Source organism: Sporosarcina limicola (assembly GCF_014873855.1).
Classification (GTDB): domain Bacteria; phylum Bacillota; class Bacilli; order Bacillales_A; family Planococcaceae; genus Sporosarcina; species Sporosarcina limicola.
Genome location: NZ_JADBEL010000011.1, coordinates 56,206 through 113,876 on the forward strand (window position 1 = coordinate 56,206; position 57,671 = coordinate 113,876).

Genomic DNA, 57,671 nt, shown 5'->3' on the forward strand with positions numbered 1-57,671 from the left:
CGCGCGAGCCATGACAGTTTAGCGGATTGCCCTTAGAGTTTCGGGAATTGCCATGACAGTTCGCGCGAGCCATGACAGTTTAGCGGATTGCCCTTACAGTTTCCCGAATTGCCATGACAGTTCCGCAGATTGCCCTCACAGTTCCACCCTTCCACCTCAAACACCACTACAAATCAAGTGGTTTCGTCGCAGGACCTTCGAGGACGGAGCCGTCTTTTCTGAACCTGGAGCCGTGACATGGGCAATCCCAGGTTTCATCACCATCATTCCATCTTGTTCGGCAACCCATATGTGTACAAATGGGCGCATCCATGCGCGTCAGATGGCCGGCTGTGAATTCTTTGACAACAAGCCCAGTATTTTTCAGTGCTTGCAATACAAATGAACCGAATCCTGTCCGATCTGGTGAATAAAGTGCAGAAGCTTTGTTCGTCCGACCAACGATGAGATCGCTGATGATTCGAGCGCTCACCATTGAATTCGACAATCCCCATTTCCGATAGCCCGTACTTAAGTAGACATGGGACATACTGGATGAAATAGTTCCCGCGTATGGAATTAAGTCCGGCGTCTGGGGATCTTGTGCTGACCAGCCGTACACAGACTTGGAAAGATTAAACGTTTCTTTCACTTCCGTATAAAGTCGGTCATAGTGGATTTGTGTAGCACTTTCAAGCCCTGCCTGATGACTTTCACCAGAGAGTAGGAAATACGTTTTACCATCTATCTGAGCTGTTCGAATTGACCGTTTTGGTGAATCTACAGCAATGTATTGCCCACGGAGTGCCATATCGGCTTCCGCAGCAACGATGTAAGAGCGGTCGACTGATAATTTCATGATTTGCAACCCGCGCAATGCTTCGATTGGATAATGAGTACAGAGAACGAGTTCGTTGAATTGGACTTCATGATCGGACTTAAGCTTAAGAAGTCGTTTATTAAGATCCATTAGTTGAACGTCTGATTGTTCGTAAATACGGGCGCCAGCCTCAATCGCGAGACGAGCAAGATGCTGGCCAAAGCGTATAGGATGAATCTGGCTCTCGTTTTTCAGTGTAAGTGTTGCGTCAATTTGAATCGGCAATTCGGAATTGTGTCCAAATTCACCTGGTATGCCAAGTTCCTTATAAGCACGCATTTCATGGTGGAGTAGCTCCGTTCCGTTTTTTGATTGGGAATAAAGGATTGAATCTGCCATTCTTAGTTCATCATCTTTTGCAATGGACTTTCCGAATTGGATCGCTTCTTCATTCACATCATAATATATTTTTGAATTGTCCTTTCCGAATTGTTTCAGTAATTTTGCATAGACAAAGTCATGCTGAGCGGTTAACTTCCCTGTTGAATTTCCTGTCGCGCCATTGAGAATCATATCCTTCTCAAGTAGCACAACATCTTTGCCTTCTTTCGCAAGAAAATAGGCGTTTGCGAGTCCGCTTAGTCCGCCCCCGACAATGCAAACATCACAGCGAATGTCGTCGTCTAGCGTTGGAAATCGGTCGCGCGGATAGGCAGTATGGATCCATAATGAATTTGACATTGAATAACCTCCGTCTGATCTTGTTCAAAATAGTTTGAGTAGGCATATACATTGTTCCCCTATTCAATTGAATTTAAAATGGATTTAGGGAAGGTGGGAAAATAAATGAAAATTGAAGTTTGGTCTGATTATGTCTGCCCATTTTGTTATATAGGTAAACGAAGACTAGAAGAAGCATTGGAAGAAACAGGTCTAGGAGATAAAGCGGAGATTGTATTCAAAGCGTTTCAAATCGACCCGAATACGCCAACGACATCCGATGAATCAATTCAAGAGGGTTTGGCAAAAAAATATGGTATGAGTGTGGATGAAACGAAAAAGATGACGGAGAATGTTGCGGCCCAAGCGAAAACGGTTGGTCTTGACTATGATTTCGACAATATGAAACCAGCGAACACATTCAATGCTCACAGGCTGGCAAAGCTTGCTGAAGAACAGGGGATTTCTGGAGAAATGTCTGAACGATTGCTGCGTGCTTATTTCATAGACGCGGAAGCAATTGGAGAGAATGACGTATTGCTTCGTATTGCGGAAGAGATGGGACTTGACCAAAACCGTACAAAGGCAATGTTGGAGTCGGATGAATTTACGACGGATGTAAAGAACGACATTACTGAGGCGGGTAAAATCGGCGTGCAGGGCGTTCCGTTTTTCGTCATTAATCGTAAATACGGAATTTCAGGAGCACAATCCGCCGAAGAATTTGCTAGTGCACTTCGAAAAGTGGCAGCAGAAGAAGGTGTTGAACCTGCTCTTAAAGTTCTAGGCGAGGATGCAAAAGGGCTATGTACAGATGGTAGCTGCGAAATATAAATGAAGAAAACTGGACATCCAATTTTATGATTGGATGTCCAGTTTTCTTATTAACTTCATTCAGCAGAAGCCTCCGGCGTATTTGCTATTGTGCAATAAAAAATGAATTTAGAAATATAACCTTGTCAAAAGAGCAGATTCCAAGCATACTTATAGAGAGAAAGATTTTTTCCTGCATTAGGGTAGGCTTACTAAATACGCTACAAGGTCCTACGTTGCGTAGTCCCGTTCTTACTGTAGACTGCAACTAATAAATACAGAAAGAAATACGGCTCAACACCATAGTCTGTACTTGACATAAAAAATATACAAAAAACATCGGTACCCCGTATCCTCCACGGTTGAAAGTACTACAGGACTCGGGACAAAGCGAATTTGGATGGTAACCAGGAAACCAAAAGTCAATATTTTAAAGGGTTTGAGTCTCACTATAACTAAAATAGTTTATTGTAGCTTTTTTGCTGAAATTCTATGCTATTTCCCCCGGAAACACTTTGATACCAACAAAGGTGATTACTGATTGATGATTCCAGACTACAAAAAACTATTTACAATGTCCCGAGTCCTGTACTAGCAAACAATCGATTTTACTAGAAGGTAGCTAGGAACTTCTATGTTATTGTAAAAGTCAAATATATTCGTTGGTGTTGAGCCAGAAATACAATTAATTAAAGTTTTGTTTTATTGAAAGGACTGTTTGTTAATGTTAAATCGTCGTTGGTTTGATGAACTTAAAAATGAAATTACACAAGGAACCCTTCTAATAGATGAACCATTATGTAAATATACGATGACAAGGCTGGGCGGTTCAGCGGATTTACTAGTCATCCCAGGTACAATGGATGAAATGGAAATTACAGTACGGTATGCCTATCACAATAATATTCCCCTCTTGTTGCTTGGGAATGGATCGAACATGATTGTCAGGGATGGTGGCGTGAGAGGTATCGTTCTTCATCTATCGAAACTCAATGGCATTCGAATGGACGGAACTCTGATCCATGCAGAAGCCGGTGCACTTATCATTGATGTCTCAAAGCATGCTGCCAGGGAATCGCTTACGGGTATCGAGTTTGCTTGTGGGATTCCGGGGTCCATCGGAGGTGCGATGGCGATGAATGCGGGTGCTTACGGTGGGGAAGTTAAAGACATTATTATGCAGGCGACAGTATTAACGAAAGCTGGAGAGCGGGTTGTTCTTACGAAGGAGGAACTGGAACTCGGATATAGGCAAAGTATCATTTCGAATGAAGGCTACTATGTCTTATCGGCTGTTTTTCAACTTGTAGATGGAGACCAAGAGACAATTAATTCGAAAGTGGCAGATTTAACATTCCAACGGGAGTCGAAACAACCGCTTGAATATCCATCCGCTGGAAGTGTATTCAAACGTCCACCGGGTTATTTTGCAGGAAAACTTATTCAAGATAGCGGCTTGCAAGGGAAAGGTCACGGTGGTGCCGAGGTATCATTAAAGCATGCAGGTTTTATTATTAATAAAAATAATGCGACTGCCTCTGATTACATTCGTACTATTAATATGGTGAAAGTAGAAGTGAAGAAAAAATTTGACGTGGATCTCGAACTTGAAGTGAAGATTGTTGGTGAGGAAAATTAACTTCATTCAGCAGAAGTCTCCGACTCCAATAAGTGGCGAGATGAATGTAAAGTAGGCATCCAATTTAGTAAAGGTTCAAACCGCTGCTGAATAAAGTTAATGCCTCCGTCGGATGTCACAGATTTTGAAAGGAGTGAATTGAGCAGGCTTAATTCAAAATCTGGATGCAAATACGCCGAGGCGTATTTGATTACTTCAAGTAAAAGAGAGGGAACTCTCTCTTTTACTGTCCATGCGTGTCAAAAAAATCAGAAAAATGGGAGATAAGCTATGAACCAATTTTCTATAGATGCAATTATTTTACTCATCGGTTTTTTCCTACTAAGTGGCGTACTTATGACAAAGCTTACTTCACGTGCAGGAGTTCCAGCACTCGTCCTATTTATGGTTCTCGGAATGGTTCTTGGAAGTGATATATCGGGCCTTATTTATTTTTCTGATGCACAGCTTGCCCAGACAATCGGTATCGTTGCGCTAATCATCATCCTTTTTGAAGGTGGTTTGCAGACGGAATGGAAAAGTGTTCGACCAGTATTGGGTGGGGCAAGTGTTCTTGCGACAGGGGGCGTTATTTTTACGACAGCTATTCTTGCTGTCGCATCACATTATGTTCTGGGTCTTGGATGGCTTGAGTCATTTCTACTAGGCTCTATTGTTGGATCGACAGACGCTGCCGCCGTATTTTCGGTTATGTCGGGACAAAATATTAAATCAAAAATGTCGTCCACACTCGAACTGGAGTCAGGTTCGAATGATCCGATGGCGATGTTCCTGACAATCGCATTCATTGAATGGCTTACACTCCCTGAATTTTCGCTAGGTCATCTCGTTCTGAATTTCTTCATCCAGATGGGGCTCGGTCTTGCGCTTGGACTAGGACTAGGTTATTTATCTTCAAAATGGATGAATAAGATTAAACTAGATGCTAGTGGTTTATATGCTGTTCTATCAATGGGATACGCGATTGCAATCTATGCGACGACCTCCGTTCTTGGTGGAAGTGGCTTGCTTGCAGTATACATAGCCGGTATTTTAATTGGCAATAGAGAATTAAATCACAGTCATTCGATTCTCAGATTCCATGAAGGATTTGCATGGCTTATGCAATTGACGATGTTCGTTATCCTTGGGTTGCTGGTATTCCCAAGCGAACTTGCGAATTGGGATCTCATTTGGAAGGGACTCGTTCTTTCATTCATTCTAATGTTCGTTGCACGTCCGATTGCAGTATTTATTTGTACGATTTTTTTCGATTATACATTCAAGGAGAAACTGTTCCTGTCTTGGGCTGGACTTCGCGGAGCTGTTCCAATCGTATTGGCAACGTTTCCACTCCTTGCAGGTGTACCGGATCCATTCCTCTATTTCAATATGATTTTCTTTATTGTGCTGACATCGGCACTTCTTCAAGGATCGACCATTTCGAATGTTGCGAAATGGTTAGGACTTGAGGCACCGGCATCGCCGAGGCGTATCCATCAGCTAGAACTTATTTCGATGGATAAAGCGAATGCGGAAATGCTTGAAGTGGAGATTTCAGCACATTCACCATTTTTAAATCAAAAAGTGCAAACACTCGGATTACCGAAAGAAACGGTTATTTCAGCGATTATCCGAGAAGGCAAGTTAGTTATGCCGACGGGGAAAACAAAACTTCAAGTAGCAGATGTCTTGTACATATTAACCGCCAAAGAGCAGGTGTCGAAAGTGAAACTTGTTATGGCTGAGGAAAATGGAATAGATTGATGAAACGGCTCCTTGAAGGGGCCTTTTGTTTGTCTTCAAATCTGTGAAAATGGTCACTTCGGCCATTTTTTCACAACACGCCCATGTCTTCCTGTTGTCGTCTCCGCGTGAATCAACGATTGATAGACAGCTTCCTCCGTCGCTTCGATGACGGCTTGGAATAGCTTGTTCATGATTGGATGATCATCACGCAGCAATTCGTATGCAACGGTCATTTTTTTACATGTATGTGGAATAGTGAATCCGTTCGAAAATGCAATAATGATGTCGCCACTCCCGTTATGGATATGTGTGCCTGTTCGACCAAGCCCAATAGCTGCCCGTTTTGCGAACCGTTTCAATTGTCTTTCGTTGACGGGAGCATCTGTTGCAACGACGATGATGACTGATCCGTCAGGCTTTATGTCATCTGCATAAGATTGTGGTGTCGTGTCGCTTGTCTCGTTGCCTACACTTTTTAACCACTCCCTAATTTTGCACTCTTCGACTTTTCCGAAATTTGTAAGTGTCAATACTCCGACTGTATAGGTAATGCCATCCTTCTGTATAACCCGCGAAGATGAACCAATCCCACCTTTCATCCCGAAACAAATCATCCCTTTGCCAGCCCCAACCGCCCCTTGCTCGATTGGCCCGCCATTCGCGTTTTTAATGGCTTCGATTGCATGAGTAGGTCGTACTTTCATCAACCGCATTGAATTTAAATAACTATCATTGCATTCACCAACAACGACATTTAACGAACTTGACGAGTCGCCGATGGAACGGTTTTCATCTAGCATATAAGAAAGAGTTCCTTCGAGAACAGCACCTACGCTAAATGTATTTGTCAGCATAATTGGGGATTCGATAACGCCTAGCTCCTCCACTTGAATCAGGCCCGCCGTCTTGCCGAAACCATTTAATACAAAACTCGCTGCAGGTACTTTTTGTTCGAATAGGTTGCCACTATGCGGTAAAATCGAGGTTACTCCAGTACAAATGGCTTCACCATCCTGCAGTTGTTCATCCATTGTCACATGACCGATTTTGACGCCAGGTACATCCGTGATTGAATTCCATTTTCCACGTAACATCTAGTATCACTCCTATATGAATCTCCAGTTTACCAGAATGAGCTGGAGTTTCATTCATTTGACAATCAAAACTGGTGCTGTTACCCGCTTAGCCACTTTGTGGCTGACGCTGCCGAGCACCATTTCCTGAAACGTATTCAAGCCACGACTCCCGATGACGACGAGATTGAAATCACCTTGATTGGCATGACTGACAATCGTTGGTCCAGGCTCTCCGTGTTTAATAATGAGTTCGTATGCGATCGTATGCTCTTCGAATAACGCTTCAATCGGGGCAATCCGATTCTTTCGATCAATATGAAGATCCTCTCTGCCAGCATTCTGAATGACATCTGAACATGTTCGGTCGTAGTCGAGGATATACAAGACTTCAACAAATACTTCAGTGGTCAAAGATGCCAAGTAGGCGGCATGTTGGGCTGCACGTTTTGAGTTGTCAGAACCATCGACTGCGACTAAAATTTTCTTGTACATCAGATCGCACTCCTTCTGCTTATCTATTTAAAAATGTTCTACACCAAGTCCTCTAAAACCTTCTTTTGTTGGTGATTACTAAAATTTTAACTTTATTCAAATGGATGTTTGATTGTCCTTGCGCTTTCTTGAAAGATTGCATATACTAATTTATAATCAAACAATTATTTGAATGAGGTGCAAATATGATGATAAAAGAAGTTTGTGAAGTAACAATAGTTCACGATGACGTAGTTAGCGGCGTACAGAAAATGCTCCCCGACCTTGGAGGAATGGTACAAATTTTCAAAGCGCTTGCCGATGAGACAAGATTAAAAATAGCTTATTCTCTGACGTTGGAAGAGGAAATGTGCGTTTGTGACGTTGCAGCGGTTATCGGCTCTTCTGTCGCAACAGCTTCACACCATTTACGTTACTTGCGTGATCAGTCACTTGCAAAATCACGAAAAAAAGGAAAAATGGTTTACTATTCGCTTACTGACAATCATGTCCATCAACTTGTTAGGATTGCCTTTGAGCATACAACAGAGGGGGATAAACATGGCGATTGCTGAAAAGACAGAATATCGATTAGAGAATTTAACATGTGCTAGTTGCGCTATGAAGTTCGAGAATAACGTTAAAAGTTTATCATCCATAAAGGATGCACAAGTGAACTTCGGTGCATCGAAGTTATCATTTCAGGGTAGTGCGACTGTGGAGGACCTTGAAGCGGCGGGTGCTTTTGACGGTATTAAAGTAATCCCACTTCAAAATAAAAGAATCGAGCCACAAATACCTTTCTTTAAACGTAAAGAAAATAGCATTACACTTTTTTCACTTTTATTCTTAATTATCGGATCAATTGTATCGTTCCGTTATGCAGAAACACATCCAGCAGCGATAGTCCTTTTTGCTGTATCAATTGTAATTGGAGGAGCCGGTATATTCAAAACGGGCATAAAAAATCTTGTCCGGTTTGAATTTGATATGAAAACGCTTATGACGATTGCAATCATCGGTGCGGCGATTATCGGGGAATGGCGTGAAGGTGCAGTCGTTGTCTTTCTCTTCGCAGTCAGCGAAGCGCTTGAAGCCTATTCGATGAATAAAGCGCGCCAATCGATTCGACAACTAATGGATATTGCACCACCAACAGCATTTGTTAAACGTGGTGAGGAGTTGGTAGAACTTCCTACTGAAGATCTTGTTATTGGCGATGTATTAATTGTGAAGCCGGGGCAGAAAATCGCGATGGATGGGGCTGTTCTTACTGGATACTCAACAGTCAATCAAGCAGCGATTACTGGGGAATCTGTGCCAGTGATAAAACAATCAGGCGACGAAGTGTTCGCGGGTACGCTTAATGAGGAAGGCGTGTTGGAAGTAACTGTCACGAAACTAATTGGCGATACAACAATTGCAAAAATCATTCATCTCGTCGAAGATGCCCAGGCAGAAAAAGCACCATCACAGAAGTTTGTCGATAAATTCGCCAAGTATTACACACCTGTCATCATCGGAATTGCAATGCTTGTCGCTATCGTACCGCCACTGCTCGGCGGTGACTGGAGCACGTGGATCTATCAAGGTTTAGCGGTGCTTGTCGTCGGCTGTCCATGTGCACTCGTCATATCGACACCGATTGCGATTGTCACGGCGATAGGAAATGGAGCACGTCAAGGTGTGCTCATTAAAGGTGGCATCTACTTAGAGGAAGCTGGACGTCTAAATGCAATCGCTTTTGATAAAACGGGAACATTAACGAAAGGATATCCGGAAGTAACGGATTTCATTGTGTATGGGGAAGTTGAAAAAGAGCAATTGCTTAGTGCGATTGCTGCAGTAGAATCAATGTCACAGCATCCTCTTGCGAAAGCGGTCACGACGTATGCACACCAAAATGGAGCGGAAAAACGTTCGGTGTCAAACTTTCAATCGGTGACTGGAAAAGGTGCTTATGCAGAAGTAGACGGGATAACATTGTCTATTGGTAGCTTGGACTGGGCGCATGAACTTTCTTCATTGCCGAAAGAGGCTTCGCAACAAGGGGCGGCTCTTCAGCACGAGGGGAAAACAGTCATGGCGATTGTCACTGGCACGGAATTTAAAGCATTACTTGCCGTAGCGGATCCTATTCGTGAAGAAAGCCGAAGTGTTCTTAGAGAGTTGAATGAAATTGGCATTCGCCATACGGTCATGTTAACAGGCGATCACCAGGCAACTGCAGAAGCGATTGCGAAAGATTTAAATGTTACGGATGTCCGTGCAGGGCTCATGCCCGAAGACAAATTGATAGCTATTAAAGAGTTAAGTGACAAGTTCGGACGCGTCGCAATGGTTGGCGATGGCATCAATGACGCGCCTGCCCTAGCAGCAGCGTCGGTTGGAATCGCGATGGGTGGAGCGGGTACGGACGCAGCCTTGGAAACAGCTGATATTGCACTTATGGCGGATGATCTTCAAAAATTACCTTATACAATAAGATTAAGTCGAAAAACATTGCGAATCATCAAAGAAAACATTATGTTTGCATTAGGATTAAAAATTGTGGCGCTACTTCTCATCATTCCAGGCTGGCTGACATTATGGATTGCCATCTTCGCGGATATGGGTGCGACGCTTCTCGTCGTGTTGAACTCGTTGCGGTTATTGCGTGTTCATAAATAAGTGGCCTTAAAATGGAGGCAGATCTTAATGCATTTACAAGAATGGACGATGGAGGAGCAAGAACAACTCATCCATTTTATGACGAAAAATACATGGCCTTATCATGGTAATTCACATCCCGGGCGTGAGCTGATTGAAAAAGCAATTGAAGAGGGCGGCTACGAATCGGATGAGGTAAAGACATTCTGGGTGGAAAATGAAAATGGAGATAAAGTAGGCATCGTGAAAATCTATGATTTACAAGATCAAATCCCGTTGTTCGATCTCCGAATTGCGGATGTGTCAAGGGGTCATGGGTATGGTCCGAAAGCGCTCCGTCTCGTAGCGGAATATGTATTTGGTTTGTCAGGCAAGAAAATTCGTCTTGAAGGTCATACGAGGCAAGATAATCTCGCAATGCGAAAAACGTTTGAACGAGCGGGCTTTGTCAAAGAGGCTCATATGCGAAAGGCATGGTTTTCGCCAAAAGAGAATTCCTATTATGACGCGGTGACGTACGGTATCACGCGGGAAGATTTTATAGGGGGCACGACGACACCTGTCATTTGGGAAGATGGAGAAAAGGGGCGTAGCACATTTAGCTCACCTCAAATTCCAAATTTCCCAGATTCATTCGAGTCAGAGCGGCTTGTCATTCGGGCTCCACAACTTGGTGATGCACAGGAGGCATGGAATGCGATTCGTAAATCGTTGCCAGCACTCCGTAAGTGGATGCCATGGGCGCAACCCGAACCTGAATTGCATATGACAGAAGAGAGTTTAAGGAAGGCGGTCGCGAACTTCATCACGCGTGAAGATTTGCGCTTTCATCTGTATACTAAAGAGACTGGGGAGTTCGTCGGTTCATCAGGACTGCATCGGATTGACTGGGCGATTCCAAAATTCGAGATTGGTTACTGGCTCGCTACGGAATTCGAAGGTCAAGGTTATATGACAGAAGCAGTCCAACGTATTGAACAATTTGCTTTTGAGCAACTCGGAGCTCGTAGGGTAGAAATTCGTTGTGAAGAAGGAAATACGAAAAGTCGAAGCGTCGCTGAAAGAGCCGGCTTCATTCTTGAAGGAACTTTGAAACAAGATTCCCTATCACCAGATGGTAACGTTTTACGAAATACATGCATCTATGCGAAAATAGACTAATAAAGAAAAGCGTAAGGCGCCGCTCAGATACTAGAAACAAAAAGGGATGCCGACTTACGTCGACATCCCTTTCATCAAAGTGAACGTTTTCCTGAAATAAGTTGGATTACAAAGATGATACCTGCAATAATGAGTAGGATATGAATTAATCCACCAGCAATTTTGAAAAAGAGACCTAACAGCCAAAGCCCGATTAATGCTACAATAATAAACCAAAGAAATCGTCCCATTTAAATCACCCCTTTGTTCGTATACTTCTTTTTACCCTGCCAAAAGAAAGATTAAACATAGTGCATTAGTAAAAGGAGTAATCGGGTCGGGACTACATACTGGAGGCGGTAAAATTGGCAACACCGGGTATGGAAGACTATATTGAGCAAATCTATTTGCACTTCGAGGCAAAAGGAGAAGCGCGTGTATCAGACGTTGCAGAATCACTTTCGGTTCTCCCTTCATCTGTAACGAAAATGGCACAACGACTCGCTCGTGAAGGCTATGTCATTTACGAGCGATACAAAGGACTCGTATTGACGGAAAGAGGATTGAAGTTCGGCAAAAAGCTTGTCATGCGTCACGAATTACTTGAACAATTTCTTCGTATCATCGGAGTCGATGAAGTAAATATTTACAGAGATGTAGAAGGAATCGAGCACCATCTAAGCTGGAATGCGATGGATCGAATAACGAATCTCGTTGAAGCGATGGAACAAGATGATGAGTTTGTAGAGAATTTAAAAAAACGGCAATAGAATTTGAGGAAGAGGTCGATACAGATGGAAACAGAAAAATTGAAATCAGGCTACACGGCGGATTTGAAAGTGCTAGATAAAGAAGGTTCTCGATGGGTCTTAGAGGGTGATGAAGACGACATCATGTTGAACGTTTCCGATGCAGAGGAGACTGTTCAACAAGGGGATACAGTTCACGTTTTCCTTTATGCGAATAGACGCGGAGAATTGACCGCTACGATGCAAATGCCGAAAATGACATCTGGATCATATGGTTGGGCACGCGTCATCCGTATCGATGACAAAGAAGGCGTGTACGTAGATATCGGCTCTTCATTCGAAGTGTTAGTCAATCGAGCTGACATGCCTCGAGTCCGCGCACTTTGGCCGGATGTGGACGATGAACTATACATGACGCTACGAATGGACCTAGGCGGCAATATTTTTGGAAGGCTCGCAACAGAAGAACGGGTCCTAGAGCAAATTGAAGAAGCAACGCCAGCTATTTTGAATAAAAATGTAAAAGCAAGAGCTTATCGGTTGCTACCAGTCGGATCATTTATGCTTAGTATTCAAGAAAATCATAGAATTTTCATCCATAACACGGAACAGGAACACGAACCACGTCTGGGCCAAGAAATTGAAGTGCGGATCATCGGTGTTCGTGAAGATGGAACATTGAATGGCTCGATGCTTCCAAGGAAAGAAGAGCGACTGGGGGGCGATTCTGAAACAATCCTCCATTACCTAAATGATATCGGAGGCCGTATGCCATTCACGGACAAATCAAGCCCCGAGGAAATCGATGAAATGTTCAAATTAAGTAAAGCGTCATTCAAGCGCGCACTAGGCAAATTGATGAAAGAGGGTAGGATTACACAAAGTGATGGATGGACGACCTTGAAGTAATCCAATGATAGGGGGGAACCTTTTCAACGCCTGAATCGTACTAATTCGTATAACAAAGGGAGGAATGTTCATGAAACGTATAATAGCAATGCTTGCTGTAACCATACTTGCACTTGGAATCATTTTGCCTAATACCGCAAAGGCTGAACCAGCTATCAATGAAAAGCTTGGTGTTCCGATTATCGTTTACGGAGCAAACTTATCTGCCGCGGAAAAGGATAGTGTGAAGAAGAGTTTACAGGTGGAAAAAGAAGCTGAAGTTGAAGAGATTTCAGTCGATGGTAGTGACCTTGTAAAGTACATCAAAGATGGAGACGGTAAGGCAAGAATGTATTCATCTGCAAAAATAACGAGACAGGATGCAGGAAAAGGTCTCGTTATTTCTATTGTCACCGAAGGCAATATTACACAAGTAACATCTGACATGTTTGCGAATGCGATGTTGACAGCGGGGATCGTAGATGCGGTAGTCGAGGTGGCATCACCAAAAAAAGTGACTGGCCATTCTGCGCTTGTTGGCATTTACAAAGCATACGAAGTGACAGGTGAGACACTCGATATCGAGAGAACGGATGTAGCAAACGACGAATTGAATCTTGCTACTCGATTTGCACAAAAGAGTGGTGTCGATAGCGACAAAGTCTCGGAACTTCTGACAGGGATCAAAAAACAGATAGCCGAGAAAAATCCTGTGACAAAAGAAGAAGTTGAAAAAATCGTGACAGAACAATTAAAAAAGCTTAATATTGAATTGGGCGAAGCAGACCGTAAATTGCTAGTCGATTTGATGGACAGAATTCGAAATTTAGATATCGATTTCGATAAATTATCCGAACAATTGACGGATATGACAGCTAAGATAAAAGAAAAATTTGGCGCAATCGATCCGGGCTTTTGGGAAAGTGTAAAAAATTTCTTTGCCGAACTCTTTGATTCAGTCAAAACATGGTTTGAGTGAAATAAATAATGAGATTCAAGTTTCTGAAAGGGAGTAGTTTAGATGGAATTCGAATTTGTGGAATTGGGCGGAGACGCATTTGCGTATCGCAATGAAGAGGATGGCAACATGCGTGCAGAAATCACTTGGACAATTCTTGGAGATGTCATGGTAATGGACCATACTTTCGTTTCGGAGACACTTCGTGGCCAAGGAATCGCAAAAAAACTATTAGACCGCGCAGCAGATTATGCACGCGAAAATGAACTAAAGATGGAGCCGGTGTGCTCTTACGTTGTCACAGCATTTGAACGCTATAAAGAGTATGACGATATTAAAATCTAATGCTAGTACATAAAAGGAAATCCGTTAGCCATCGTCCAACGGATTTCCTTTTTATTTCGATTTGAGTTCATTTAAAATGAAACTAAATGGATGGAAAGTCGTATACTATATAGAGAGAGTAAAAGGAAGAGGTGTGCATAGTGAACCGTACAGCAGAAAAAGCATTATCAATTATAAGTGCAGTATTCACGACGGTGGGAATTATTTCTAGTTTTATCCTGATGGCATTTGTTAATTTTTTGAAAACAGATTCGGATTTTCGCCAGGATATAGAAGCGGATGCATTGTTAAATCCTAATCTGAATCCAGGGGATATGGAACTGTTCTTTTCATTTCTTGATGTTTTTGGGGGCTTCATGTGGTTAATTATTGCGGGGCTCATAGTCAGCTTGATCTTGATAATTATTGGAATCGTAAACATCTGGAATAATAAAAACCCTAAGCTTGCTGGAATGATGTTCATCATTGCGGGACTGACTGGGGGACTCGTTATGTTGCCTTCTATTCTTCTATACATTGCGGGCATTCTTTGTTTGACGAAAAAATCGCCAATGAAGGATGAACCGCAATTTGTGGACGATCAGTATGATGGAACGATGAGACCCTTATAAGAAATGAGAGACGCTATCCTAGTTAAAGGGTAGCGTCTCTTGTATTTAACCCGCAAGATTAGGATTATGAATATAGTATACGTATTGTGCTGTTTCTACGGGATAACCTTCAATATATTCATTGAATACCTCGAGAAGTTTGAAGCCTTGCTTCTCATAAAAGGATCTTTCAAACGTATTACGCCCATCCACATAAATGAAAAGTTGACGTGCACCTTTCAACATGGATAAGGTATACTCGAAAAGCTTTTCTCCGTAACCAATCTGCTGATGCGATGGTAAAATATACATCGCAGTCAGTTCAGAATCACCATCCGTATCTGTTTTTGTGAAATTGGCAAAACCAACTGGGATTCCTTCACATTCGGCTATGAGCACAGTGGTTTTTTCCATGCGTTTTATCATCATGGCATTCGAAAAAGATCGATCAATAAATTTCTTCTGAATCTCTTCTGGAATAATACCTTTGTATGTATTACTCCATGACTTACGGGCAATCTGTTGCACGTGAACGCTATCCATCGCTGTCATCAGTCGAATCATGGCGCCGTCACCTCAGAACTTCTTTTTGTTATCATAACAAATAAGTAGGCTGAAAACTACTGCTGTAATGAAAATGATATATTTAAGGACAGGGTTTAAATAAATTGGACTAATTGGGAATTTGCCATTTAAAAAATGAAAGTTTCTAAAATTGAACAAGAGGGTATACTCTGTATATAACCACTATTTATTACAATCAGGAGGAATGATTTAGATGGCACGTAAACGAAATAACAATCTACTAATTGCGACGATTGCTGCAGGTGCATATGCGTATTTTAGTAAAAAGGAAAATCGGGACAAAGCGCAAATCGCTTTTAAAAACATGAAGACGAGAGTTGACTCATTTATAGAGTCGCAGAAGATGAACCGTTCTTCGGAAACAAAAGTAGGTCATTCAGATCCCTATGATTTTCAAGATAATAAGATGGTGAGTGAAGGTGCTCAGACAAGTGTCCATTATTATAACCAAGAAGTTGAAGATAATGTGAAAATGACGCCCGCTACAGATGGGCTTTACCACAAAAAAGGCCCAGATAATCTAGAAAAAGAATGATTTAACACTCGAGGTGGATGGGTAATAAAAAAACGCTTCCCAAATGGGAGCGTTTTTTTATGGAAATGAATTAAGAATTGGTATAATTGGATAAACACAGAATGATATAAAACCAACATATCGTTTATTAATTGTGGAATAGTAGAATGGTAAGAGGTGAGAAGGTGAAGTTGGCTGAAGAAGGTAAACAAATATCATCTACAAAAATGCTAATTAGTGAAATTGAGCGGTCCAGAAATCCCCTGGAAATTGAGAAGTTTTTTACTATGGAAGAGAAATTGTTGAATCATTTATATCGATTGGAAAAAGAAGATGCACAGCGAGAATTAAAATTAAATATGGATTACGTGGGGATGTATACCGAAAGCCAAAAAATGGATGCCGTTGAATGTTATTTGATTTCCTTATCCTCGATAATTGCGAGGCATTTAGAGAAAAACCACTTTGGTGCGCAAAAGGCTTATGGATTCAATATGGCTTGTTTCATGTTTATAAAAGTGAAGTTGAACAATCAAAATACTATGGAGTTTGCGGATGAACTAATCGAATTTTACATGCAAGTGCTTGAGAACAAGAAACAGCCAGCACTTAGACATAACACAGTAAACAAAGTGGTTCTCTATATTGATGAAGATGTGGAGTCTTCGGCGACTGTTGAGGAAATCGCCAAGAAGTTCAATGTCAGCACGAGTCACCTGTCTCGTATTTTCAGGGAGCATACAGGCACTACTCTTGTAGAATATATAAATATTCGTAAAGTGGAGGAAGCCCAATTTTATCTACGTTTTTCTGATAAGAGGATCTCTGCAATAGCTGATCAGTTTAATTTTTGTAATCAAAGCTATTTCACTCGCATATTTAAGAAATATACAGGACAAACACCCAGAAGATTTCGAAGTGGAATGAATGGAGAGTATTTTCGTTTTTCACTTCCGGATGAAAAAAACAGCCAATCGTTGTAATAAGGCAATGGTTTGAGGTATACTTTTTAGTAGTTTGAATTAGTGAAGGTGAGTCTAATGAAAAAGAGAATTGGTTTAGTATCGATGTTGATGATTACGGCTATTTTTTTAAGTGGCTGTGCTGGTGTTCAGAACAAGGAAGGTACGTTTTATAGTCTTTTTGTTAAACCGATGGAATGGTTGCTGAATTACTTTGCTGACCTATTCAGTGGCAGTTATGGTTTCGCAATCATCCTCATCACAATATTGATTCGGCTGGTCCTTATGCCGCTTATGTTGAAAAACTATAAGTCGCAACAAACGATGAAAGTCAAAATGGATGGACTCCGGCCTGAGATGGAGGATATTCAGAAACGTCTAAAGGAAGCGAAGGAAAAAGAGAACAAAGAGGAGCAGATGAAGCTTCAGCAAGAAATGATGGGTCTTTATTCGAAGCACGGAGTTAATCCACTCAACATGGGTTGTCTGCCGCTTATCATTCAAATGCCAATCATCATGGGTCTGTACTTCGCTATTCTCTACGCCCCTACTGAAGTGAAATCGCATGGGTTTCTTTGGTTTACACTTGGAGAGCCGGATATGATTATGATGGTTCTTGCGGGTGCAGTATATTTTGTCCAGGCTCGTGTGTCACTCTGGACAATGCCTGAACAGCAAAAAAAGCAGATGAAGGCGTTCATTTATTTGTCTCCTGTAATGATCATGTTCATCTCGTTCAAGGCGATGGCGGCACTACCTCTATACTGGGCAGTTGGTGGTCTACTTCTAATCTTCCAAACGTATTTGGGAAGAAAGTTTTATTTCAAGAATCCTGAATCGGCAGTGGAAGTGGTTTCGAAAGAGAAACTAGAAGAGAAAGAAGAATTAGAAGTGATAGAAGAGTCAAAAGCAAAAGAAGAGTCAAAAGCAAAAGAAGAGAAATGATGGGGCTGGAGAGAAATCTCCGGTCTTTTTATCTAGCTAAACTTTAGCGACCAGATGCTCAGGCTGGCAGGAATGTAGGTCATGCAGTTGGGACGGATTGAACTTTACCCCTCTTTGTTGCGACATGACGTCGCAAACTTAGACTAACTTGCTTTACCATATATGCCTATTGCATCTAAACAGCCGCTTGTGTTTTAATATCATACAGCAGAAGTCTCTCACTTTTCAATGAGTGGTGGGATGAATGCTAAATGTGTAGATAATTCAGTGGGAGTTCAAACCCATGCTGAATAAAGTTAAAGCCTCCTGGCGCAAATACGCCGAGGCATATTTGATTATGGAGGTTTTTAACATGCAGAAGAAATGGTTGTTCGGAATAGGGATTGTAGCTTCCGCAATTGCGTCCACTTATTTTATCATCCAGCTGGATTTGAATTACGCAGTGCTTTCCATGATGGCATTATTTTCATTGACGAATGGAGCGCGCGCAATTTCATTTCGCAGTCAGGGAATGGAACGCGAGTCAAAGTGGATGCTATGGATGTCCATCTTTTTCGGAATCGCATTCATCGTTCTACTCATTATTAATTTTTTGATTTAAAAAGGACGCGCCCAGGAACCTGAATTCCTTTTGGTGCGTCCTTTGACGTGGTTAGTATACATATTTTTTGCGTGTTAAGAGTACAATAAAGATTACCGGAACAGTTCCGTAATCCCTATAATAATTATGAAGTATTAATGATAACATATGAGACTAGAATTAGAAATGATGGTAAACTGGATAAATACATACAAATCGGGAAAGAGGGCTAGTTGTTGATGAAACGGAGTAGTAAATATAATTATCAAAAAAATAAAAAAGGGAAGAGCAAAGTCTTAACGATTACGCTACTTTTTTCAAGTATCGTCATGACAGGATTCGTAATCTGGATTGGCATGAATGATTGGAATATAAGCAAAAGTTATGAAAAGGCTCAAGAAGTTCTTGGCATCTCAAAATCTATAGATGAGGGGACCGAAGTACCTGAAAAAGCGGTCGAACCGACTGAACTTCCAAAATCCGAAGAAGACTCCAATGTGCCAAATAAAGAACCGGATGATGAGGATACAATTAAAATCGATGATACCAGAAAAGAACAAGGGGAAACTTCGAAGCAGGAACCAGTTAAGAAATCTATCAAACCTTCCGATTTAGCTGGAAAACCTGGAAAAGGTTCTAGCACAAACGTAAAGATTGACGCTGGAGGATATATTGAGGGACAAAAACTACCTTCAGAACCGACTTATGTCAAGGGGGTTTTGATTGCCAATAAAAAAAATCCATTGCCATCCAATTTTGCCCCTGGGGAAAACAAAGAGGCACGTGCTTCATTCGACAAGATGGCGGCAGAAGCAAAGCTTTCAGGCTTTAATATAACTGCATTCAGCTGGTATCGTTCGTATGATTACCAAGTGACACTTTATGATAAATATGCGGCAAAAGATGGGAAGGAAGCGGCAGACACTTATAGCGCCAGACCGGGTTATTCGGAACACCAAACTGGGCTTGCATTTGACATAGGTGAAGTGAATTTTGAGAAGCACTGGGCTTCATCGTCATTCGGAAGTACGGAAGCCGGGAAATGGGTGGGAGCCAATGCTCATCGTTTCGGTTTCATCCTGCGCTACCCAAAGGGAAAAGAACATATCACCGGTTATATGCATGAGTCATGGCATTTTCGTTATGTAGAGGAAGCGATAGCCAAAGAGGTTTACGAGCGTAATATCACTCTTGAAGAGTATCTAGAAATGTAGTCAAACTGGAATTGGAAAAGGGATGCACCGTATAATCGGCGCATCCCTTTTTCGATTCATAATATAGGAGAAAGTAATCGTGAGACAGATTCTTTTAATTTAATAATGCCCGAACGATTCAAATACATATCATATGTCAATTCAGTCGATAATTGCATATCCTGCTCGAATAACTCAGCCAGCTCATGAGATTTTTCACGATCGTAAATGAATGCATTGACTTCGAAATTCAGCTTGAAACTACGTACATCAATGTTAGCTGTACCGACAGTTGACAATTCATCGTCAACGACAATCTGTTTCGTGTGTAGGAATCCATTTTCATAGATAAACACTTTGGCACCTGCTTTTAATAATTTACCAATGTTTGAATAAGTTGCCCAATAAACAAACATATGGTCCGGTTTATTTGGAATCATAATCCTCACATCGACTCCTGAAAGACATGCGATGCGCAGTGCATCGAGAAAACTAACGTCCGGGATGAAGTAAGGTGTTTGGATATATATATACTTTTTTGCAAGGAAAATCATTTTTAAATAACCGTCTTTAATCTGTTCCCACTCTGAGTCGGGACCGCTTGAAACAATTTGCATACCAACCGTCCCTTTACGCGGGATAGCCGGGAAATAACGTTCGGCGTATTCGATTTCATGATGTACAGACGCTTGGTTCCAGTCAAGTATGAACCTTGTCTGAAGCGGATGTAGCGCACTTCCCTCGATACGTAGATGGGTATCACGCCAGTAGCCAAATTTCTTGTCGAGGCCGAGATATTCATCACCCACATTGAAACCACCCACGTAGCCGATTCTTCCATCGACGACGACGACTTTTCGATGGTTACGGTAATTCAGACGAGGGTTGATAAGCGATAAAGAAGCCGGGAAGAAAGCTGCCACTTCTCCTCCATGATCCAACAGTTTTTGAAAGTGTTTCCTATATAGACCACGGGAGCCGATGTCGTCAAATAACACTCGCACTTTGACTCCTTGTTTTGCCTTATGAATTAACACATTTAATATTCTATTTCCAAGATTATCAAGCCGTAAAATATAATATTGGAAATGAATATGATCTTTTGCATGCTCGAGATCATGAATCAGAGCATCAAATTTTTCTTTTCCATCATTGAAAACTTTGACATCATTATCTTGTGTTAAGACGGCGTGATTGTTTCTAAGATGTAAGTAGATCATATCTTTATAATGAGTTGTATCTTCATGTATGAATTCAAGCGTACCATCCTCAATGGCTCCGATTTGGTAGTCGATGAGTTGCTCAATTCCGATTTTACTGCGGCCTTCCCAGCGGAAAAGATGTTTTTCCCTAAGTTGCCGACCTAGTAGAAGATAGATGAAAAAACCGAAAAAAGGAATGAAAAACAGGACGAGAAGCCATGCCCACGTCGATGTGGGATCCCGTCGTTCAAGGAAGATAAGGGCAATCGCAAGGATAATATTCAAAATTAAAATGGCGGTAACAGCAATACTGATTAATTGAATCATACTCGCCCTCCTAAAATAGAATGTTTCTATATAGTATACAGGATTACCAAGAGAAAAGGAGATAATGAAATGATTGTTTCCATTAAAACCTACTTGACTGATATACATTGTTGGTATAGAGTGTTTTTATATTGTAATGAAAATTGGAGGGACAAAAAGTGGATAATATTCTACTCTTATTAAATATTGCCGGTCTTCTACTTCTTGTTAGTGTACTATATGGTATGCATCGAAAAAATGTTTCGTTTTCAAAGCGTGTATTTACCGGGTTGGGGCTCGGGATTGCATACGGTCTTATTTTACACTTTGCATACGGTACGGATTCAGCAGTTTTGAAGGAGTCTATGCCGTGGTTTAACTTGATTGGAACAGGTTATGTAAAATTACTTCAAATGATTGTTGTGCCACTCGTTTTCATTTCAATACTTGGGGCATTCACGAAAATAACAATTGGCAAGAACTTTGGTAAAATGGCGGGATTGATATTAGGGCTCCTTATCGGAACAACTGCAATCGCTGCAGTTATCGGGATTTCTGCTACACTTCTCTTTGGTCTTGATGCATCAGAAATCGTCCAAGGGGAAGCTGAACTTGCACGTGGCGCTTCGATTGAAGAACGTTCGGCAGGGATTGCGGACCGCACGTTGCCGGATCAGTTAATTGACTTGTTACCCGCAAATCCGTTCCTGGATTTCACTGGTGCACGTCCAACATCAACAATTGGTGTTGTCATCTTTGCTGCATTTCTTGGATTTGCGTATTTGACACTTTCGAGAAAAGATGAAAAAAATGCAGCTACAGTGAAGAATGGAATAGATGCAATTTATTCCTTGATTATGGGCGTTGTTAAGATTGTTTTACGCTTGACTCCCTACGGAATTTTGGCAATTATCGCCACCACTGTAGCAACATCTGACTTTGCGGCCATCTATAGTCTAGGTAAGTTTGTGCTCGCCTCATATGTTGCAATTATTGTCATGTTCGGGATTCATTTGGTTATTATTATGTTGTCCGGATTAAATCCAATCACTTACGTAAAAAAAGCGGGGGAAGTCTTGCTATTTGCTTTCTCTTCGCGGTCGAGTGCAGGAGCACTTCCGCTTAACATCGATACCCAGACAAATCGTCTAGGTGTGCCAGATGGTATTGCTAACTTTGCAGGATCATTCGGCTTATCAATCGGTCAAAACGGTTGTGCTGGAATCTACCCCGCGATGCTTGCAGTGATGATTGCACCATCAGTAGGTCAGAATCCACTTGAACCAACATTTCTTATTACATTGATTGCTATCGTGGCAATCAGCTCGTTCGGAGTTGCCGGAGTAGGTGGAGGAGCGACATTCGCTGCCATCCTTGTTCTATCGGCACTTAACTTACCGGTTGTATTAGCAGGACTTCTGATTTCGGTAGAACCGCTCATCGACATGGGCCGTACAGCATTGAACGTCAGTGGATCTATGACAGCCGGCGTTACGACTGCACGAATAACAGGCGAACTGGATAAAGACATGTACAACGAACCGCTTGAAAAGCAGACTGTTGAAGTATAAGTCGTCGAGCAGTCATAATGGAGCAAGAGCAAACATAAGATGAAAAATACCGCAGGAGACGTCACATCGTCTTCTGCGGTATTTATTATTTTGTAATTAATTCATGTGTGACCATGATGAAGTCTTTGTATGAGGTGTGTGGCATTGTTGATATATTTTCTACCGCAATGTCAATGAGACGTATCGCTTCAACTGAGTTGCCAAGCTCCTCTTGGCAAAGTGCTTGGTATGCATCCTTTACGTAAAATCTGGATAAGTCGAAGGGATGATGGATGTAATCAGCAATTGTAACTTTTTCAAGGAATACGAGTGCATGTTCAAAGTCTTTTAACCCGAAGAGAGATATCCCTTTTTCTAGATTGAGAAATGATTCATACTCCTTGGAATAATCACCTTCTTCCAAGAGCAAATTTAATAATAAATGAGCTTCTTTAAAGGATTTTTTGAATGAATTTAAATAATGGACCTCTGCGAATTTTGCGAAAAAGAGCGCGTCTTTGTCGTCTGCAAAGTCTCCATATTGCGTTATTTTCTTTATATAATAGGCATATTCGATATCATCTTGCTTCATAATCGCATGCGCAACTGCAAGTCTATATAAGTAATCTATACGATAAAACACCTGTTTCTCCTTCGAAAACTCGATACCGCTCTTCATGATCCGGATAGCGGATTCGGAATCACCTACTGCGAAGTGGAGAACTGCTTCTGTGTAGTCAAAGTCAAGTCGTGTCATTGGGTCGATATAGGCATTATTTGCTTCGATTTCAGAACGTTCTCGGAGAAGGATTGCCAGTGACTCGTCATAGTTATGTTCTGTAAATTTGACCATCGCCCGAAATCCGCCGATACTGGCACGCCTCTGTATAATCTTCATCTGCTCATAGATAGTCGCAGCCCGATCAGAAAACACCTGCCATCCTTCCTTTTTTTCATAATGAAGACAGCGGCTATACATTTCCAGTAGGCGTGCAGATTCGTACCCTTGCGTCAATTTCTGGGCATAAGGTTCGATTAAGGTAATGAGTTGTTCATATTCATCCGTCAACAAGTCAAAATCTGTATTATACAGTTTTTCCGCCTTCTCCAGCACTTCTCTTAATTCCAGTGTACTTACTTCTTCTAGCAACTCCGACACTTCCACTCCGAGCCGTTCCGCTATATAGTTCAAGCTTTCCATTGAAGGATTCGCTTTATTATTTTCTATAAGGCTCAGCATGCCTTTCGTTAGCTCATTACCAGCTAAGGATTTTAATGTGAGTTGCTGTTGTTTTCGTAATTTTCGTATTCGCTCACCTAACGTTTCGATGTGGCACACCTCCATAATTCTGAATATAGTTTAATTATATTAAACTTTTACTTGTAATGGAAGGGGTAGCGTGTTATTGTTTGTTTAATAAAATTAAACATTTTGAATGGAGTGTTTTTATGGAAGAGGTTTTGAAGCTTAAAAAAGCAACATATCACTTATGGACGTTCACAATCAGCAAGCTTATTTCCTCATTCGGCGCGCAAGTGTATGCATTTGCCGTCAGTTTTTATATTTTACAACTGACGGGATCTGCTACTAGTTTTGCAACTAACCTTATATGTAGCATATTACCACGGACAATCATGGCGCCTTTTGCAGGTTATGCGGCTGACAATTATTCAAGGAAGACAATTGTTATAACAGCACAAATTGCTACAACCCTTGCAATTGGAGGGCTTCTAATTGTTAGTTTAACTTCAGGATTATCTCTTATTGCAATTTACGTAACAACCGTCGTAATATCAATTACATCAACTTTTTCGGGCGTAACATTCAGCTCATCCGTTACGGGGCTTGTAGATGAAGGACGAATTCAAAAAGCGATGTCTCTAAATCAAATGTCCATTTCATTTGCGGCAATCGGGAGTCCGGCGGTAGCTGGTTTGTTGTACGGAACAGTCTCAATGCCTACATTTCTCATAATGTATATGACTGCTTCGATTATTGGCGTATTTCTTGAATCAACGATGAATTTCAAGTTATTTGCGAAACGTAAAGAAGCGATAGCTGGGGAACCGAAGGAATCGATGCTCCAAAGTATGAAAGCGGGGCTTGCTTATTTGAAATTGCAACCTACTATCATGGCAATCATTTGGATATCTCTATTTATCAACTTCCTATTTGGTGCGTTCATGGTGGGTCATTCATTTATTCTTATCGAAAAAATGAAAATGGCATCTGAGCATTTCGGTTTCATCGAAGGAGCATCCGCAGTTGGGATGCTGCTTATGTCGATTTATTTATCGATGAGAAAAGAAGTGAAATTCCCACTACTAGTTGCGAAACGTGGAGTCATTGGAATGGCTCTAATTATGGGAGGAATTGCGTTGCCGTTAATCATTCACATGTCTTACTATGGGATGTTCGCTTACTATGCAACGCTCATGTTCGGTTTCGGCTTGACGGTGATCATCGTCAATACGCCACTGCAAGTGATGATGCAAAAAATGATCGACGATGATTACAAAGGACGCGTGTTTTCAATTCTGGAAACAATGGCGATGGCGCTCACGCCACTTGGAGTGGTTATCTACGGATTTCTTTATGATATATTCCCGGCGGAGTGGATTCTCATTGTTTCCAGCCTACTGCTTATCGGAGTTGTTCTTGTGTTGGCAAGGCCGTCCGTCGTGATAAAAGCGCATCCGGAACTTGGGGCGGAAGCAGTGAAGGCAGAAATAGTTTCAGAATGATAAAACAGGCGGTGTAGTATTGGAGAAAATATTCGAAGAAATCGTCCATATTATGAATAATGATTACGCAGGTTGGAAAGATAAAAAAGGGCGTGATAATCCAAAATACTTCCTTCAGAAGATAAGGGAACTACAGGATGAGGACCTGCTTTCGAAGGAAGTGTTTAAGGATATTGTTGAGGATTACTTGCTTGATTTCAATGACCTTCATATCCACTTTAATGTAGCGGGTTTACAAAAAGAAAAGCTGGAAGTCCGAGGCTTCAGGGTACGTTGTTTTGAAGACCGACTCTATGTTACGCATGTAGATTCGGAAAGCCAACTGGAGCCTGGTATGTGCTTCGTATCATTAGGTGGGCGCAGCATCCCTGAATTGAGGGAACGACATCATCGTTTATTCAATGAAAATCATGCCGAACGTGAAAATTGGACTCCAATCTTGTCACTTTATGATGAGGGAGAAGTGGAGAATAGCGAAGGAATCCGGCAGGCAATTTCTCTCGCTTACTATGAGAAGAAACCTTACAAGCCCACATACTCCGTTCAGCAACTGACAGGGGATGCAATTCTTATTACAATGACAGACTTTGCAGATCCAGATGCCATTGCAAAAATGATAACTGAAAACCAAGCAACTCTTGATTCGACGGAGAAGTGGGTTATTGATGTGCGTGTCAATTATGGGGGAAGTGATTCGAGTTATTATCCTCTACTTCCATACTTGATGCCTGAAGAGGGTGCTGAACTAGCAGACAAAGATGAAAAAATGTTTATTAATTGCACTGTTGCAAGCGCGAATCGAATACTTGAGGAGCTCGAAAATCAGCTTGGAAATACGGAAGATGAACAGGCCCAACTTTTTTTGAAAATCTTTCAACGTGAATGGATAGAGAATAAAGGAAGAGGGTTTGTAGAATTTGATTTCAGCGACATTATGCCGGACACCTTTATAAAAGGGAGGAGTAATCCAGAATCGATTGTTGTGCTTGCAGATTTTATGTGTGGTAGTTCCGGTGATTCCTTTGTGGAAACCGTTAAAAAATCAAACAAAGTAAAAGTCATTGGCCGAGCTACAATGGGGCTGAATGATTATGCGAACTTAGCGACCCAAAAATGGGACGAAGGATTTGAGTTCATGTACCCTACATCCCGCCTATCACGGCTTGATACAGGACGGGGGATGACAGGGATTGGAATTGAACCTCATCTTTATATCCCGTGGACGCCAGAACATTTGAATGTGGATGTTGATATGAAGTGTGCGCTAGGAGTTTTGTCATCTACTTCTATTTTAGTATCCGAATTCGCAAATCAAGATTAATAATCTCAAGGATAAACCGCTGGGAGCAATGCGCCTCCAGCGGTTTGTTTTTATTCTGAAGCAGTTTCCAAATCCCGCAACGATTTAGCGGACTTCCTAAATGCAAAGATTAGCCCGACAGAAAGGACTGCAAGAATGGCGGAAATATAGTACATGTTGCCGGCTTGTTGCGTGAAAATCCATGTGAATAACAGTGGACCAATGATGCGCCCCATATTGTCCATGGAATACGTCATCCCAGCGGCCGTTCCGTATTTCCCGCCAGACTCTTTTGTTGTTAATGAAACGAGTACTGTACGGGAAAGTGCGTTCCCAGCGGTGAAGACACTCAGTGCAAAGCCAGCCCAGAAGAGGTTCGATGTGAACGGAATAAGGAAAAGTCCGAGTGCTGTAACAATCTGCGCACCAATAATCCATTTCGTTTCCGTTCCGTTTTTCACACGGCGGACGACACCGCCTTGAATCGCCGCATCGACAAAACCACTAGCCATAAACAAGTAACCAAGCTGAAGTGGTGTGATCTCAATTTTTGAGATTTGAAATAGCTGGAACGTTGATTCAAGCCCGGCAAGAAGGAACGTCACCATGAACGAGAATAGAAATAGATAGCGAATGCGATATTGCCAAAGCATAGCTCCACCTTTTGGAAGGAGTGCACGTTTATTCGCCTCACCACGTCGTTCCGGTTCTTTCAAAATAATTCCTGCATAAATCATAAGGAGTACTGTTAAAGTACCAGACGCAATGAATGGTAATTGAAGACTGACATTACCAAGTACGCCGCCAATCGCTGGACCAAAGATGAAGCCGAGACCGATGGACATACCGAGAAGTCCCATATACTTGTTGCGGTTTTCATCATCCGTCATATCTGCAACAAATCCAGTTACAGCTGTATACAGCGCTCCTGAGAAAATCCCTCCAACAATACGTGACGCATAAAGTAGCGGCAAATTATCTATGAACAATGCGAACAGGAAGAAGCTAAGGCTGAAGCCGACAAGCCCAATCAAAATCAGTTTTTTTCTTCCTGTCCTGTCCGACAATGAACCCCATAGTGGCGCAGTGAAAAATGAAGCGAGCGCATAGATAGTTAATAATCCGCCAACATGTACTTCGGAAAGACCTTGCTGCAAGATAACTTCTGGAAGAATAGGAATGATAATACCGAACCCAAGATAAACGAAAAATTGCACGGACATAAGAAGAAGAATCGCTTTTTTCATGATTAAACCTGCTTTCTGTGTGTATCAATATTCTTATTTTACTCTTCATACCCCAAAGGTACAAAAGATATGTACATTCACAAAAAAACACCGCGGAACACTCCCGCGGTGCAACCCCGAACTCAATCTCTCAATTTAACCCTTTGCAAACGCAACGCATTCAACACAACCGACACCGAACTAAACGCCATCGCCGCACCGGCAACCCACGGTGCAAGAAGTCCTGCCGCCGCAATCGGAATACCAACCGAGTTATACGCCAATGCCCAGAACAAGTTTTGCTTTATATTCCGGACCGTTAATCGGCTCATCTTAATCGTATCCGCCACGCGTAACAAATCGCCGTGCATCAACGTAACATCCGCCGCCTCCATCGCAACGGCCGTCCCTGTACCCATCGCCATTCCAATATCAGCGACCGCGAGTGCAGGTGCGTCATTTATGCCATCCCAACCATGGCGACCCGCTTACCTTCAGCCTGTAACAAAGCGACAACTGCTGCCTTGCGCACAGGCAGCACAAGTCATACCTGAAATTGCAATAACCTTTTTACTTTCACTCATTTGAATAAAACCTCCTAACTTACTCTACTGGGGTATATTTCATTGGAAAAAGAACTGCGTAAATCCGCAGCTTGTTATTGTACGACGTCATAACCTTGGTCTTCAATCGTACTCGTAATTTTTTTACATCGACTGTTCCGTCGTCAAAATTAACTTCCACAGTACTTGCCTTCAAATGACCGTCAAGCAGAATTTTTACTACATCTATCGCAATATACCTGTTAAGGGTATGTCAAACCGTATGCTTATTTTCAATTCGATGTATGAAACGTTTACAAAAAACCTAAACTTGTAACATAATTGAAAAATTTAAAAGGAGACAGGAGTGATATGATGAATGTAACAGCAGAATGGTCTAGTTTCATGCGAATGAAGAAACTTTACCTGAGTAATTACGTCAATATAGTACAGAAAGGTCGAGGTGGGAAAGATGGCAAAAGAAGTTGATTTAAAAAAGATCATCTCCAACTTGGCGAAGTTGGGTGTTTCGGCTACGCTGACGAAATCCCGTCTAGACATGCTGAAAGCCCTTGCGCCGCCTGCACAAGACCCGCAAATACAGTCATAAAAGTGAAATACGCAAGCGGTCTGTCACGTCCGATTGTTGTAGTTGCATACCAAAAGAACGCCTGGGACACAGATTTGTTTCCCCGGGCGTTCTTTTGATATGCTGAGGTATCGCGAATGGCCAGGAAACTGTCCGAAAAGAGAATCGAACCGTTCGAGCGGTAGCAAAATATGCGCGCAGCCCATTAGGGTGCGCGCGTATTTTTTTCTATCAATCCTCTTCATTGGAACTAAATATATACGTCCGATGATGGAACTTCATACTGAACACCAGCCCAATCGCTAACATATTCCCCATAAGCGAACTCCCGCCATAACTGATGAACGGCAGTGGAATACCCGTAATCGGTAGCAACTGAATCGTCATCCCGATATTCTCGAAGACGTGAAACGTAATCATCGCGATGATGCCGGCACATATATACGTGCTAAACGGATCTTTCAATTCAAGCGTTATTCTAGTTAAATGGTAGATAAGAAAGAAGTACATACAAATGACGATGCTTGTTCCGAGAAAACCCCAATCTTCCCCAATCGTCGTGAAAATGAAATCGGTGTGACTTTCAGCAACATACACCTCACGTCCTTTGTAACCTTTGCCGAAAATTTCTCCGGAACCGATTGCGTTGAGAGACGTAATGAGATGGTTTCCTTCATCTGAAGCATAGGAGTAGGGGTCAAGCCAAGAGTAAATCCGAGCAGCTTGATAGGATGAGAAACCGAGCGTATTAATTAAGAATTCCTTCGCATAAAGAGCTAACAACAGAAGTGTGGACCCGATTGTTGCTATTGACACGAAGACAGGCAGAATGATGCGCCATGTAATACCGGCGACAATGACGAGGGCTGCTGTAATCGCGATAAATACGAGTGCCGTTCCTAAATCCGGTTGTAATAGGACAAAAATCAAAGGAACCAGTAGAACGACAGCCATTTTACCAAGTAGGATAAAATCTGTTTTCAATGTTTTTTCGGTGAATTTTTCTTGATGTTGCGTAATCACGCGAGCCATGCCGATGATGAAAAAGGTCTTCATGAATTCGGCAGGTTGGATACTCCCAACGCCGGGAAGATGGAACCAACTTTTTGCGTGGTTTCTTTCTTCAACGAGCGCCATCGAGCCAGGAAGAAATTCCAAGAGGGCCAGAAGAAACACTCCTCCGCCGTAAATAATCCAGGCAGCTTTTTTATACTGTTCTGGCTCCAGATACATCGTAATCACGATAATGATCATGCCCACGACGTACCATTGAATTTGTGACGGGATAAAGTTTTTTGGGAGGGAGTCAACCTTGTATTGCCCTGTCGTCTGTGCTGATGAGATTGCTATCAGGCTAATAAGGGCGAGTAGTAAGATTATGAATGCCAGCGTCCAGTCGAAACGTTCTATAGGTTTGTTTTTCGATATCATCTATCTTCACCTTTATTCCAATGAGGAATGGATTTTTTTAGTACTACTATCATAACGAAATATAGACGTGTTTACACAAAAATAAGTTTCATCCTTGTTTAATCACTTATGGGAACACTAATCATCTGAATCTGCGTCAAACAGATACGTCCGGTGATGGAATTTCATGCTGAACACGAGCCCGATGGCGAACATATTACTGAACAAAGAACTCCCACCATAACTAATGAACGGAAGAGGAATTCCTGTAATTGGCAGCAGTTGAATCGTCATCCCAACGTTTTCAAAGACGTGAAATGCAATCATCGCAATGATGCCTGTGCAGACATACACGCTAAACGAATCTTTTAATTCAAGCGCTACTTTCGTTAAATGAAAAATGAGGATAAAAAATAATGTAAGTACAATACTCGCCCCGATAAAACCATACTCCTCCGCGATGACACTGAAGATGAAGTCCGTATGGTTCTCAGGAATATACACTTCACGGCCTTGAAACCCTTTCCCGGTCAACTCACCCGAACCAACAGCTGTTATTGCCCTAATCAGGTTAAAGCCCTCATCGGAAGGGTAGGAATACGGATCTAACCAAGAATAGACTCGCTTAAACATATACCTGTCAAATCCAAGTGTTTCCTCCATAAAATCCTGTGCATAAAGAGCCATCCACAACAAACCAGCGCCCGCAGCAGCTCCACAGGCGAATAAAGGCAAAAGGATTTTCCATGAGATGCCCGCAACGATAATAACGGCGGCCGTAATCGCAATAAATACAAGGGATGTTCCCAAATCCGGTTGCCTAATAATGAATGCAAGCGGAACAATCAATACGAGCATTATCTTACCGAGTAAAAAAAAATTGGTCTTTAGCGTATTTTTTTTCTCAACGTTCTTCTCATGATGCTTGCTCACCATTCGGGCCAATCCTAGGATGAAAAACGTTTTAATGAATTCGGAAGGTTGAATGGTTCCGATAATAGGGAGATGAAGCCATCTTTTTGCACCAAGTCGGACTTCAGCGATTTGTCCATCACCACCTGGGGCAATCATCAGGAAAAATAACAGCAAGACTCCGAATCCGTACAGGGGCCAAGCTAGTTTCTTGTATTGTTCTGGTTCTAAAACCATTGCCATTGCAATGATAATGGCGCCAAGGATATACCATCTAAATTGAAGGGGTACATAGTTGATGCCGTATTGTCCTGATGTTTGTGCAGAAGCAATCGCAAATAGACTGATGATGCAAAAAAGCAATATAATAAAGGCCAACGTCCAATCGAAACGATCTGATGACCTGTTCGGTATTTTCATTAATATCCACCTTTGATGTTATAAAATCTATCATACTTTTAGTATACCGTATAGCCGACTTGGATGCATGTCTACTAGATGACGTGTTGCCGATTGTAAAGTTGCCCCGACAAAAGTAGACGTGCTAGACTTGTAGCAAAAATAGAGTTGAAAATATATCGAAGAAAGGAACAATCATTGTGGCTTGGATCTACTTACTTATCGCGGGATTCACAGAAATTATCTGGGCAATTGGGCTGAAGGAAGCACATGGCTTCACAATCTTGCTCCCGTCTATCGTCTCGATACTATTTATTATCGTCAGCTTTTTTCTATTCGCAAAAGCGATGAAAGAGATAGCGATTGGCACGGCTTATGCCATTTTCACTGGAATTGGAGCTGCCGGGACGGCCATTGTTGGTATTCTTTTATTCAATGAAGAGGCAGGAGTCGGGAAATTATTTTTTCTCGGCCTGTTGTTGGTCGGTATCGTTGGACTCAAGCTTGTGGATGGACAGGAGGAGACTGACTAATGGCTTGGGTTATTCTCATCATTGCGGCTTTCTTTGAAGTAGCATTCGTCATTACGTTGAAACTCTCTGACGGCTTTCGTAATAAAAAATACACAACGTTCACGATTATTTCGGCAGCACTCAGTTTCTATCTGTTATCGGTGGCACTACGGGAACTGCCTGTTGGAACTGGATACGCCGTCTGGACGGGTATAGGAGCGGCGGGAAGTATTCTGGTTGGCATGTTTTTCTTCCATGAAAAGCGGAGTGCACTGAAGTTCCTATTTTTGTCATTCATTATCGCAGGTGTTGCTGGACTTAAAGTTTTTAGCTGATAAATTCCATATTTCATTCATGAACGGGATCTATTCATGGTAAACTTAAGTATCGAAAATTTATGGATGGCGAGGGGAAACTATGCGGAAAAGGTTAGGGTTAATTTATGGTGGCAAGTCGGCGGAACATGAAGTTTCGTTGTCGACAGCACGTGCAGTGACACAGGCGGTGGATTTCGGAAAATATGAAGTGATACCCGTTTACATCACATATGAAGGTGAATGGCGGAAGGGTGAACCCCTTAAAACTTCGGTCGAAACGATTGATGAATTGCGTATCGCAGGCGATGGTAGCAGTAAATCTGACAGCATCCATGATTTTTTGAACGGTGGAGGCGCACTAGACGTCATTTTCCCGCTTCTTCATGGAACAAATGGGGAAGATGGCACAGTCCAAGGGTTGTTCGAAGTGATGAACATACCCTACGTTGGAAACGGCGTACTTGCATCATCTGCCGGGATGGATAAGGTCGTCATGAAACAATTATTCGCTCAGGCGGGCTTGCAGCAAGTACCCTATGTACACTTTATCCGCAGTGGGTGGGCGAAAGAGAAAGAACAATTGGTTGAGCAAATGGAACAAGAACTCACTTGGCCAATGTTTGTGAAGCCTGCGAACTTGGGATCTAGTGTCGGTATCAGCAAAGCGACGGATCGAGCGAGTTTGATTGCGGCAGTGGAATTGGCATTGAAATTTGACCGTAAAATCATTGTTGAGCAAGGTGCCGTTGCTCGCGAAATCGAAATGGGTGTCATGGGCAATGACAAACCGGAATGTTCCGTGTCTGGGGAAATAAAACCGGTCGCCGCGTTTTACGATTATGAAGCAAAATATCAAGACGGTAACACAGAACTGGTGATCCCGGCGGTAATGACAGCAGAAGTAGCGGAAATGATGAAAGACACGGCGTTACGCGCATATAAAGTACTTGATTGTTCAGGTCTTGTCCGTGCAGATTTCTTCGTCACGGCGGAAAATGAAGTCCTCATTAACGAAGTGAATACAATGCCGGGATTCACGCCGACAAGCATGTTTCCGCTGCTATGGCAAAAAACAGGCGTAACCTATCCAGAATTGATTGAAAAACTAATTGAACTTGCATTGGAACGGCATGCAGAGAAGCAACAATTACAATATACAATGGATTGAGATGATTTGAAGTGAAACGACAGTTGACGGAAATTGCCGGATGGCTACTGGCAGAAGGACAAAACTTGGATGAGGTCGTTGTAAGTGGTGTTTCAATCGACTCGCGGACAGTAGCTGAAGGTGACTTGTTCATCCCATTCCGTGGGGAGCAAGTGAACGGACATAATTATGTGGAACATGCGATTAAGCAAGGTGCCGCGGCAGCATTATGGATTAAGGACGAACCAAATCCACCATCACATCTCCCACTGATTTTTGTTGAGGATTGCGAAGTAGCACTCCAAGAAATGGCGCGCGTCTACAGGGATATGCTCACTTGTAAGGTGATTGGCATTACAGGTTCAAACGGTAAAACATCCACGAAAGATCTCGTCGCAAGTGTGTTAGCTCCCTATTTTAATGTCCGGAAAACGGAAGGAAACTTCAACAATGAACTCGGATTACCGCTGACGATTCTATCGCTTGAGGAAGAGACGGAAATTGCGATTTTGGAAATGGGTATGAGTGGTTTCAGTGAAATCTCGTTTTTATCGAAACTGGCAAAACCACATTATGCCGTCATAACGAATATCGGTGAAGCCCATATGCAGGATCTCGGTTCGCGGGCGGGAATCGCTAAAGCGAAATTCGAAATAATTGATGGACTGCAACAAGATGGAAAACTATTTTATGATGCGGATGAACCGCTTTTACAAAAACTTGTGGGGCAACATCCAGATGTAGAAACCATCCCATTCGGTTATGGAAAAGATGCGGCATTGTCACTCAAGAATATTGATTCGGGAGATGAAGGCAGTCGCTTCACGGTTACAGGTTTAGTGGATGCCGAATTTACGATTCCTATTTACGGGGCTCATCAAGTGAAAAATACGCTTGTGGCTATACTCCTAGCAAATGAAGTGGCGGTCACTGTTGTCGATATCCGTGCTGCACTACTGACGGCATCCTTAACAGCGATGCGCATGCAACCAATTGTTGGGGAAAATGGTGCGCTCTTCATCAATGACGCCTACAATGCTGCACCGACATCAATGCGAGCGGCGCTTCAATTTATGGAAAAAACGAATTTGCGGAATGACAAGTGGATTGTATTAGGCGACATGCTCGAACTGGGAGAAGAGGAACGTCTCTGTCATGAAGTACTCGCTGAACAAATCGTACAGATGGAACTTAGAGGAATTCTTCTCTATGGACCGCGTATGAAATGGCTGTACGATGAACTGCAAAGGCAAAATCTTGAAACACGAATTCGCTGGTCGGAAAAAGATTATGCTCCTCTCATTGATGAAATCAGCAAGTTTACCGGGGAAGATTCGCTCATTCTTTTAAAAGGATCTCGGGGAATGGCACTGGAAAATGTACTCGAAGGTAGACGGTAAATGAAGACAGGTGTGTTGTTCCTTCATGGGTTCACAGGCGGTCCATATGAGGTAAGACCGTTTGTGAAGTTCCTAAGGGGGAAAACGGATTGGCATATGTCTGTACCAACTTTATCGGGACATGGTGTGAAATCGGATCTTGCGAATGCATCGGCAGCATCGTGGCTAATGGAGGCGGAAATTGCGTTAAAAAGACTTCAAAAGGAAGTCGATCGCGTTATCATCGTAGGCTTTTCAATGGGTGGTTTGATTGCAATGTATCTATCACTGCGCTACCGAATTGATAAACTTGTGCTGCTAAGTGCAGCAGCCAAATACATAAGTCCACGCAACTTGTTGAAGGATATCGGAATCATGCTAACTGAATCGATAACGAAGAATTATTCACCAAATACATTTTATCATTTGTATGATTACAAATTAACCCATACGCCACTACGTGCTACATACGAATTTTCACGCATCGTGAAAACGGTCAAGCCCTATTACGGACTTATTAAAACGCCGGTTTGCATCGTTCAAGGTAGGAAAGACGGCATCGTTCCATTTTCTTCTGGTGAATATCTTTATAAAATTCTCGGTTCCAATAAAAAAAAATTCATAAAATCCGACTTTGGGAAGCATCATATATGTTACAGCGATGACTGTGACAATTGGTTCAATGAAGTGCTCAAATTCATGCAAGGTGATGACTAGACTCCAGCGCCTAGACATTTGGGTCCATATGGGAGGGATTGAACTTCATCCCTCCTTGTCAGCCCAACTATGCTGCAAAGGACACCATGTAGATGTTCCATAAAATGCCTGTTTCATCTGAGATGGAGCTTCCGCTTTTCCTACAGTAAACTGATTATTACTACTTAAGCGGATTGATTGCAGTGGACTTTAACGCGTGTTACACTGTAGTCAGCATTGGATACATTTCATGGGGCTCTTCAGTCAATGGAGAGTACTTTTTTTTGAATAAAACGGTTTGATCAGCTAAAAATGGACTTATGTCTGTAGACCAAACCGCTCGGCAAAGACCGGGCTTTCCTTTTCAACCATAACCTCTACTATACAGAGAATGAAAAATATCGGAAACGTTCCCCTTACAGGCTCGAATTTGCCGCGCTTTCATTTGCAAATGTAACCAATTGTCAAATGAAGAAAACAAAGGAGATTGAGAAGTTTGACAAATTTTTCAGAGTTAAATATCAGTGAATCAACACAACGTGCTCTAAGCAAAATGGGATTTGAAGAAGCAACACCAATCCAAGAAGGTACGGTTAGATTTGGAATGGAAGGTCGCGACATTATCGGCCAAGCACAAACAGGTACAGGTAAAACGGCGGCATTCGGTATTCCAATGATTGAGAAAATCGACACTAGAAACCCTGCTGTACAAGCACTTGTTATTGCACCAACACGCGAGTTGGCGATTCAGGTTTCAGAAGAAATCTACCGAATCGGTGCAGACAAACGCGCACGTATTCTTTCTGTTTATGGCGGCCAGGAAATCGGGCGTCAAATCCGAGCTTTACGTAATAATCCACAAATCGTTGTAGGAACGCCTGGACGTATCCTTGACCATATTAAACGTAAAACGTTGAAACTTGACGGCGTTCAAACGCTCGTTCTTGACGAAGCGGATGAAATGTTGAACATGGGCTTCATCGAAGATATCAACACAATTCTATCGAGCGTACCTGCTGAACGTCAGACGCTTTTATTCTCGGCTACAATGCCTGGACCTATTCGTAAAATCGCTGAAACGTTTATGAAAAACCCTGAAATGGTTAAAATCAAGTCAAAAGAAATGACTGTTGAAAATATCGAGCAGTTTTTCGTAAAAGCACAAGAACGCGAAAAGTTTGATGTTCTTTCACGTATTTTGAACGTTCAACAACCTGAACTTGCGATTGTATTCGGTCGTACAAAACGCCGTGTAGATGAACTTGCTCATGCACTTAGCATTCGAGGATACATCGCTGAAGGAATTCACGGTGACTTAACACAAGCGAAACGTATGTCAGTTCTTAAACAGTTCAAAGAAGGAAAAGTCGATATTCTTGTTGCTACAGACGTTGCAGCACGTGGTCTTGACATTTCAGGCGTTACACACGTTTATAACTTCGACATCCCACAAGATCCTGAAAGCTATGTTCACCGTATCGGACGTACAGGTCGTGCAGGGAAAAGCGGAATCGCAGTCACATTTGTCACACCACGTGAAATGGGCTACCTTCGCATTGTTGAAGAAACAACTAAAAAGCGAATGACTCAACTAAATCCACCATCTTCAGATGAAGCGCTTGTCGGTCAACAACGTCTTGCTGTTGAGCAACTTGCAGAAATCGTAAACAAAAATGAATTGACTGATTACGTACATCTTGCAAATGAATTGCTTGAAAAATTCGATGCAAAAGACCTCGTAGCAGCAGCACTTCGTTCATTAACACGCGAACCGAATGATACGCCGGTATCAATTTCGGAAGAGCGTCCATTACCTTCACGTAAAGGCGGTTCTTCTTCGTCACGTAGTGGTGGTGGTGGTTACAAAGGTAAATCAAGCGGCGGTCGTTCATTCGGCGGTGGCGGTGGTGGACGTGGCTACGGAAGTGGCGGCGGAAGCGGTAGCGGCGGTGCTTCACGTCGTAGTGGCGGCGGAAGTCGTGACGGAGCTAGAAGAGAAGGCGGAGGCAGCCGTTCACGCGGTCCTAAATCCGATTCGTAATAGATTGACTATAAAAGTTCCGCAATGCGATTTGATCGCATTGCGGAGTTTTTTTATGCAGAAATAACAAACAATATGGCTTGGATGCTTCCATCACCACAGCGACCAATCCCCCGCATAAGCGACCGATTCCATTACCAAAGCGACCGATTCCATCCTCGAAGCGACCATACCTCCGCATAAGCGACCAATTCCATCACCAAAGCGACCAATCCTCCGCATAAGCGACCAATTCCATCACCAAAGCGACCAATCCTCCGCATAAGCGACTGATTCCATTCTCGAAGCGACCATTCCTCCGCATAAGCGACCAATTCCATTACCAAAGCGACCAATCCCTCGCATAAGCGACCAATTCCATCACCAAAGCGACCAATCCTCCGCATAAGCGACCAATTCCATCACCAAAGCGACCATACCTCCGCATAAGCGACCAATTCCATCACCAAAGCGACCAATCCTCCGCATAAGCGACCAATTCCATCACCAAAGCGACCAATCCCTCGCATAAGCGACTGATTCCATTCTCGAAGCGACCATTCCTCCGCATAAGCGACCAATTCCATTACCAAAGCGACCAATCCCTCGCATAAGTGACCAATCCCATCCTCGAAGCGACCAATCCCCCGCATAAGCGACCAATCCCATCCTCGAAGCGACCATTCCCCTGCATAAGCGACCAATTGGTGAATCTCATAACACAATATATAGCATAAATTTAAAAGGAGAGAAACCACATATAGTAGGTGCTTACCTATTTTTCATTCAAATATGAACTTTTTCAGTAGACAAAAAAAACGGGCGCTTTTTGCCCGGTTTTTCTTAATGAACTAATGTTGAGTTATCTCCCTTATATTTAAATAAGAAGGGCATTAACTTCTCTTTTTAAATGCTTCAAGTGTAGTTAGTTTATGTTCACGCGCATATTCTTCGATTTTTAAGCCGTCCGCATGTTCTTTGAAAAGTTTAATTAGAGTGGCGTGTTCTTCGATAGATTGAGGTGTACGGTTTGGGAAGAATGTGAAACCTGCTTGTCTAACAATATCTAATCGGCCCCACGTTTCTTGGATATTTTTTATTAAAAATTTGTTTGGACAAAAAGAATAGATGAAGAAGTGGAATTCCCTATTTAATTCTCCTAGTCTATCCAATTCATAATTATCTAGCATCTCTTTCATCTCTTTATTAATACCCTCTAATTTCTCTATTCCAACTGGTGTAATGTGTGGAGCGCTAAGCGATGTTGCATGACCTTCTAATAATGCTAAAACGTGAAGAGTTTCCATGTAGAGTTCGTTATCAATACCCCGAACAATAGCTCCAACGTTTGGTTTGTATTCAATTAGTTGGTCGGACTCTAATTGATGGATAGCTTCGCGAACAGGAATATGGCTAGAGCCAACCTCTTTTGCAATTTGATCGATAATAATCCTTTGGCCAGGGGCATAAGTTCCGTCTACTATTCTTGTACGGATTACTTTATAAGCATATTGTCGTTTATTTATTTTATTTTCCATAGTAATTATAATATATGAGTTTATATATGATTGCAATGATTAGATTCCAATGAAAACGCAGGGAGTCTAATCATATAGAATGAAAGGAAATTAAATAGTATTCAGATTATAGAAATACTTCCGAAAAATGCTTGATAACATATATTAAATAATATATGATGATGTTTAAGTAAACGCTCTCATTTTAAAATTCTTCTAAACGACTGCGAGATATCCATTCTAATAATACAATCAACCAAGTATTAATAGGGTGCTCTAGCCTAGCATTTAGGGAATGCTATTTGATGGGGTTTATAAAAAATAAGGAGTGAGTAATTTGACACATCAATCAAGTAAAAAGAGAAAATTTACATTCCCTTTTATCATCATTCTTTTGGTGAATATGATGTTAGCGGCGTGTAGTGGAGGTAAAGATAATGCAAATCCAGGGTCAGATTCAAAACCTGGAAGCGAAGTTTCACTAGATTTCTCTCACTTTTTCCCGCCTAATCATGAGCAAGAAACGATTATTATACAAGAATTTATTGCTGATGTAGAAGAAGCAACAGATGGAAAGGTGAAAATTACTTCGTACCCGGGAGCGTCATTGGCTGCTCCGGATGCGCAATTTGATGCAGCTGCTACAGGTGCAGTTGATATTGCATTGAGTGTAAATAGTTATAATCCGAACCAATTCCCGATGACGTCGGTCATGGAGCTTCCGTTCATGAGTAATCAAGGTGAAAAAGGCGCAAAAGTTTTATGGCAATTGTATAAGGAGTTTCCGGAATTCAAAGACGAATATGCAGGTACCGTTCCTCTCTGGTTCTTTACGTCTGATCCAGGACAAATTTTTACGGTCGGAAAACCAGTGAAAAGTATTGAGGATTTAAAAGGAATGAGAATTCGCTCCCCATCAGCTGAGACGAATGAGTGGCTAACAAATCTTGGAGCTACTCCAGTCTCTATGTCGATGAATGAAACATATGAAGCCCTCGAACGTGGCGTTGTAGATGGTACAATTGCCCCATGGGAAGCATTGCAAGGTTATAGTTTATACGAAGTAGTCGATTATGCTACTGTTGGTAACTTTTATATGACGACTTTTTATGTCGTTATGAACGAAGATAGCTGGGATTCGCTTGGTGAAGATAATCAAAAAGCAATAAATGAGTTGATTGGTGAAAAGATGGCAATGAAAGCAGGGAAAAACTTTGACAAAGTAGGCCAGAGTGCTATTGAGAAATCACTGGAAAAAGGCATTGAAATCTATGAATTAAAAGATGAAGAACTAGCCGAATGGAAAGTTTTGATAGACCCAACAGTTGAAAAGTGGATTAAAAAATTAGAAGATAAAGGATTACCAGGACAAAAGATTTATGATCGTGCATTAGAATTAGGTTCACAATAAAGCGAGAGTGAGTTGATTTTATGGTGCAAAGATTGAAGACAATTGATAACTTATTATATAAGTTAACAAGTCTGCAACAGCTCATTTCAAACGGTTTATTAATTTTTATGATGTTGATGATTAGTTTTGATGTGATAGGTAGAAATTTCTTTAATAAACCATTAGCAGGTACCTTTGAAATGACTGAGTTAAGCTCCGCGTTGCTTGTATTTTTTGCTTTAGCAATGACACATCGACATGGGGAACATATTAGTATTGACTTTCTTGTCAATAAGTTTCCGGATAAGGCGAAAAATATTTTGCATGGGTTCATTGAATTCGTTATTTTTACAACGCTAGTAATCATGGCAAACCATGTATTTGCGAATGCTACACGCATAATGGGAAGAATGACGACAACAAGTGATTTGGGGTGGCCCATTTATCCATTTTTGTACATAGCTACGTTTACACTCGGCGTCTTTGCGCTTGTTGCACTAGCTAGTGCAATTAAATATTGGCTATTGGCGGTGGATAAATCGTGAGTGCAGAAATGATTGGTCTTGTCGGAATCATCGTCTTGCTTGTCTTGTTTATGTTAAAGGTTCCAGTTAGCGTGTCGCTAATTATTGTCGGAGTTGTTGGTATTTCAATGATTCGTAATTGGGAGACGGGACTTGTTCAATTGGGGAGTACCCCATTTAGTACAGCTAGTTCATACTCTTTGAGTGTGATTCCGTTGTTCATTTTAATGGGAATGATTCTTTCCTATAGTAGGTTTGGAAATGACCTATATACGGCTGTCGATTCCTGGATTGGACATGTACGAGGTGGACTAGCAATTACGACAATTGGAACAAGTGCGCTTTTTGCATCGATTTCCGGATCGGTGAATGCGACAACAGCAACGATGGCAAGAATCGCTTTGCCAGAAATGAAAAAGTATAGGTATGACCCTGGTTTATCCGCCGCTTGTGTCGCAGCGGGAGGGACGCTTGGAATCCTTATACCTCCAAGTGTGATATTAGTTCTTTATGGTGTACTAACAATGGAGCCTATCGGGAAGCTGCTGATTGCAGGAATTGTTCCTGGAATACTACAAATGGCTCTCTTTATGGCGGTTATATACTTTATGGTTGTGAGAAACCCTGAATTGGCCCCAGTTACTGAAAAGAAGCCATTTAAGGTGAAGATAAAGTCATTAAATAGTGTATGGCCTTTCGCTTTACTGTTTTTGATAAGTATTGGTGGAATCTATCAAGGTTATTTTACCCCTACTGAAGCGGGTGGAATTGGTGCATTTGGAGCCTTTCTATTGGCGTTAGTAACTAGGAGACTAAGTTGGGCTGACTTCAAAGCATCGCTTAACGAAACAACAAGATTAACAGCGATGATTTTCTTCATTTTAATCGGTGCGGATATCTTTAGTAAGTTTTTGGCTTTAAGTCGAATTCCTGTTCTGATCACTGAATATGTTAGCAATCTAAATATGTCTCCAATGACGATAATGTTTTTCATTTTGGTTGTCTACTTTATTTTGGGGTTATTTTTAGAAGGGATTGCGATATTTGTATTGACGTTACCGGTTGTGTATCCACTCATTATCGAGTTAGGATTTAACGGTGTTTGGTTTGGTGTTGTTATGGTTTTAGTGATGAATATTGGCTTAATAACGCCGCCGCTTGGACTAAGTGTTTATGTAATTAGTGGAGTAGCAAAAGATATTCCGATTGAAAAGATATTTCGTGGGGTCGTTCCTATGTTGCTTGCGATGATTATTTGCTTGCTAGTCATTGTACTCTTCCCACATGTAGTGACCCTATTACCTGATTTAATGAAGGGATAGTGTCCAAAAAAATACTATGAAATAAACAGTCATTTTGAATGACTGTTTATTTTTATAAGTTTTAACCTTCTGAATGACAAAGAGATATTGTTTTTATGAAATGAAAGTTCAATCAAAGTTGTGGCTTTAATTTTGATGAACTCATGAAACGATAATTTATTAGAATTAAATAATTTAGGAAAAAATCAGACAAATTATTGAAATGGTATATTAAATAATATATGATTATGATGCGAGGTAGGATAAAGAATTATTTTGGTTGAAAAAAGTAATCTAATAGTTGGAGGAGTGAAACGTATGAGCAAGGCGAAAATTAAAGTGTTAGGTGTCCATGAATTAGTTACAGTAGATGTGAATACAGAAACGAATACAGTCGTGCTAGAGGGTAGTGAGTTGAGCGCCAATAAAATTCAGTTAGATAGTCCGATTACAGGAACGGTTTTCGGCACGTTGTTGAACTATCGGGGGGCACTCGAAGGTTTAGGTGAGACTGTGAATGAAAAGCCGTATAGTGCACCGCCAATTGCTCCTATTCTTTATATTAAACCAGCGAATACATTCAACCGTAATGGTGGCGCGATTCCAATGCCAGAAGGGTTGGTAGCGTTAGAAATTGGGGCAGCACTTGGAATTGTTATCGGCAAGCAAGCATCACGTGTAAGTGAAGAAGCAGCACTAGACTATGTTGCGGGATATACGGTTGTTAACGATGTAAGCGTGCCGCATGAAAGCGTATACCGCCCAGCTGTTCAACATAAATCGCGTGATGGATTTTGCCCAGTAGGACCGTGGATTGTTGATCGTGATGCGGTAGCAAATCCCGACAATTTAGCTGTTCGTGTTTTCATTAATGATGAACTGCGCCAAGAAAACACGACGTCAAATCTAATTCGTCCGGTCTCTCAGTTGCTTGCAAATGTAACCGATTATATGACATTGAGTGCAGGAGATGTATTGCTAGTTGGCATACCAGAAGAAGCGCCACATGCAAAAACTGGCGATAATGTTCGGGTTGAAATAGAAGGTATTGGTAGTTTGGAAAATAGCATTGTCGATGAGAAAGAACGCGAATGGGGGAAACAAAATGAAAACAGCACGGGTAGCTTATGGCGGTTCTATTCATGAAGCAATTGAATGGGAAGGCGGCCTCAAATTAGATGATGGTCGAATAGTTGGGGAGAAGGAAGTTACTTGGCTTACACCGGTAGAACCACGAACAGTGTTTGCTTTAGGGCTTAACTATGCAGATCATGCGGCAGAACTTGCATTTGACGCACCAACAGAGCCACTTGTCTTTTTAAAAGGGCCAAATACTTTTATTGGGCACCAAGCGTATACGCTTCGTCCAGCAGAGGTCACGTATATGCATTATGAGTGTGAATTAGCAGTCATTATCGGTGAAACAGCTCGAAATGTTAAAAGAGAAGACGCTTACAAACATATTAAAGGGTATAGTGTTGCAAATGATTATGCGATTAGAGATTATCTGGAAAATTATTACCGTCCAAACTTACGCGTGAAAAATCGTGACACCTGTACACCGATGGGGCCATGGATGGTCGATGCGAAAGATGTTGCTGATCCAATGAATTTAAAATTGACGACGCACGTCAATAGTAAACTCGTGCAAGAAGGAACGACAGCGGATATGATTTTCGATATTCCGGCACTTATTGAGTATTTAAGTAGCTTTATGACATTAAGTGAGAATGACATTATTCTTACAGGTACACCTAAAGGATCTGTTGATACAGCCGTTGGAGATGTCGTTGTCACGGAAGTGGAAGGAATCGGTCGTTTAGTGAACACAATTGTTGGAGATGAGTTCTTTTTAAATTGATAAAAAGTGAGAGGCGGATGATTTAATTGCCACATTTTATTGTAGAATATACGGATAATATTAAAGACGAGGCAAATATCGCGAATTTATTTGAAAAGATTCATGAAGTTTTGATAGCTCGAGACACTATTTTTCCGATAGGTGGTCTTCGTTCAAGAGCGATTGAACTTAAGGATTATCGAGTAGCGGATGGCGCTGAAGATGATGCATTTGTCCATGCAGTGTTAAAAATTGCTGCTGGACGCTCAGAAGAAATAAAGAAAGAAGCTGGTGATGCGCTATTTGAAGTGATTAAAGAACATTTTGAAACAGTAATGTCGAAGCGCTATTTAGCACTATCAATGGAACTTATAGAATTCAGTGAAGCAGGTACTTATAAACAAAATAATATTCATTCCCGATTCAAAATATAATGAATTGTGAAAACACTACTTGAAATCATATATGATTTGTTATATGATAAAAAAGGAAGGTTAGAAAAATTCAAAAAGTTTACACAGTCATAATGGTTCTGGGAAATTGCTGCGGTTAATTGAACCTTTAAAAAGATGACTGTGCATGAGTTGGTAGCGTTTACAAGTGGAGTTGAAAAATAAGGGGGAGAAGGAATGGGCGCACGTACAGGGAAAGAATATATTGAAGGAATAAAAGAGCGTAAAACAGAAGTTTGGATTCATGGTGAGAAAGTAGAAGACGTTACAACACACCCAGCATTTAAAAATGTTGTTGAAAGTGTCGCAGGCCTTTATGATTTGCAACATGAAAAGCCGGAAAAGATGCTCTATACCTCACCGACGTCAGGAAAAAAAGTGGGTCTTTCTTTTATTGCTCCTAAAACGAAAGAAGATCTGTTTAAAAGACGTGAAATGCATTCTGAATGGGCAGGTTTTTCCGGTGGAATGATGGGGCGATCGCCAGACTATTTGAACACAAGTATTATGGCATTTGGTACTGCGAGTAAGTTCTTTGCACAAGAAGACGGGGGGAGCGCACAGTTTGCTAAAAATGCTGAAAATTATTATGAATATGCACGTGAGAATGATATTAGCCTAACGCATACATTAATTCATCCACAGGTGAATCGATCGATGCTTACACAAGCGGAGCAAAAAGATCCATTCCTATCCGCACGCATTACGAAAAAGACTCCCGATGGAATTATTGTGAATGGTTGTCGTCTTTTAGCAACGTTGGGCGGGATTACTGATGAACTTGTCGTATTCCCTTCTACTATAAATAGAACTCCGGGAACTACAGATGATCCATATGCTTTTGCATTTGCTATTCCAAATAATACACCAGGTTTAAAATTCCTATCTCGTGAATCATTCGATTACGGTAAAAGTAAATGGGATCACCCACTTGGCGCTAGGTTTGATGAAAGTGATGCGATCATTTCGTTTGAAGATGTATTTGTACCATGGGAAAGAGTTTTCGTAAGCGAAAGCACAGATATTTGTAACCGGACGTATGCTGAAACAAATGCGGTGATACATATGACGCATCAAGTCATTGCTAAAAATACCGTGAAAACTGAATTTATTTTAGGTGTTGTAATTAGTATGATGGAGTCAATTGGTATTGATAAATTCATGCATGTTAAAGAAAAGGCAAGTGAAATTATGGTCATTTTAGAAGTGATGCGATCCCATTTATACAGATCGGAACACAATGCGAAAATTGATCAATATGGGAATATGACACCAGATTTTGAACCATTGAATGCAGCTCGAAACTGGTTTCCAAAAGTGTATCAGCGTATGACTGAAATCATTAAAATTCTCGGTGCTTCAGGTTTGATGGCACTGCCAACTGAAGCAGACTTTAGTAATGCGGATGTGGGCCCGTTAGTTCATCGCTATACGCAAGGTGCGAATATTAACGGAGAAGAAAAAGTACAACTATTCCGTTTAGCTTGGGATATTTCAATTAGTGCATTCGGTAACCGTCAAGCACTTTATGAGTATTACTTCTTTGGGGACCCAGTTAGGATGTCTAATTCCTATTATGATGGGTTTGATAAACAGCCCTATAAAGACAGGGTGACTGAGTTTTTAAATAGAACGAAAAAAGAGGCTGGAATTTTATTGTAAAAAGCAAATAAAAGTATGGAAGGAGCATATAGGATGCAGATAGTAGGGCAAGAGGTTGATGATAGATTATTCCGAAATGCAATGGGAAGTTTTACGACTGGAGTAACAGTAATTACAACAGAAATTGCTGAAGAAGTGCATGGCATGACAGCGAATGCTTTTATGTCGATTTCTTTAAACCCGAGGCTCGTCGCAATTAGTGTTGGGGAAAATGCAAGAATGTTTCAATATATTAAAGATGCTAAAAAGTTTGCGGTAAATATTTTATCGAGTGACCAGCAAAAAGAGTCCATGCAATTTGCAGGTCAGCTTAAAGAAGAACATGAAATTGCATTCTCTACTTATAAGGGATTGCCAATTATTGAAGATGCTTTAGCTGTTGTTACATGTGAACTCCATAGCGAATATGTAGCGGGTGACCATACGATTTTCATCGGACATGTAACGGGAGTCAAGCTCAGTCAAAAAGACCCTCTGTTGTTTAGTCAAGGAAAGTATCGTGAACTAAAAGAACTTCAAGAATAAGAGGGAGTGAATTAGATTGGCATACACAGAGGCTAAGAAGAGATTAAGAGGTTCGATTTGTCCTGTCATTACACCTTTTACTGAAGAGTGTACGATTGACGAAAAAACATTAAAAGAATTAATCAATTGGCAAATTGAAAGCGGAAGTCATGGAATTTCAGTGACAGGGACGAGTGGAGAACCAAGCTCATTAACAATGGCTGAAAGAAAAAGAGTGATGGATCTTGCAAAAGAGGCGATTGATGGGCGTGTGTTTTTTGCACCGGGAACAGGGTCTACGAACCACGATGAAACAATGGAACTAACGAAATATGCAGAAGAAATGGGTGCAGACGCTGCGATGGTTATTGTGCCTTACTACAATAAGCCGAACCAGGAAGCACTTTACCAGCACTTTAAAACTGTAGCAGATTCAGTTAAAACACCAATTATTATTTATAATATCCCAGGTCGTTCAGCTGTCAATATGGAAGTTAGCACGATGAAACGCTTAGCCCAAGATTGCCCAAATATTATCGGTGTAAAAGAAGCAAATAAAGACTTTGAACACGTAAACCGTGTACTTCTAAACTGTGGGAGAGACTTCCTATTGTTTTCAGGAATCGAACTACTTTGCTACCCAATGCTTGCAATAGGTGGAGCTGGATTTATAAGTGCGACAGCAAACGTTGAACCGAAAAAAGTAGCGGAAATTTACAATGCATGGGAAGCTGGGGACGTTGCAAAAGCACAAAATCTTCACTTCGAATTAATGCCGTTAAATGATGTGCTCTTTAAAGATACAAATCCAGCACCCGTTAAAGTAGCACTCGGTATGATGGGTAAAGCTACACCGAAACTTCGCATGCCTTTGGGATTACCTTCTGCAGAAATACAAGAAGAAGTTCGCGAAACACTTATGAACCTCAATATTCTATCTAAGGAAGAAGCTACAAAATAAGAATTTAATCTATGGAATTAAAAGAAGCAAATATCTTAATGATCATAACAAAATTATAATGAGGATATAGGTGATAAGTATGGCATCTTTCCATGAGAAAGCTTCTTTAAACCACGAAACACAAAAGGATATTTCACTCTATATAAATGGTGAATTCACTTCTGCTGTAAACGGTACGACGATTAAAAACATTAACCCGTTTACAAATGAACAAATTAACGAAGTAGCAGAGGGTCGCACTGAAGATATTAATAAAGCTGTAGCGGCTGCGCGAGAAGCTTTTGATAACGGACCTTGGAGAACGATGAAACTTACGAAAAGAATGGCATACATTTATCGGATTGCTGATTTGATTGATGAGGAGATTGAAAAGATAGCTTATTTCGAATCACTTGATACGGGTCTTCCGATTAGTCAAACAAGAGCGATGGTAAGTCGTGCTTCAGAAAACTTTAGATTTTATGCACGTATGGTCGAAAGTCGTCTTGTTGGCGATGCCTATCAAGTAGATGAGGAATTTATTAATTATACAATTCATGCGCCTGTTGGAGTTGCGGGTTTAATCACACCGTGGAATGCTCCGTTCATGTTAGAAACGTGGAAAGTAGCGCCTGCATTAGCGACTGGTAATACAGTTGTTTTAAAACCGGCTGAGCTTTCGCCGTTATCAGCTAACCTATTGGCCGAGATTATTCATAAGGCTGAGCTTCCGAAGGGTGTTTTCAACGTCGTTCATGGCTTCGGTGAGATAGCAGGAGATGCACTTGTAAAGCATCCTGACGTCCAACTTATTTCATTCACAGGGGAAACAACTACGGGTTCAACGATTATAAAAAATAGTGCCGATACATTGAAAAGCTGTTCGATGGAGCTTGGTGGAAAATCACCAATTATTGTATTCGAAGATGCTGATTTCAATCGCGCATTAGATGCTTGTGTGTGGGGAATCTATTCATTTAACGGAGAAAGATGTACTGCGAACTCACGCTTGTTTTTACAGGAAGGTATCAAAGCTGAGTTTGTTGATGCTTTGAAGAAGCGTGTTATGAATATTAAACTTGGAAACCCACTTGACGCAGAAACAGAGGTAGGCCCACTTATAGATAAAGGGCATTATAATAAGGTTAAAAGCTACTTGAATATTGCAAAAGAAGAAGGGGCAGAAGTAATAACAGGAGAAATCCCAGCTGAAATGGCAAAAGGGAACTTTGTTGCACCGACGCTTCTACTAAATGCTGAAAATAGCATGCGCATTGCACAAGAAGAAATTTTCGGCCCAGTTTTGACAGTCATGACGTTTAAAGATGAAGAAGAAGCTATTAAGTTGGCAAATGATGTTGACTACGGGCTTGCCGGCTATGTATGGACGAACGACATCAAACGTGGTCATCGTGTAGCACATAAAGTTGAGGCAGGCATGTTATGGGTGAATGCTCAGAACGTTCGTGACTTAAGAACACCTTTCGGAGGATCTAAATCTTCTGGAATCGGTCGTGAAGGTGGACATTACGGCTTCGACTTTTACACTGAGCAGAAAATTATTCATGTTTCAATTGCAGAGCATCGTATCCAACAGTTTGGAAAATAATGACGGAAAGCACGGTGGTAATAATGGATTTTTCAATCACTCGTATTGCAAGAACCGTTCTTCGTGTAACAGATTTACAGGCATCTCGTAAGTTCTATGTGGATGGATTAGGTTTGATTGAAACAGAAAGTGATGAAAACCACATATACTTGAGGGGTCTAGAAGAACATTCACATCATAGTTTACTATTGAAAAAAGGCGACAAGCCTGTCGTTGAAGTACTTAGCTACAAGGTAGATAAAGATGCTGATCTTGAGGAAATTGAAAAACTCTTCAAATCTAAAGGTTTGAAAACAAAATGGATGGCAAAAGGACAACAACATGCAATTGGAAGAACACTTCGGGCGCATGATATTTCGGGCATTCCATTAGAGTTTTTTGCTGAAATGCCCACGGTAGATCGGATGCTACAGCGATATGATCTTTATCGCGGGGCGAAGATTCAACGAATTGACCATGTGAATTGTGCTGTACCAGACGTTCAAAAAGCATATGATTTCTATGTGAATCAATTAGGGTTCCGTTGTTCAGAGTATACGGATACTGAAGAGGGAGAGCTATGGGCAGCGTGGCTCTATCGTAAACCGACCGTTCATGATCAAGCATTTATGAGTGGTCCGGGACCGAGACTTCATCATTTTGCATTCTCATTAACGGACAGACTTAGTTTACTTGATTGTTGTGACGTGTTAGCGAGTCTCGGCTATGCGGATTCGATTGAAAGAGGACCTGGTCGGCATGGATTGTCGAATGCCTTTTTCCTCTATTTGAGAGATCCTGATGGACACCGTGTTGAACTTTACACAGGGGATTATTTAACAATCGATACAGATATTAAGCCAATTCGCTGGGATTTAAATAATCCGCTTCGCCAGACATTCTGGGGACACGTTGCACCAGATTGCTGGTTTAATGAAGCAAGTACGTTTGTTGATATTGAAACGGACGAAGAAATCGACTATAAAGAGCCATTGTTGGAACAAAGAAAACCATATATTATGACTTGAAAAATAGCATAAAATTAAGAAATAGGCGCTCACATTGTGAAGTGCTTATTTCTAATGTGGTCTATGTTGAAGATTACCGGAGAATATGAAGTATGGCTCGATGATGGCCATGTGTAAATCTGGTTATCAAAATAAAAGAAAGTCTAGTAGTAGTCAGACTATGGAAATACTTCAGAGAAAGTCTTGATTTCATATATATAATAATATATGATGGAATCTAAGTAACAGCACATATCTTACAGTTTTCATAAATAATTGTAAAATAGACTTTCGAGGTAATACGGTTTATTTAGAAGAGTCCTAGTCTTATGTGGAGAGGAGATATCACGCTATAATTGTAAGCGCTTTCAATTGCGGTTTGCTGATTTATTGAATAGTACAAGAATGGTTTTTTACTAGAGATCTAAGGCATTTTTTTTAGTTACATAAACTATAGTTTAAGTAGGGGATAGATGATGAAGCGGGGAATGGAAGTAGGTAGAGAAGAAATGATAGAGATTATTGTGACAGAGGATATGTTTGCTGCATTTGAAGGTGAAGTTGTACATCCTGTCTATTCAACAGTGGCAATGACGTACCACATGGAATGGGTTTCTCGAAAAATAATCCTTCCGTTTCTGGAGAGTCATGAAGAAGGAATGGGGGCATCCGTTCATTTGGAGCATTTAGCCCCGTCCCCACTGGGTTCCACAGTTACACTAACAGCCACTTTAGTCGAAATTCGAACCAATAGTGTCCTGACAAAAGTCACGGCAAAAAATCAGTTAGGGGTAATCGGAAAAGGTGACGTGAAGCAAGTAATATTGCCGAAGGAGAAGATCATTGAAAAGGTAGAAGAAGTTACATTCCTAATTAAAAATAAATTATAATGCACGAATACTAAAGGGGGCTTTTCGTATGAAAGTGGTAGAAAGTATGTCAATGACAAGTGAATTTGAACTGTTCGATAAAATGAGTGACCATGAACAAGTTGTTTTTTGTAATGATCCTTCAACAGGTTTGCGTGCAATTATTGCAATCCATGATACGACGCTTGGGCCTGCGCTGGGGGGATGTCGCATGCAACCTTACACTAGTGTGGAGGAAGCTTTAGAAGATGCACTTCGTTTATCGAAGGGAATGACCTATAAATGCGCTGCGGCCGATGTCGATTTTGGTGGGGGAAAAGCAGTTATTATCGGTGATCCAAAGACGGATAAGACACCTGAATTATTTCGTGCTTTCGGTCAATTTGTAAATTCGTTAGGCGGTCGATTTTATACGGGAACGGATATGGGAACAACGATGGATGATTTTATCCACTCGATGAAAGAGACAAATTTCATCAACGGTCTTCCAGAGGCGTATGGTGGTGGAGGTGACTCTTCGATTCCAACTGCTGCGGGTGTTCTATACGGCATAAAAGCGACTAATCAAATGCTCTTTGGAAAAGACGATTTGGGAGGCCTAACATATTCCATACAAGGTCTTGGTAAGGTCGGATTCAAAATTGCAAGTGGATTGCTTGAGGTAGGCGCTCACCTAATCGTAACGGATATTAATGAAGAAAGCTTACGGGAAATCGAAGAGAAAGCAACGAAAACACCAGGGACTGTAACAATTGTTGCAAATGAAGATATTTATTCGCAGGAAGCAGATATATTTGTTCCTTGTGCATTTGGCGGGATTATTAACGACAATACAATCGCCCAGTTTAGAGTGAAAGGGATTGTGGGTTCTGCTAACAATCAGTTACTACATGGAAGTCATGGTAGAATGCTACAAGAAAAAGGGATACTATACGCTCCAGATTATATCGTCAATTCCGGGGGCCTCATCCAGGTGGCGGATGAATTATATGGCATTAATCATGAACGTGTACTTGCCAAAACGAAACATATATACGATGCGCTATTGGAAGTATTTAAGGAAGCTGAGAGTAGCGGAGTCGCAACAGTGGAATCCGCGAATAAAATGTGTGAGAAAAGAATTGAAGAAAGAGGGAAACGAAACAACTTCTACACAGCTGCAATGAAGCCAAAGTGGTCTATTCGCAACTTATCCTGATTGGGGGCAAGTGATATGGAACGTAATTATCCGATAAAGAGAATAATAGACGATACCGGATTTTTTGTAGATACGACTTTCGAAAACCAAATTGACGAGAAATTGGTTAAAGATCTGTATTACAACATGATACGAATTCGAACATTTGATAGAAAGGCGATTAATTTACAACGGCAGGGGCGTCTCGGAACTTACGCGCCATTCGAGGGACAGGAAGCTTCACAAGTCGGCAGTGCACTAGTGTTAAAATCGGGTGATTGGCTATTCCCTACGTATCGTGATCACGGTGCGACTTTAACGTTCGGAGCAGATATGACAAGGGCGTATTTGTACTGGAATGGAAGGACAGAAGGTTGTGTACCTCCGAAGGGTAAAAACATTTTCCCTCCAGCTGTTCCGATTGCGACTCAACTTCCACATGCTACCGGAGCAGCGTGGGCTGAAAAGAGAAGAGGGACACAAAATGTTGCGATTGCCTATTTCGGGGACGGTGCTACTTCGGAAGGAGACTTCCACGAAGGACTAAACTTTGCAAGCGTTTTCAAAGTACCAGTCATCTTTTTTAATCAAAATAATGGGTATGCAATTTCAGTTCCTATTGAAAAACAAATGAATTCTGCAACAATTGCACAAAAATCGGTTGCTTACGATATGCCGGGAATCCGAATTGATGGGAATGATTGCTTTGCAGTTTATTTCGAAACGAAAAAGGCCTTTGATTTTGCCCGAAGTGGTAATGGCCCTACATTGATAGAAGCAGTTACATGGCGAAAAGGTGCCCATACGACTGCTGATGATCCGTCTAAATACCGTCCTGAGAAACAAGGGAATGATAGTGTCGACCCACTTTTGCGTTTGGAGCTATTCATGAAAAATTACGGTTACTGGGATGAAGAGTGGATTCAAAGAATAAAAGAAGAAACAATCATTGAAATCGATACAGCGGTAGAAGAAATGGAACGCTTCCCCGCCCCGATCGTTGATGATATTTTCGATAATGTTTTCGCGGTAATGCCAGCTCAACTTGCTGAACAAAAAGAATCCTATCTTGCACATTTGGGGAGGCAGTAAAATGACGACACAATTGAAAGGCCCCAATCATAAAATCGTAGCAACTAAACAGATGACAATGATTCAAGCAATTAATGATGGAATGAAGCTAATGCTTGAAGAGGATGACAGAATAATCATACTTGGAGAAGACATCGGCAAAAATGGCGGCGTCTTCCGGGCAACCGAGGGACTCCAAGAAGTATTTGGAGAAGACCGAGTAGTCGATACACCGCTTTCGGAAGCGGGTATTATTGGTACGTCCATTGGGCTTGCCGTGAACGGTTTCAGACCGGTTGCTGAAATACAGTTTCTCGGTTTTATCTATCCCGCGTATGAACAGATTATGACGCATGTTTCTCGGATTCGAATGCGATCGAGGTCTCATTTTACTGTGCCGATGGTCATCCGAGCACCATATGGAGCAGGAATTCGTGCCCCGGAAATCCATTCAGATAGTACGGAAGCTTTATTCACCCATATGCCTGGCATTAAAGTTGTCTGTGCATCAAATCCATACGATGCAAAAGGTTTATTGATTGCAGCAATGGAAGATCCTGATCCAGTTCTAGTTTTGGAAACGATGAAAAATTACCGTTCGAAGAGAGAAGAAGTTCCAGTAGGAAAGTATACCGTGGAAATTGGTAAAGGTAAAATTGTAAAAGAAGGTACGGATGTAACGATCATTGCTTGGGGTGCGATGGTAACAGTAGTAGAAAAAGCAGTTGAACAAGCTGAATCTAAAGGTATTAGTTGTGAAATCATAGACCTCCGAACGCTCTATCCGATTGATCGCGATATTATTGCTAAGTCAGTGCAGAAAACAACAAGAGCGGTCATCGTTCATGAAGCACATCATACTGGAGGGCTTGGTAACGATATCATCTCGATTATAAATGATACAGCGTTCCTTTATTTGCGTGCTCCGGTTGAACGGGTGACAGGATTCGATGTACCGGTTCCATTTTATGCATTAGAAAATCATTATCTTCCTACACCTGCACGTATTGTCGAAGGGATAGAAAAAGTTGTTCATTTTTAAGGGGGAAATGAAATGCTCGAAGTGAAGTTGCATGATATCGGTGAGGGGATGACTGAAGGGGAGGTCATCCAATATCTAGTCAAAGTCGGGGATTCAGTAATCACAGATCAGCCGCTTGTCGAAGTAGGAACAGACAAAATGGTAGCGGAACTTTCTTCGCCTTGCTCTGGTAGAGTGAAAGAAATTAGTATTGAACCAGGCGAAATCATCCAAGTCGGAACAACCCTTATTTACTTAGAGGCGGATTCCGACGTGAAAACAGAAAAAAAACCATTGATTGAAGCGAAACAAGATACTAAAAAAGAGATAGTCACACCAAGCGAACAAGTGAAAAAGTCTTCGGCGACTATTTTTCATCGGGTACTTGCTGCGCCGTACACACGTAAAATTGCACGTGATAACAACATAAATCTTGAAGATGTCCGTGCTACTGATCCGTCTGGTAGAGTGACCGAGGAGGATGTTTATCGGTTCTTGCAAGGGCAACAAACTAGGGAGCAAACGGTTATAGATATACAACAAGTAGCGGTTATTCAAGAAATTTCCGATGAAATTCCTTTTAGAGGCATTCGCAAAAAGATTGCAGAAAAGATGACGAAATCATTGTTTACAATACCACATGTCACTCATTTCGATGAAATAAATATGACGAATTTATTTAAAATTCGACAAGAGTTAAAGTTGTCAGGTGAATCAGTCAGTGTTCCGGCATTTCTTATTAAAGCACTCGTTATTTCATTGAAAGACTTCCCTATTTTTAACGCCGAACTCGATGAGGAAAATAGTCGGATACTGCTCAAGAAGAACTATCATATCGGTATCGCAACAAACACAGAAAGCGGATTGATTGTCCCTGTTATCCATGATGTAGACAAGAAATCAATCAAAGAGATTAATAAAGACGTAAAAGAATTGACGGAAAGAGCGATTGCTGGGAAATTACAACCATTTGAAATGAAAAATAGTACATTTACAGTAAGCAATGTAGGGCCTCTTGGTAGTACAGGTGCAACACCGATTATCAACTATCCAGAAACTGCCCTAATCGCTTTTCATAAAACGAAAAAGCGGCCCATCGTTAATGAACAAGATGAGATTGTTATCGGTCATATCATGACACTATCCATGGCATTTGACCACCGTGTTGCTGATGGTGCAACAGCCGTTGCATTTACGAATCGCTTTGCTAGCTTGATTGAGCAGCCACACAAACTGATAATGGAGATGATTTAAAATGGTTGTTGGGGAAATCACTCAAGAAAGAAACCTAATCATTATCGGAGGGGGACCAGGGGGTTACTCTGCTGCTATACGCGGTGCGCAGCTTGGGCTTTCGGTCACGTTAATTGAACAGGCTGAGATGGGTGGTGTTTGTCTGAATAAAGGGTGCATCCCCTCTAAAATTTTTACCCATGCAGCAGCCAAACGATCAGAAACAGTTCATGTGCAAAATCTCGGAATTGGTAGTGGTGATGACAAATTTACTGTGAGCAAACTTCTATCCTATAAGAAGCAAGTAATTGATGGGCTGAGAACGGGTGTAGAAGCTCTCTGCAAACAGAATAAAATCGAAGTGATTCGTGGCAAAGCTTCATTTCTCGGAGTAGACCGAATTGGTGTGGAAAATGGGCACCAGTTCGATATTTTTGAATTTAAACAGGCAATTATCGCGACAGGTAGTTATTCGGTAATGCCCTCATATGTAACGGAAAAAGGAAAACGGATTCTATTGTCCGATGAGATATTTGAACTGGAAGAGATACCACAACATCTTATTGTAAAAGGACAGGATACTATTGCGCTTGAAGTTGCTTCAAGTTTTGCGGCATTAGGGGCAAAAGTCAGTATTTTAACTAATCATAAAGCAAGCCTGCCATTTGATGAATCGATAACTAAGGAATTAAATCGATTATTCAAAAGGCGGAAAATTAAGATGTATAAAGCAAGTGGATTCACTTCGATAATTGAGACAGATGAGGGAGTCACGCTAACTTTTCTAACAGATAAAAACCTAGAAGAGACAATACAAGCCTCACATCTATTCGTTTCTGGAACAAGAAAACCCAATTTTGAATCCCTTGGTATTAGTCGTTTTGGGATTGAACAAACGGATGCGGGCTTCGTAGATGTGGATAAAAATATGCAAACATCGATACCTTCCATATATGCAATTGGCGATGTAACCGAAGGTCCGATGCTTGCAGTTAAGGCAATCAAACAAGGGAAAGTTGCTGTGGAATCAATTGTTGGAGAAAATCCGGAAGTCGATCTTACATTTTTACCGATTGTTGCACACACAATTCCACCAATCGTTTCTGTTGGTCTTACTGAACAAAACGCGCGGGTTTTGGGGTTGGATGTTCGTATTAGTCAATTTAACCTGGGTGGCAACGGCTATGCGACAATCACAGGTAAAAAGGATGGTTTTATTAAAGTACTTTCTAATTCAACAAACGAAATTGTTGAGGGTATTCATATGATTGGAGAGGGAGCTATTGAAATGTCAGCTTCCTTCGTACAATTGCTTGAAATGGCCGCAAAAGAGGAAGATATAAAATTTCCTTTATATGCACACCCAGGATTCAATGAAGGACTACTTGAAGCGGTTGAAGGGTTAATCGGACAAGCAATTCATGCCGTACCGGTTAAAAAGAAAGACCTGTTACCAATCTGATTGAAGAAAACTTGTGAATTGTATCATGACTTTTTTGAAAAACTAATGGATGAGTTCCAGCGCATTCGCGGCGAAAAACTAACTATATATGTTGAACTATTGAAAGTGACCTGTCAATCCAGCGAAGACGCCTTCCAAGGGTTAGCCGGAGCCATAAGACTGGCGGCATACCCTAACGCCAAAACGTTATTTAGTGGAATCATTTGTTCAATCTATATAGTGATGAAGCATTATTATCTGTGTAATGGGTATCTCCTCACATAAAATAATCTGGGAAGCGTATTAATCGCATTCTGGATTATTTGTTTTTTTTAATCAACTGTACCTTCATCACAATATAGCCCTCTAAGCTTCAGCTAAAAAATGAAACATTTCGTCTCCCCAAACGTATAGAATGAATAGAAAGAGGTGTTTATATGAGAACTCAACCGATAAACCGAATTTCAGAAAAAGGATTGAAAGTGTGGAGATTGTACGGCATAATGCAAAGCGTTGTTGTTCTGTTGTTGGCAATAGG

The 57,671-nt window shown here is 41.4% G+C and carries 57 protein-coding genes and 1 pseudogene (1 of these 58 running past the window's edge); 44 read left to right on the forward strand and 14 right to left on the reverse strand.

Annotated features, from left to right (window positions below; genetic code table 11):
• Positions 1 to 166: 166 nt before the first annotated feature.
• Positions 167 to 1,540, reverse strand: a complete 1,374-nt coding sequence (locus tag H4683_RS10930; RefSeq protein ID WP_192598879.1) for an FAD-dependent oxidoreductase — start codon at positions 1,538 to 1,540, stop codon at positions 167 to 169.
• A 105-nt stretch (positions 1,541 to 1,645) separates the two neighbouring features.
• Between H4683_RS10930 and H4683_RS10935 the strand changes: the two genes are divergently transcribed.
• The 3 genes from H4683_RS10935 (at position 1,646) to H4683_RS10945 (ending at position 5,717) form a co-directional block, all read left to right on the forward strand.
• On the forward strand, positions 1,646 to 2,353 hold the full coding sequence (locus tag H4683_RS10935; RefSeq protein WP_192598880.1) for a DsbA family oxidoreductase: 708 nt from the start codon (positions 1,646 to 1,648) through the stop codon (positions 2,351 to 2,353).
• 703 nt (positions 2,354 to 3,056) lie between these two features.
• The gene (gene murB, locus H4683_RS10940) at positions 3,057 to 3,971 is read left to right on the forward strand and encodes a UDP-N-acetylmuramate dehydrogenase (RefSeq protein ID WP_192598881.1); all 915 of its coding nucleotides are present in this window, start codon (positions 3,057 to 3,059) and stop codon (positions 3,969 to 3,971) included.
• A 270-nt stretch (positions 3,972 to 4,241) separates the two neighbouring features.
• Positions 4,242 to 5,717: a potassium/proton antiporter gene (locus H4683_RS10945; protein ID WP_192598882.1), complete on the forward strand. Its 1,476-nt coding sequence runs from the start codon at positions 4,242 to 4,244 to the stop codon at positions 5,715 to 5,717.
• A 53-nt stretch (positions 5,718 to 5,770) separates the two neighbouring features.
• On the opposite strand, the gene H4683_RS10950 is transcribed toward H4683_RS10945, so the two are convergent.
• Positions 5,771 to 6,793 carry a DmpA family aminopeptidase gene (locus tag H4683_RS10950; RefSeq protein ID WP_192598883.1) on the reverse strand — a complete coding sequence of 341 codons (1,023 nt, stop codon included), beginning with the start codon at positions 6,791 to 6,793 and terminating at the stop codon, positions 5,771 to 5,773.
• A 54-nt stretch (positions 6,794 to 6,847) separates the two neighbouring features.
• Positions 6,848 to 7,267 carry a universal stress protein gene (locus H4683_RS10955; protein ID WP_192598884.1) on the reverse strand — a complete coding sequence of 140 codons (420 nt, stop codon included), beginning with the start codon at positions 7,265 to 7,267 and terminating at the stop codon, positions 6,848 to 6,850.
• A gap of 188 nt (positions 7,268 to 7,455) precedes the next feature.
• On the opposite strand from H4683_RS10955, the gene H4683_RS10960 reads away from it, so the two are divergent.
• The 3 genes from H4683_RS10960 to H4683_RS10970 are packed head-to-tail and all read left to right on the forward strand — an operon-like array spanning position 7,456 to position 11,056.
• Positions 7,456 to 7,821, forward strand: a complete 366-nt coding sequence (locus H4683_RS10960; RefSeq protein ID WP_192598943.1) for an ArsR/SmtB family transcription factor — start codon at positions 7,456 to 7,458, stop codon at positions 7,819 to 7,821.
• Positions 7,808 to 9,916 carry a heavy metal translocating P-type ATPase gene (locus tag H4683_RS10965; protein WP_192598885.1) on the forward strand — a complete coding sequence of 703 codons (2,109 nt, stop codon included), beginning with the start codon at positions 7,808 to 7,810 and terminating at the stop codon, positions 9,914 to 9,916. The genes H4683_RS10960 and H4683_RS10965 overlap by 14 nt, the downstream gene beginning before the upstream one ends.
• 27 nt (positions 9,917 to 9,943) lie before the next feature.
• Positions 9,944 to 11,056, forward strand: coding sequence for a GNAT family N-acetyltransferase (locus H4683_RS10970; protein WP_192598886.1), 1,113 nt, complete (start codon positions 9,944 to 9,946; stop codon positions 11,054 to 11,056).
• 74 nt (positions 11,057 to 11,130) lie between these two features.
• Here H4683_RS10970 and H4683_RS10975 read toward each other — a convergent pair whose 3' ends face one another.
• Positions 11,131 to 11,286 carry a lmo0937 family membrane protein gene (locus H4683_RS10975; protein WP_192598887.1) on the reverse strand — a complete coding sequence of 52 codons (156 nt, stop codon included), beginning with the start codon at positions 11,284 to 11,286 and terminating at the stop codon, positions 11,131 to 11,133.
• A gap of 114 nt (positions 11,287 to 11,400) precedes the next feature.
• Here H4683_RS10975 and mntR point away from each other — a divergent pair, with 114 nt between their 5' ends.
• The 5 genes from mntR (at position 11,401) to H4683_RS11000 (ending at position 14,586) form a co-directional block, all read left to right on the forward strand.
• Positions 11,401 to 11,805 (forward strand): transcriptional regulator MntR, encoded by a 405-nt coding sequence (mntR, locus tag H4683_RS10980; protein ID WP_192598888.1) that lies wholly within the window; start codon positions 11,401 to 11,403, stop codon positions 11,803 to 11,805.
• A gap of 24 nt (positions 11,806 to 11,829) precedes the next feature.
• Positions 11,830 to 12,693, forward strand: a complete 864-nt coding sequence (locus H4683_RS10985) for a CvfB family protein (protein ID WP_192598889.1) — start codon at positions 11,830 to 11,832, stop codon at positions 12,691 to 12,693.
• Positions 12,694 to 12,763: 70 nt separating this feature from the next.
• Positions 12,764 to 13,651: a DUF1002 domain-containing protein gene (locus tag H4683_RS10990; protein WP_192598890.1), complete on the forward strand. Its 888-nt coding sequence runs from the start codon at positions 12,764 to 12,766 to the stop codon at positions 13,649 to 13,651.
• Between the two features lie 42 nt (positions 13,652 to 13,693).
• On the forward strand, positions 13,694 to 13,975 hold the full coding sequence (locus tag H4683_RS10995; protein WP_192598891.1) for a GNAT family N-acetyltransferase: 282 nt from the start codon (positions 13,694 to 13,696) through the stop codon (positions 13,973 to 13,975).
• Positions 13,976 to 14,115: 140 nt separating this feature from the next.
• Complete coding sequence (locus H4683_RS11000) at positions 14,116 to 14,586, forward strand: DUF4064 domain-containing protein (RefSeq protein ID WP_192598892.1); 471 nt, start codon at positions 14,116 to 14,118, stop codon at positions 14,584 to 14,586.
• Positions 14,587 to 14,631: 45 nt separating this feature from the next.
• Here the strand turns inward: H4683_RS11000 and H4683_RS11005 are convergent, their stop codons facing one another.
• On the reverse strand, positions 14,632 to 15,129 hold the full coding sequence (locus H4683_RS11005; protein ID WP_192598893.1) for a GNAT family N-acetyltransferase: 498 nt from the start codon (positions 15,127 to 15,129) through the stop codon (positions 14,632 to 14,634).
• 214 nt (positions 15,130 to 15,343) lie between these two features.
• Between H4683_RS11005 and H4683_RS11010 the strand changes: the two genes are divergently transcribed.
• The 5 genes from H4683_RS11010 (at position 15,344) to H4683_RS11030 (ending at position 19,365) form a co-directional block, all read left to right on the forward strand.
• Positions 15,344 to 15,685: a hypothetical protein gene (locus H4683_RS11010; RefSeq protein WP_192598894.1), complete on the forward strand. Its 342-nt coding sequence runs from the start codon at positions 15,344 to 15,346 to the stop codon at positions 15,683 to 15,685.
• A 164-nt stretch (positions 15,686 to 15,849) separates the two neighbouring features.
• Positions 15,850 to 16,647, forward strand: a complete 798-nt coding sequence (locus H4683_RS11015; RefSeq protein WP_338062454.1) for a helix-turn-helix domain-containing protein — start codon at positions 15,850 to 15,852, stop codon at positions 16,645 to 16,647.
• Positions 16,648 to 16,704: 57 nt separating this feature from the next.
• Positions 16,705 to 17,571, forward strand: coding sequence for a membrane protein insertase YidC (yidC, locus tag H4683_RS11020; protein WP_192598895.1), 867 nt, complete (start codon positions 16,705 to 16,707; stop codon positions 17,569 to 17,571).
• Positions 17,572 to 17,923: 352 nt separating this feature from the next.
• The gene (locus H4683_RS11025; protein ID WP_192598896.1) at positions 17,924 to 18,172 is read left to right on the forward strand and encodes a hypothetical protein; all 249 of its coding nucleotides are present in this window, start codon (positions 17,924 to 17,926) and stop codon (positions 18,170 to 18,172) included.
• Positions 18,173 to 18,390: 218 nt separating this feature from the next.
• Complete coding sequence (locus H4683_RS11030) at positions 18,391 to 19,365, forward strand: M15 family metallopeptidase (RefSeq protein ID WP_192598945.1); 975 nt, start codon at positions 18,391 to 18,393, stop codon at positions 19,363 to 19,365.
• A gap of 56 nt (positions 19,366 to 19,421) precedes the next feature.
• Here H4683_RS11030 and cls read toward each other — a convergent pair whose 3' ends face one another.
• Positions 19,422 to 20,873: a cardiolipin synthase gene (gene cls, locus H4683_RS11035; RefSeq protein ID WP_192598897.1), complete on the reverse strand. Its 1,452-nt coding sequence runs from the start codon at positions 20,871 to 20,873 to the stop codon at positions 19,422 to 19,424.
• A 224-nt stretch (positions 20,874 to 21,097) separates the two neighbouring features.
• Between cls and H4683_RS11040 the strand changes: the two genes are divergently transcribed.
• Entirely contained in the window at positions 21,098 to 22,423 is a 1,326-nt protein-coding gene (locus H4683_RS11040; RefSeq protein ID WP_192598946.1) for an L-cystine transporter, read from the forward strand.
• Positions 22,424 to 22,508: 85 nt separating this feature from the next.
• On the opposite strand, the gene H4683_RS11045 is transcribed toward H4683_RS11040, so the two are convergent.
• Positions 22,509 to 23,747 carry a helix-turn-helix domain-containing protein gene (locus tag H4683_RS11045; RefSeq protein WP_192598898.1) on the reverse strand — a complete coding sequence of 413 codons (1,239 nt, stop codon included), beginning with the start codon at positions 23,745 to 23,747 and terminating at the stop codon, positions 22,509 to 22,511.
• Positions 23,748 to 23,851: 104 nt separating this feature from the next.
• Here H4683_RS11045 and H4683_RS11050 point away from each other — a divergent pair, with 104 nt between their 5' ends.
• A complete protein-coding gene (locus tag H4683_RS11050; RefSeq protein ID WP_192598899.1) occupies positions 23,852 to 25,147 on the forward strand; it encodes an MFS transporter in 1,296 nt (431 codons plus the stop codon).
• 19 nt (positions 25,148 to 25,166) lie between these two features.
• On the forward strand, positions 25,167 to 26,468 hold the full coding sequence (locus tag H4683_RS11055; protein ID WP_192598900.1) for a S41 family peptidase: 1,302 nt from the start codon (positions 25,167 to 25,169) through the stop codon (positions 26,466 to 26,468).
• Positions 26,469 to 26,518: 50 nt separating this feature from the next.
• Here H4683_RS11055 and H4683_RS11060 read toward each other — a convergent pair whose 3' ends face one another.
• On the reverse strand, positions 26,519 to 27,694 hold the full coding sequence (locus H4683_RS11060) for an MFS transporter (RefSeq protein ID WP_192598901.1): 1,176 nt from the start codon (positions 27,692 to 27,694) through the stop codon (positions 26,519 to 26,521).
• Positions 27,695 to 27,816: 122 nt separating this feature from the next.
• Positions 27,817 to 28,214 (reverse strand): annotated as a pseudogene (locus H4683_RS11065) (HAD-IC family P-type ATPase); the annotation flags it as partial.
• A 473-nt stretch (positions 28,215 to 28,687) separates the two neighbouring features.
• Here H4683_RS11065 and H4683_RS11070 point away from each other — a divergent pair.
• Positions 28,688 to 28,825: an Lmo0850 family protein gene (locus H4683_RS11070; protein WP_192598902.1), complete on the forward strand. Its 138-nt coding sequence runs from the start codon at positions 28,688 to 28,690 to the stop codon at positions 28,823 to 28,825.
• 210 nt (positions 28,826 to 29,035) lie between these two features.
• Here the strand turns inward: H4683_RS11070 and H4683_RS11075 are convergent, their stop codons facing one another.
• Together H4683_RS11075 and H4683_RS11080 are read right to left on the reverse strand one after the other, a co-directional pair.
• Complete coding sequence (locus H4683_RS11075; RefSeq protein WP_192598903.1) at positions 29,036 to 30,235, reverse strand: FtsW/RodA/SpoVE family cell cycle protein; 1,200 nt, start codon at positions 30,233 to 30,235, stop codon at positions 29,036 to 29,038.
• Between the two features lie 117 nt (positions 30,236 to 30,352).
• Positions 30,353 to 31,546, reverse strand: a complete 1,194-nt coding sequence (locus tag H4683_RS11080) for an FtsW/RodA/SpoVE family cell cycle protein (RefSeq protein ID WP_192598904.1) — start codon at positions 31,544 to 31,546, stop codon at positions 30,353 to 30,355.
• Between the two features lie 179 nt (positions 31,547 to 31,725).
• On the opposite strand from H4683_RS11080, the gene H4683_RS11085 reads away from it, so the two are divergent.
• The 6 genes from H4683_RS11085 (at position 31,726) to cshA (ending at position 37,617) form a co-directional block, all read left to right on the forward strand.
• A complete protein-coding gene (locus H4683_RS11085) occupies positions 31,726 to 32,058 on the forward strand; it encodes an SMR family transporter (protein WP_192598905.1) in 333 nt (110 codons plus the stop codon).
• Positions 32,058 to 32,372, forward strand: a complete 315-nt coding sequence (locus tag H4683_RS11090) for a DMT family transporter (RefSeq protein ID WP_192598906.1) — start codon at positions 32,058 to 32,060, stop codon at positions 32,370 to 32,372. Before H4683_RS11085 ends, H4683_RS11090 begins: the two co-directional genes overlap by 1 nt.
• A gap of 82 nt (positions 32,373 to 32,454) precedes the next feature.
• Complete coding sequence (locus tag H4683_RS11095) at positions 32,455 to 33,522, forward strand: D-alanine--D-alanine ligase (RefSeq protein WP_192598907.1); 1,068 nt, start codon at positions 32,455 to 32,457, stop codon at positions 33,520 to 33,522.
• Between the two features lie 11 nt (positions 33,523 to 33,533).
• Positions 33,534 to 34,901, forward strand: coding sequence for a UDP-N-acetylmuramoyl-tripeptide--D-alanyl-D-alanine ligase (locus tag H4683_RS11100; RefSeq protein ID WP_192598908.1), 1,368 nt, complete (start codon positions 33,534 to 33,536; stop codon positions 34,899 to 34,901).
• Complete coding sequence (locus tag H4683_RS11105) at positions 34,902 to 35,597, forward strand: alpha/beta hydrolase (protein ID WP_192598909.1); 696 nt, start codon at positions 34,902 to 34,904, stop codon at positions 35,595 to 35,597. It abuts the gene before it with no gap.
• Between the two features lie 475 nt (positions 35,598 to 36,072).
• Entirely contained in the window at positions 36,073 to 37,617 is a 1,545-nt protein-coding gene (cshA, locus tag H4683_RS11110) for a degradosome RNA helicase CshA (protein WP_275403077.1), read from the forward strand.
• 134 nt (positions 37,618 to 37,751) lie between these two features.
• On the opposite strand, the gene H4683_RS11115 is transcribed toward cshA, so the two are convergent.
• From H4683_RS11115 to H4683_RS11125, 3 genes are all read right to left on the reverse strand, one after another.
• Complete coding sequence (locus tag H4683_RS11115) at positions 37,752 to 38,003, reverse strand: hypothetical protein (protein ID WP_192598910.1); 252 nt, start codon at positions 38,001 to 38,003, stop codon at positions 37,752 to 37,754.
• Between the two features lie 15 nt (positions 38,004 to 38,018).
• Positions 38,019 to 38,300 (reverse strand): hypothetical protein, encoded by a 282-nt coding sequence (locus tag H4683_RS11120; RefSeq protein ID WP_192598911.1) that lies wholly within the window; start codon positions 38,298 to 38,300, stop codon positions 38,019 to 38,021.
• Between the two features lie 189 nt (positions 38,301 to 38,489).
• Entirely contained in the window at positions 38,490 to 39,170 is a 681-nt protein-coding gene (locus H4683_RS11125; protein ID WP_338062455.1) for a GntR family transcriptional regulator, read from the reverse strand.
• A 280-nt stretch (positions 39,171 to 39,450) separates the two neighbouring features.
• On the opposite strand from H4683_RS11125, the gene H4683_RS11130 reads away from it, so the two are divergent.
• The 18 genes from H4683_RS11130 to H4683_RS11215 form a co-directional block, all read left to right on the forward strand.
• Positions 39,451 to 40,524, forward strand: coding sequence for a TRAP transporter substrate-binding protein (locus H4683_RS11130; RefSeq protein ID WP_225942039.1), 1,074 nt, complete (start codon positions 39,451 to 39,453; stop codon positions 40,522 to 40,524).
• A 20-nt stretch (positions 40,525 to 40,544) separates the two neighbouring features.
• Positions 40,545 to 41,048, forward strand: a complete 504-nt coding sequence (locus H4683_RS11135) for a TRAP transporter small permease (protein ID WP_192598912.1) — start codon at positions 40,545 to 40,547, stop codon at positions 41,046 to 41,048.
• Positions 41,045 to 42,349, forward strand: coding sequence for a TRAP transporter large permease subunit (locus tag H4683_RS11140; RefSeq protein WP_192598913.1), 1,305 nt, complete (start codon positions 41,045 to 41,047; stop codon positions 42,347 to 42,349). The genes H4683_RS11135 and H4683_RS11140 overlap by 4 nt, the downstream gene beginning before the upstream one ends.
• Positions 42,350 to 42,646: 297 nt before the next feature.
• Positions 42,647 to 43,474 (forward strand): fumarylacetoacetate hydrolase family protein, encoded by an 828-nt coding sequence (locus tag H4683_RS11145; protein WP_192598914.1) that lies wholly within the window; start codon positions 42,647 to 42,649, stop codon positions 43,472 to 43,474.
• Positions 43,434 to 44,189 carry a fumarylacetoacetate hydrolase family protein gene (locus H4683_RS11150; protein ID WP_192598915.1) on the forward strand — a complete coding sequence of 252 codons (756 nt, stop codon included), beginning with the start codon at positions 43,434 to 43,436 and terminating at the stop codon, positions 44,187 to 44,189. Before H4683_RS11145 ends, H4683_RS11150 begins: the two co-directional genes overlap by 41 nt.
• 26 nt (positions 44,190 to 44,215) lie before the next feature.
• Positions 44,216 to 44,602, forward strand: a complete 387-nt coding sequence (locus tag H4683_RS11155) for a 5-carboxymethyl-2-hydroxymuconate Delta-isomerase (RefSeq protein ID WP_192598916.1) — start codon at positions 44,216 to 44,218, stop codon at positions 44,600 to 44,602.
• 195 nt (positions 44,603 to 44,797) lie between these two features.
• Entirely contained in the window at positions 44,798 to 46,282 is a 1,485-nt protein-coding gene (gene hpaB / locus H4683_RS11160) for a 4-hydroxyphenylacetate 3-monooxygenase, oxygenase component (RefSeq protein ID WP_192598917.1), read from the forward strand.
• Between the two features lie 33 nt (positions 46,283 to 46,315).
• A complete protein-coding gene (locus tag H4683_RS11165) occupies positions 46,316 to 46,807 on the forward strand; it encodes a flavin reductase family protein (RefSeq protein ID WP_192598918.1) in 492 nt (163 codons plus the stop codon).
• 16 nt (positions 46,808 to 46,823) lie between these two features.
• On the forward strand, positions 46,824 to 47,747 hold the full coding sequence (gene hpaI, locus H4683_RS11170; RefSeq protein ID WP_192598919.1) for a 2,4-dihydroxyhept-2-ene-1,7-dioic acid aldolase: 924 nt from the start codon (positions 46,824 to 46,826) through the stop codon (positions 47,745 to 47,747).
• Positions 47,748 to 47,826: 79 nt separating this feature from the next.
• Positions 47,827 to 49,335, forward strand: coding sequence for a 5-carboxymethyl-2-hydroxymuconate semialdehyde dehydrogenase (gene hpaE / locus H4683_RS11175; RefSeq protein WP_192598920.1), 1,509 nt, complete (start codon positions 47,827 to 47,829; stop codon positions 49,333 to 49,335).
• A 23-nt stretch (positions 49,336 to 49,358) separates the two neighbouring features.
• Positions 49,359 to 50,342, forward strand: a complete 984-nt coding sequence (hpaD, locus tag H4683_RS11180; protein WP_192598921.1) for a 3,4-dihydroxyphenylacetate 2,3-dioxygenase — start codon at positions 49,359 to 49,361, stop codon at positions 50,340 to 50,342.
• Between the two features lie 455 nt (positions 50,343 to 50,797).
• A complete protein-coding gene (locus tag H4683_RS11185) occupies positions 50,798 to 51,211 on the forward strand; it encodes a thioesterase family protein (RefSeq protein WP_192598950.1) in 414 nt (137 codons plus the stop codon).
• Between the two features lie 28 nt (positions 51,212 to 51,239).
• Complete coding sequence (locus tag H4683_RS11190) at positions 51,240 to 52,388, forward strand: Leu/Phe/Val dehydrogenase (protein WP_192598922.1); 1,149 nt, start codon at positions 51,240 to 51,242, stop codon at positions 52,386 to 52,388.
• Positions 52,389 to 52,403: 15 nt separating this feature from the next.
• Positions 52,404 to 53,459: a pyruvate dehydrogenase (acetyl-transferring) E1 component subunit alpha gene (gene pdhA / locus H4683_RS11195; RefSeq protein ID WP_192598923.1), complete on the forward strand. Its 1,056-nt coding sequence runs from the start codon at positions 52,404 to 52,406 to the stop codon at positions 53,457 to 53,459.
• 1 nt (position 53,460) lies between these two features.
• Positions 53,461 to 54,480: an alpha-ketoacid dehydrogenase subunit beta gene (locus H4683_RS11200; RefSeq protein ID WP_192598924.1), complete on the forward strand. Its 1,020-nt coding sequence runs from the start codon at positions 53,461 to 53,463 to the stop codon at positions 54,478 to 54,480.
• A gap of 12 nt (positions 54,481 to 54,492) precedes the next feature.
• On the forward strand, positions 54,493 to 55,713 hold the full coding sequence (locus H4683_RS11205) for a dihydrolipoamide acetyltransferase family protein (RefSeq protein ID WP_192598925.1): 1,221 nt from the start codon (positions 54,493 to 54,495) through the stop codon (positions 55,711 to 55,713).
• 1 nt (position 55,714) lies between these two features.
• Entirely contained in the window at positions 55,715 to 57,154 is a 1,440-nt protein-coding gene (locus H4683_RS11210) for a dihydrolipoyl dehydrogenase family protein (RefSeq protein ID WP_192598926.1), read from the forward strand.
• Between the two features lie 416 nt (positions 57,155 to 57,570).
• Positions 57,571 to 57,671, forward strand: the start of a protein-coding gene (locus tag H4683_RS11215; RefSeq protein WP_192598927.1) for a PH domain-containing protein. It continues 379 nt past the right edge of the window; the window shows 101 of its 480 coding nt (coding positions 1-101); its start codon is at positions 57,571 to 57,573; its stop codon lies off the right edge, out of view.

What these genes read in the sequence shown, in the direction of transcription:
- H4683_RS10930 (WP_192598879.1), bottom strand. Translation starts at nt 1,540, where the DNA reads ATGTCAAATTCATTATGGATCCATACTGCCTATCCGCGCGACCGATTT.
- H4683_RS10935 (WP_192598880.1), top strand. Translation starts at nt 1,646, where the DNA reads ATGAAAATTGAAGTTTGGTCTGATTATGTCTGCCCATTTTGTTATATA.
- murB (WP_192598881.1), top strand. Translation starts at nt 3,057, where the DNA reads ATGTTAAATCGTCGTTGGTTTGATGAACTTAAAAATGAAATTACACAA.
- H4683_RS10945 (WP_192598882.1), top strand. Translation starts at nt 4,242, where the DNA reads ATGAACCAATTTTCTATAGATGCAATTATTTTACTCATCGGTTTTTTC.
- H4683_RS10950 (WP_192598883.1), bottom strand. Translation starts at nt 6,793, where the DNA reads ATGTTACGTGGAAAATGGAATTCAATCACGGATGTACCTGGCGTCAAA.
- H4683_RS10955 (WP_192598884.1), bottom strand. Translation starts at nt 7,267, where the DNA reads ATGTACAAGAAAATTTTAGTCGCAGTCGATGGTTCTGACAACTCAAAA.
- H4683_RS10960 (WP_192598943.1), top strand. Translation starts at nt 7,456, where the DNA reads ATGATAAAAGAAGTTTGTGAAGTAACAATAGTTCACGATGACGTAGTT.
- H4683_RS10965 (WP_192598885.1), top strand. Translation starts at nt 7,808, where the DNA reads ATGGCGATTGCTGAAAAGACAGAATATCGATTAGAGAATTTAACATGT.
- H4683_RS10970 (WP_192598886.1), top strand. Translation starts at nt 9,944, where the DNA reads ATGCATTTACAAGAATGGACGATGGAGGAGCAAGAACAACTCATCCAT.
- H4683_RS10975 (WP_192598887.1), bottom strand. Translation starts at nt 11,286, where the DNA reads ATGGGACGATTTCTTTGGTTTATTATTGTAGCATTAATCGGGCTTTGG.
- H4683_RS10985 (WP_192598889.1), top strand. Translation starts at nt 11,830, where the DNA reads ATGGAAACAGAAAAATTGAAATCAGGCTACACGGCGGATTTGAAAGTG.
- H4683_RS10990 (WP_192598890.1), top strand. Translation starts at nt 12,764, where the DNA reads ATGAAACGTATAATAGCAATGCTTGCTGTAACCATACTTGCACTTGGA.
- H4683_RS10995 (WP_192598891.1), top strand. Translation starts at nt 13,694, where the DNA reads ATGGAATTCGAATTTGTGGAATTGGGCGGAGACGCATTTGCGTATCGC.
- H4683_RS11005 (WP_192598893.1), bottom strand. Translation starts at nt 15,129, where the DNA reads ATGATTCGACTGATGACAGCGATGGATAGCGTTCACGTGCAACAGATT.
- H4683_RS11010 (WP_192598894.1), top strand. Translation starts at nt 15,344, where the DNA reads ATGGCACGTAAACGAAATAACAATCTACTAATTGCGACGATTGCTGCA.
- yidC (WP_192598895.1), top strand. Translation starts at nt 16,705, where the DNA reads ATGAAAAAGAGAATTGGTTTAGTATCGATGTTGATGATTACGGCTATT.
- H4683_RS11025 (WP_192598896.1), top strand. Translation starts at nt 17,924, where the DNA reads ATGCAGAAGAAATGGTTGTTCGGAATAGGGATTGTAGCTTCCGCAATT.
- H4683_RS11030 (WP_192598945.1), top strand. Translation starts at nt 18,391, where the DNA reads ATGAAACGGAGTAGTAAATATAATTATCAAAAAAATAAAAAAGGGAAG.
- cls (WP_192598897.1), bottom strand. Translation starts at nt 20,873, where the DNA reads ATGATTCAATTAATCAGTATTGCTGTTACCGCCATTTTAATTTTGAAT.
- H4683_RS11040 (WP_192598946.1), top strand. Translation starts at nt 21,098, where the DNA reads ATGCATCGAAAAAATGTTTCGTTTTCAAAGCGTGTATTTACCGGGTTG.
- H4683_RS11045 (WP_192598898.1), bottom strand. Translation starts at nt 23,747, where the DNA reads ATGGAGGTGTGCCACATCGAAACGTTAGGTGAGCGAATACGAAAATTA.
- H4683_RS11050 (WP_192598899.1), top strand. Translation starts at nt 23,852, where the DNA reads ATGGAAGAGGTTTTGAAGCTTAAAAAAGCAACATATCACTTATGGACG.
- H4683_RS11060 (WP_192598901.1), bottom strand. Translation starts at nt 27,694, where the DNA reads ATGAAAAAAGCGATTCTTCTTCTTATGTCCGTGCAATTTTTCGTTTAT.
- H4683_RS11070 (WP_192598902.1), top strand. Translation starts at nt 28,688, where the DNA reads ATGGCAAAAGAAGTTGATTTAAAAAAGATCATCTCCAACTTGGCGAAG.
- H4683_RS11075 (WP_192598903.1), bottom strand. Translation starts at nt 30,235, where the DNA reads ATGATATCGAAAAACAAACCTATAGAACGTTTCGACTGGACGCTGGCA.
- H4683_RS11080 (WP_192598904.1), bottom strand. Translation starts at nt 31,546, where the DNA reads ATGAAAATACCGAACAGGTCATCAGATCGTTTCGATTGGACGTTGGCC.
- H4683_RS11090 (WP_192598906.1), top strand. Translation starts at nt 32,058, where the DNA reads ATGGCTTGGGTTATTCTCATCATTGCGGCTTTCTTTGAAGTAGCATTC.
- H4683_RS11095 (WP_192598907.1), top strand. Translation starts at nt 32,455, where the DNA reads ATGCGGAAAAGGTTAGGGTTAATTTATGGTGGCAAGTCGGCGGAACAT.
- H4683_RS11105 (WP_192598909.1), top strand. Translation starts at nt 34,902, where the DNA reads ATGAAGACAGGTGTGTTGTTCCTTCATGGGTTCACAGGCGGTCCATAT.
- H4683_RS11115 (WP_192598910.1), bottom strand. Translation starts at nt 38,003, where the DNA reads ATGCGGAGGATTGGTCGCTTTGGTGATGGAATTGGTCGCTTATGCGAG.
- H4683_RS11135 (WP_192598912.1), top strand. Translation starts at nt 40,545, where the DNA reads ATGGTGCAAAGATTGAAGACAATTGATAACTTATTATATAAGTTAACA.
- H4683_RS11145 (WP_192598914.1), top strand. Translation starts at nt 42,647, where the DNA reads ATGAGCAAGGCGAAAATTAAAGTGTTAGGTGTCCATGAATTAGTTACA.
- H4683_RS11150 (WP_192598915.1), top strand. Translation starts at nt 43,434, where the DNA reads ATGAAAACAGCACGGGTAGCTTATGGCGGTTCTATTCATGAAGCAATT.
- hpaB (WP_192598917.1), top strand. Translation starts at nt 44,798, where the DNA reads ATGGGCGCACGTACAGGGAAAGAATATATTGAAGGAATAAAAGAGCGT.
- H4683_RS11165 (WP_192598918.1), top strand. Translation starts at nt 46,316, where the DNA reads ATGCAGATAGTAGGGCAAGAGGTTGATGATAGATTATTCCGAAATGCA.
- hpaE (WP_192598920.1), top strand. Translation starts at nt 47,827, where the DNA reads ATGGCATCTTTCCATGAGAAAGCTTCTTTAAACCACGAAACACAAAAG.
- hpaD (WP_192598921.1), top strand. Translation starts at nt 49,359, where the DNA reads ATGGATTTTTCAATCACTCGTATTGCAAGAACCGTTCTTCGTGTAACA.
- H4683_RS11185 (WP_192598950.1), top strand. Translation starts at nt 50,798, where the DNA reads ATGAAGCGGGGAATGGAAGTAGGTAGAGAAGAAATGATAGAGATTATT.
- H4683_RS11190 (WP_192598922.1), top strand. Translation starts at nt 51,240, where the DNA reads ATGAAAGTGGTAGAAAGTATGTCAATGACAAGTGAATTTGAACTGTTC.
- pdhA (WP_192598923.1), top strand. Translation starts at nt 52,404, where the DNA reads ATGGAACGTAATTATCCGATAAAGAGAATAATAGACGATACCGGATTT.
- H4683_RS11200 (WP_192598924.1), top strand. Translation starts at nt 53,461, where the DNA reads ATGACGACACAATTGAAAGGCCCCAATCATAAAATCGTAGCAACTAAA.
- H4683_RS11205 (WP_192598925.1), top strand. Translation starts at nt 54,493, where the DNA reads ATGCTCGAAGTGAAGTTGCATGATATCGGTGAGGGGATGACTGAAGGG.
- H4683_RS11210 (WP_192598926.1), top strand. Translation starts at nt 55,715, where the DNA reads ATGGTTGTTGGGGAAATCACTCAAGAAAGAAACCTAATCATTATCGGA.